We start from the raw sequence: 57,671 nt of genomic DNA, 5'->3' as shown, positions 1-57,671 counted from the left end.
CGACATCGACCCCAGGCTTGGCCAGCGCGCTGAGGTGGAAGCCCGCGCTGGCAGGGATGGCGCTGAACCACGGTGACAGGTCGCCGCCCAGGCGCGCCAGGATACGTTCGCGGCGGGCGCTGTAAACCTCATGGCAGCGGCGGATGTGCTTGTTCAGGTGGCCTTCGCCCAAAAAGCGCGCCAGCGCCCACTGCAGCAAGGTCGGGCTGTGCCAGTCACTGAGGTGCTTGGCCACGCAGGCCGCCTGCAGCACGGCAGGCGGCAACACGGCATAGCCCAGCCGCAGCTCGGGCAGCAACGTCTTGGAAAAGGTCCCCACATAGGCCACCAGGCCATGGCGGTCGAGGCGCTGCAATGCGTCCGCTGCCGGCCCGTGGTAACGGAACTCGCAATCGTAGTCGTCTTCGATGATCAGCGCGCCCAGCTCAGCCGCCCGGGCCAGCAGGGCGTGCCGACGTGGCTCGCTCATGGGCATGCCCAGCGGGAACTGGTGTGACGGCGTTACATAGATCAACCGGGTGCCATCGGCGATGTGCTCGACGCGCAGGCCTTCATCATCCACCGGAACGGACTGCACGCGCGCACCAAGGGCCAGGAACAGTTGCCGGGCGGGTGGGTAGCCGGGGTCTTCCATGGCCACTTGGCAACCGGGTTCCACCAATACCCGGGCGATCATGTCCAGCGCTTGCTGGGCGCCGTTGCACACCAGCAGGTCGGCTGCGCTGCAGTGCACGCCGCGGGCGTAGGCGATGTGGTGGGCAATGGCCTCGCGCAGCTCCGGCAGGCCCTGGGCCGGAAACTGCCGCTCGGGGTGGCGCTGGCTGCGGCGCAGGGCGTAGTTCAGGCAGCTGCGCCACTGGTCGAAGGGGAACTGTGCCTTGCTTGAAGCACCACCGATAAAGTCATAGCGGGAGGGCGCTTGCAGCTGGCGTTGGCCGAGCACGGTGGCGTGCTGCTGCCAGCGCTCGAGGGACGCGGCGCCGGCCAGGGGGATGGTGGTGGATTCATGGCTACGCAGCGGTTGGCGCGGCGTGATGAAAGTGCCACGGCCGACCACACCGCTGAGCAGGTTGTCGTAGGTAAGCCGCGAATAGGCCTCGGCCACCGTCTTGCGCGACACGCCCAGTTGCTCGGCCAGCAGGCGGGTGGGTGGCAACTGGGTGCCGGCGGTCAGGTGGCCACTGTCGATACCGGCGCGCAGTTGCTGATAGAGCTGGTCGGCCAAGCCTTTGCGGCCCTCCAGGCGAATGTGCAGTTCCATGGGGCGGTCCGGAGCGGGGGAGTGCTCAGGATAGCGGATTGGCCAGGGAAGGGCATGGGGCTGCAAAGCAGCCCCATAATCTCAGAGCCGGGCTGTACTCACCGTGATATAGCCCTTGTCGGCCACTGCGATGCGTATCACCGTTTCATCCGCTGGCGCCTTGCGGTTGCGCTTGATGCGCACGCCATCGACTGCGGCCGCTTTCAGGTGTTCCGCAATGGCCCGCCCGTTCGGGTCGAAGAACACTTCGCTGGCCAGCAACTCGATACGCTCGATCAGTTGCCGGGAGTGTTCGTCGGTGGCGCAGAAGAACATCACCCCCGACAGGTGCGGATCCTCTTCGGGGTTGCGGATGTCATGGGCCAGCATTTCGCACAAGCTGCTGCGCAGTTCGGCAATGGAGCGGGCGTAAAGGTGCATACGGAGCCTCCTCTGGATCGCGACCTTGCGTTTTCCAGTGCCGATCTTGTTTTTTGCGTGCAGAGGCAGCAAGTAGGACGCTTCCGGAAAGGTTGTGGGAAATTTCTGAAGACGCCGGAATGCCACCCCTGACTGGCCGGTGGCAGATGTTTGCTGCCGGCGCGACACAAGGCCGCGCCAGCAACACCGCGCAGCTTGGGCTAGCGTTGAACCTGCTGCTTGAACCTCAACCGCCAGCCATGCAGCAACGGCTCGGTATAGCCACTGGGCTGCTCGCGCCCCTTGAACACCAGCGCTCGGGCGGCGCGAAACGCATGCGATGCCTCGAAGTTGGCCGCCATTGGCCGGTACGCCGGGTCCCCGGCATTCTGTTGGTCTACCACCTTGGCCATGCGTTGCAGCGTGGCCTCGACCTGCTCGGCACCCACCACGCCATGGTGCAGCCAGTTGGCGATGTGCTGCGCTGAAATGCGCAGGGTGGCGCGGTCCTCCATCAGGCCCACATCGTGGATGTCCGGTACCTTGGAGCAGCCGACCCCTTGTTCGACCCAGCGCACCACGTAACCGAGGATGCCTTGGCAGTTGTTGTCCAGTTCAGCCTGGATATCGTCGGCACTCCAGGGCCGCTTGGGGCTGACCGGTACGCTGAGAAGGTCGTTCAGCAATGCGTCGCGCTGGGCGTTCCGGTTGGCTGCTTCCAGCGCCTGCTGTACCCCTGCCACGTCTACCTGGTGGTAATGCAGCGCGTGCAGCGTTGCGGCCGTCGGCGAGGGCACCCAGGCGGTGTTGGCACCGGCCTCGGGCTGGGCAATCTTCTGTTCGAGCATGGCCGCCATCAGGTCGGGCATGGCCCACATGCCCTTACCGATCTGCGCCTTGCCGCGCAAGCCGCAGGCCAGCCCCACCCGCACGTTGCTGCGCTCGTAGGCCTGGATCCAGGCACTGCTTTTCATGTCGCCCTTGCGCAACATGGCACCGGCTTCCATGGCGCTGTGCATCTCGTCCCCGGTGCGGTCGAGGAAGCCGGTGTTGATGAACACCACCCGTGATGCCGCACTGGCGATGCAGGCTTTGAGGTTGACGCTGGTGCGCCGCTCTTCGTCCATGATGCCCATCTTCAGGGTATTCGCGGGCAGGCCCAACAGGGCCTCGACGCGACCGAACAGCTGGTTGGCAAAGGCCACTTCGGCCGGCCCGTGCATTTTCGGCTTGACGATGTACAGGCTGCCTTCGCGCGAGTTGCCTCGGCGCTTGAGGTCGTGCAGGCCAATCAGGCTGGTGACCACGGCATCGAGGATGCCTTCCGGAATTTCCCGGCCATCGCGGTCGTGGATCGCCGGGTTGGTCATCAGGTGGCCGACATTGCGGATGAACAGCAGCGAACGGCCCGGCAAGGTCAGCGGCTGGCCGTTTGCCCCGTGATACTGGCGGTCGGCGGCCAAGGTGCGGCTGAAGGTTTTGCCGTCCTTGCTGACCTGTTCGCTGAGATCGCCTTTCATCAGGCCCAGCCAGTTGCGATAGACATTGACCTTGTCGTCGGCATCGACGGCTGCCACTGAATCTTCGCAGTCGATGATGGTGGTCAGTGCGGCTTCCAGCAGGATGTCCTTGACCCCGGCCAGGTCCTGCTGGCCGATGACGTTGGCCGGGTCGATCCGGATTTCGAAATGCAGTTGGTGGTGCTGCAGCAGGATCGCCGTTGGCGTGTTCGGCTCGCCTTGGTAGCCACGCATTTGTGCGGGGTTTTGCAAGCCAACCTGGCGGCCATCGGCCAAGGTGACCTGCAGTGCGCCCTGGTTGATCGCGTAGGCCTTGGCGTCGCTGTGTGAGGCGCCGGCAAGCGGGGCTGAGGTATCGAGGAATTGCCGGCCATAGGCAATCACCTTGGCGCCGCGCACCGGGTTGTAGCCTTGGCCGCGCTCGGCACCCGCGGTTTCGGCGATGGCATCGGTGCCATAGAGGGCATCGTACAGTGAGCCCCAGCGGGCGTTGGCGGCGTTGAGGGCGTAGCGGGCATTGCTCAGTGGCACGACCAGTTGCGGGCCGGCTTGTACGGCGATCTCGCGGTCGACGTTGTGGGTGCTGATTTGCACGTTTTCGGGGGCATCCACGAGGTAGCCGATGCCTTGCAGGAAGTGCCGGTAGGCGGCCATGTCGCGGATCGGGCCGGGGTGCTGGCGGTGCCAGTTGTCCAGTTCGGCCTGCAGGCGCTCGCGTTCGGCAAGCAGGGCACGGTTTTGCGGGGCCAGGTCGTGGACCAGGGTGCTGAAGCCTTGCCAGAAGGAGGCGGCTTCGATGCCGGTGCCGGGGAGGACTTCGTTTTCGATGAAGCGCTGGAGGATGGGGGCGATCTGGAGTTGATGGTTTGGCATTGTCTGTCCGCTCGGTGTTCAGTCTGCTCGATATGTGTTGCCCGCGAAGAGGCAGGTACAGGGCTCAGAGGGCCGCCGCCCCGACCTTGGCGACCTGGGCATCCTGCTCGGACTTGACCCCGGACACCCCAATCGCACCCACCACCTGGCCCTCCACCCGCAACGGCACGCCACCTTCCAGGCTGGTGAGCAGCGGTGCAGTGACAAATGCAGTACGGCCACTATTGACCATCTCTTCGTAATCCCGTGTTTCCTTGCGCCCCAGCGCAGAGGTCCGGGCCTTTTCCACGGCGATGTAAGCACTGGCTGGCGCACAGCCGTCCATGCGCTCCAGGGCCAGCGGGTGACCTCCGTCGTCAACCACGGCGATGGTCACGTTCCAGTGCTGGACCAAGGCTTCCTGGCGGGCGGCGGCCAATACGCGGGCGACTTCGGCCTGGCCGATCACGAACTTGCTATGCATGGGGGTTCTCCGGGTTCAAGGCTGCTTCGACAATTTCTATCCAGTGGCGTACCGGCGTACGCCCGGCCCCGTCGAGGTGGGCCTGACAGCCGATGTTGGCGGTGGCGATGACGTGCGGTTTGCCGCTTTCCAGTGCGTTGAGGCGGTTGTCACGCAGTTGCAGCGACAATTCGGGCTGGGTCAGCGAATAGGTACCCGCCGAGCCGCAGCATAAATGGCCGTCTGGCACAGTGGTGAGGGTAAAGCCCAGGCGCGTCAGCAGTGCTTCTACCGCGCCGCCCAGCTTGAGGGCATGTTGCAAGGTACAAGGGCAATGGAAGGCCAGGCGCTGTTCGGCGCACAGGCCCAGTTGCTCGACCGGTTCATCGCGCAGTACTTCTACCAGATCGCGGGACAGGGCGCTGACCCGCGCGGCCTTGGCGGCGTAACGGGGGTCGTTTTCCAGCAGGTGGCCGTAATCACGCACGAATGCGCCGCAGCCGCTGGCGGTTTGCACAATGGCCTCGGCCCCCGCTTCGATGGCGGGCCACCACGTGTCGATATTGCGCCGCGCACGCTGCAAGCCTTGCTCTTGGGCATTGAGGTGGTAGTCCACCGCGCCACAGCAGCCGGCCTGGTGGATCGGCTGCACGCTGATGCCCAGGCGGTCCAGCAGGCGCGCGGCGGCGGCGTTGGTGTTGGGCGACAAGGCCGGCTGCACGCAGCCTTCGAGCATCAACACCCGCCGTGCATGGCGTGGTGCCGGGCGCTGGCCGGGTGCGACTACCCGTGCCGGCAGTTTGCGTTTGAGTGTGGCCGGCAGCAGCGGGCGCAGGGCCTGGCCGCCACGGGTCAGGGCCTTGAACAGCGCCGGGCGTGGCACCACGGCTCGTAGGCCCTGGCGCAGCAGGCGCTGACCGAGCGGGCGCGGCACCTGTTGTTCGACCACGGCGCGGCCGATGTCCAGCAGGTCGTGGTACTTCACCCCTGAGGGGCAAGTGGTTTCGCAGTTGCGGCATGTCAGGCAACGGTCCAGGTGCAGTTGCGTGCTGGCCGTGATCGGCTCGCCTTCGAGCAGTTGCTTGATCAGGTAGATGCGCCCGCGCGGGCCGTCCAGTTCATCGCCCAGCAACTGGTAGGTCGGGCAGGTGGCGGTGCAGAAACCGCAGTGTACGCAGGACCGCAGGATGCTTTCAGCCTCGTCGGCGCGGGCCAGGCGTCGGGATGCTTCACTCAGGTTGGTTTGCATGGTCTGGCCTCACAGGTTCGGGTACAGGCGGCCAGGGTTGAACACGCCCTGGGGGTCGAGCTGTTGCTTCAGCGTCTGGTGGTAGCGCATCAGTGCCGTGGGCAGCGGCGGGCTGCTGTCTGCGCTGGCGGCGTAGCAGGTGGCGTGGCCGCCAACGTTGGCGACCAGGTCGCGAATGGCCTGGGCCGGTGCGCTGGACGTGAGCCAGCGCTGCGCTCCACCCCAGTCGATCAATTGCTGGCCGGGCAGGTCCAGCTCGCCAGTGGCGTTGGGCAGTGACAGGCGCCACAGCGGTGCAGGGCTGTCGAAGAATGCCAGGCGCTGCTCGCGCAGGTCGCTCCAGAACCGGCTGTCGAGGGTTGCGCCGCCCAGTCGCTGGCGTGCCGACTGTACCGAACCTTCACCGCCTTCCAGGCGCAGGTACAGTGCTTCGCCGTCATGGCAAGCCGCGCTGATCGGCAGCGGCTGCTGGCCCCATTCGGCCAACTCGGCCAGCGCCTCATGCCTGCCCATTGGCAGGCGCAGGCTCAGGCATTGGCGCGGCCGGGGCAGTACTTTCAACGAAACCTCGGTCAGCAACCCCAGGCAACCGAAGCTGCCCGCCATCAGCCGTGATACATCGTAACCGGCCACGTTCTTCATCACTTCGCCACCAAAGCGCAGCAACTTGCCGTGGCCGGTGATCACCCGCGTGCCGAGCACGTAGTCACGTACCGACCCGGCCCATGGCCGCCGGGGGCCAGACAAGCCGGCAGCGACCATGCCGCCCAAGGTGGCGTCCGGGCCCAGGTGTGGCGGTTCACAGGGAAGCATCTGGCCGGCTTCGTGCAGCGCCGCTTCGATCTCGCGCAGCGGTGTGCCGGCGCGGGCGGTGAGCACCAGTTCGGTCGGGTCGTAGCTGACGATGCCACGGTGGCTGCGGGTGTCGAGTACTTCGCCAGCGACAAGGTTACCCAGCATGGCTTTGCTGTTACTGCCCTGGATACGCAGCGGTGTGCCTTGGTTCAGCGCCTGGCCGACCTGCTCCAGCAGGGCCTGGCTGTTGTCGCGGTCCATGCTCATCAGAAGCGCTCCAGCTCGGGGAAGGGCAGTTGCCCATGGTGCACATGCATGGCGCCGAACTCGGCGCAGCGGTGCAGGGTGGGGATGTTCTTGCCGGGGTTGAGCAGGCCCTGCGGGTCGAAGGCGGCCTTCACCGCGTGGAACAGGGTGATTTCGTCGCTGTTGAACTGCGCGCACATCTGGTTGATTTTTTCGCGGCCTACGCCGTGCTCGCCCGTGATGCTGCCGCCTACCGCCACGCACAGTTCGAGGATCTTGCCGCCGATGGCTTCGGCGCGCTCCAGCTCACCTGGCAGGTTGGCATCGAACAGGATCAGCGGGTGCATGTTGCCGTCGCCGGCATGGAACACGTTGGCCACGCGCAGGCCGTATTCCGCGGACAGGTCACTGATGCCCTTGAGTACCCGTGGCAGTTCGCGACGCGGGATGGTGCCGTCCATGCAGTAGTAATCCGGCGAGATGCGCCCCACCGCCGGGAAGGCGTTCTTGCGCCCGGCCCAGAAACGCACGCGCTCGGCTTCGTCGCGGGCCAGCCGTACCTCGCGGGCCCCGGCTTGCGCCAGCACGGCGGCCACCCGTTCACAATCGTCATGCACATCTGCCTCGACCCCATCCAGCTCGCACAGCAGGATGGCCGCTGCGTCCACCGGGTAGCCGGCATGAATGAAGTCTTCGGCGGCGCGGATGGCCAGGTTGTCCATCATCTCCAGGCCGCCGGGAATGATACCGGCAGCGATGATTTCGGCGACTGCCCGGCCGGCGTCCTCGACACTGTCGAAACTGGCCAGCAGCACCCGCGCCACCTGGGGCTTGGGGAGCAGCTTGACGGTAACTTCCGTGACGATGCCGAGCATGCCTTCGGAGCCCGTGAACAGTGCCAGCAGGTCGAAGCCCGGGCTGTCCAGGGCATCGCTGCCGAGGGTCAGGCGTTCTCCTTCCACCGTGAGGATTTCCACCTTGAGCAGGTTGTGCACGGTCAGGCCGTATTTCAGGCAGTGCACGCCACCGGCGTTTTCCGCGACGTTGCCACCGATGGAACAGGCAATTTGCGAGGACGGGTCTGGTGCGTAGTACATACCGTGGGGTGCCGCCGCTTGGGAGATGGCCAGGTTGCGCACGCCGGGTTGCACACGGGCGTAACGGCCCTGTGGATTGACCTCCAGAATGCGGTTGAAACGCGCCATTACCAGCAGGATCCCCTTGGCCAGCGGCAGAGCGCCACCCGACAGGCCGGTGCCGGCACCACGGGCCACCACGGGTACACCGCGCTGATGGCAGAGCCTGAGCAAGGCCTGCACCTGCTCCAGGCGCTCGGGCAGCACCACCAGCAGCGGTACCGTGCGGTAGGCCGAGAGGCCGTCGCATTCGTAGGGTTTGAGGTCTTCTTCGCGGTACAGGATATCGATGTCTGGCAGGGCCTTGCGCAGCGCATGCAACAGGTCCGCCTGGTCTACGGTGGGCAGCGCGCCATCGACGCGTTCGTCGTACAGGATATTCATCGGCTCACTCGGCAACGTTTTTGTTGTTGTTGGCAAAGCGGTCACCGTTGCAGCCTGCGCGTGCCAGCGGCCCGGGTCGAGTACGTCGTTCACTGGTCCTACCAGTTTTTCTGTAAAGGGCTGGTTATTGACGGCTTTGACTGGCTAGATTGGAACCATCGGTCGAAGTGGTCCTACCAGTGGGAGAGGGCGTGATGGGTGCTGAAGGCAAAGCCAAGGTCGCTGACCAGGTGGCCGAGCGGGTGGAACGGCTGATCGTTGACGGCGTACTCAAGGTGGGCCAGGCCTTGCCTTCGGAGCGGCGGTTGGTGGAGAAACTGGGTTGTTCACGCTCGGCACTGCGCGAAGGGCTACGCATTTTGCGGGGGCGCGGCATCATCGATACCGAACAGGGGCGGGGTTCGTTCGTCGCCGACCTGACAGGGCAATCGGGTGCCACACCGTTGATGCATTTGTTTGGCTCGCAGCCCCGTACGCTGTTCGACTTGCTGGAAGTGCGGGCGTTGCTGGAGGCCGAATCGGCGCGGCTGGCGGCGTTACGCGCCACTGAGGTTGACCGCTTGCTGATTCGCCGGCGCTACGAAGAAATGCTGGCCGCGCACGAGGTACCCGACGCGATCGATGCCCGTGAACATGCCCGTCGCGACCACTCGTTCCACCGGGCGATCAGTGAGGCGTCACACAACCCGGTGCTGGTGCATACCTTGCAATCGCTCAGCGACCTGACCTTGAGCACGGTGTTTGCCTCGGTCAACAACCTGTATTGCAGGCCGGCGCAAAAGCGCCAGATCGACCGCCAGCATGCACGGTTGTATCAGGCGGTGATGGAGCAGTTGCCGGAGCAGGCGCAGCGGGCGGCGCGCGAGCATATCAACGGAATACGCGACAGTTTGCGGGAGATCGAGCAGGAAGAACAACGGTTGGTCAGGGCGACCATGCGTATGGATGGGTGGGGATGATCTAATCCTGTGCCGGCCTCTTCGCGGGCTTGCCCGCGAAAGGGCCGGTGCAGGCTTATCTCAATGGTCAGCTATACGGTCATCCTGCGACAGAATGGCCCGGGCCAGTTCTTCATCATTGGCTTGCAACCCAGGGTGGTCCTTGCGGGCCTGTTCCAGCGCCGACTCCACATAGGCGCCACGGATCGCCCCACCGCTTGCGACGAAGGCAGAAAGTTCATCGCGTGCCGGGATGATCCGTTTATCGTCCTTGAAGGTCGAGTAAAGCGAAGCGGAAACACCGGCCGAGGTGGCGACGTCGCCCGCATCGACGCGGGCCAGGGCAGCACCGGCAGGCAGCAGGAGCAGCAGCGCAGGAGCGAGGAGTAGGTGGCGCATGTCGTGTTCTCCAGTAGCGTGAAGCCCAAGGGAATAAACCACTCAGTGTTTAAGAAAGCACGGAGGAGCTGGTAGTTCCCTCGGGGCTTCACGAAATGGAGCGATCAAGCCAAAGGGTAGGTTGTTTTGACCCGGGTAAGGAGACGTTCTGCTCCAGTTGGCGCTGTCGATCAGCGGCGAATGGATGGGTGTGTCACCGACGCAAGGTGCCATCGACGTAGCTGCTTTTGGTGACAGGGGTCATGCGCTGCGAATCCTTTGTTCAGAAACTTGGTGGGCGACGAAATGGCTGATGTTGTCCACGGCGCTGTCCATCAACTGCTGCATGGCGTCTTCGCTGCTCCAGGCGATGTGTGGGTTAAGCAGAAAGTCATCGCGGTCGATCAGCTGGAACAGTGGGTTGCTGGGGTGCAAAGGCTCCACTTCCACCACGTCCAGCGCCACGCCGCCCAGGCGGCCTTGTTGCAGTGCCTGGATCAACGCGGCTTCGTTGACCACGCCGCCACGGCCGGTGTTGACCACCATGGCGTCAGGCTTCATCAACGCCAGTTGCGCGGCATCGATCAGGTTGTGGGTTTCTGGCGTGAGTGGGCAGTTGATCGACAGCACGTCGCAGCTTTTCAGCAGCTCGGCCAAGGGGCGGCAGTCCGGGCCTTGGCGTTTGCCGCCTCGGTCCTCGAACCACACGCGCATGCCGAACGCTCGCGCCAGGTGCGCCAGGCGCAGGGCGATCGGGCCGCTGCCGATGATCGCCAGCTGCTTGTCGCGCACGTCGCGGATACGGTGGTTGAAGTAGATGTTCTGGAACGGCTTTTCGCCGGCATGCACCTGGCGCATCAGGCGGGTGAAGGCGGCCGGGCGGCGGAACAGCTCCAGGATCATGGCCAGGCTGTGCTCGGCCACGGTGTTGGCGGCATAGCCCGGTACGCTGGATACTTCGATGCCATGGGCTTCGCAGTAGTCGACATCGACGATGTCGCGGCCGGTCAGGGCCAGCGAAATCATCTTCAGCTTGGGCAACTGGCGCAGGTGCTCTTCGCGCAGCGGCACGCTGAACGTCAGCGCCACCGTCGCGTTTTTCAGGTGCTCCAGTATCTGCTCTGGGTGGGTGTAGGCGAACTGCTGCCAGCTGTGCTCGCAGTCAGGGCGCTTCAGGCGGGTGGAAGGCGCCAGGCCTTCGTCGTCGAGGAGGACGATGTGTTCGCTCACGTTATTGTCCTTGTTTTTTCTGCGCGGGCACGTAGCCGGCAGGCGCCATGCCCACCAGCTGGCGGGTGATGAAGCCGGCATCCTGGTCGTGGTCCTCCAGCGATTCCTTGCGCACCAGTGCATCGCGTACCAGGTGTGCGCCAAAGAAGCGCAACGGCTCTGGCGGCAGCAGCTTCATCTTCTGGTTGACCAGGCCGCAATTGGCCCACTCGTCGTTGGCATGGGTGGCCAGCGACTTGATAATGCGGCTGGCGAACACCGTGGTGGCCACGCCGTTGCCGGAAAAACCGATGCCGTAGCTGACGGTCTGGTGTTGGTCGAGGTAGCCGAAGTTGGGCAGGCCTTTCATGGCCCGGTCGATCGGCCCGGTCCAGCTGCTGACCACCGGTACATCCTGCAGCTGTGGGTACAGGCGGCGCAGTTCGGCGGCGACCTTGTCGGCGGCCGGCGAGGGTTTCTCATACAGGTTGCCGATACGCCCGGCAAAGGCGAACTGGCCCAGCGGCTTGCCGAACACCACGCGCCCGTCCGGGGTGTTGCGCCAGTAGTTGAGCACGGTGCGCGAGTCGGTCATGCACTCGCCGCCACTGAAGCCGATAGCGTCGAGCCTGGCCTTGACGGGTGCGGTGGCGACCATGTCGCTGGACATGATCGCGATCATCCGCCGCAGCTCGGGGAACTGCGCGCCCCAGGCATTGAGCGCCAGCACCACGTGGTTGGCTTTTACATGGCCCTTGGCGGTGTGCACCACCGGGCGCTTGCCGCGCACCAGGTGGGTGAAGGGCGATTTCTCGAAAATGTGCACGCCCAGCTTCAGCGCCACCCGGCGCAGGCCGCGGGCCAGCATGGCGGGCTGCACGGTGGCGGCGTTGGGGTCGAAGATGCCGCCCAGTACCAAGGGTGAGCCAACACGGCCACGAATGGTCTGGCGGTCCAGCGCCTGGAACGGGTTGACGTCGAGCTTCTGCAGGCCGTCGGTGAGCACGCGCCAAGCGTTCATCTGGCGCTGGTTGGTGGCCGTCCACAGCCAACCGTCCTTGCGGTACTGGGCGTCGATGCCGTGCTGCTGGCAGAAGCTGCCGATCTCGTCAATGGCTGACTCGGCCGCCTCGCAGATACGCCGTGCCTCGATATCGCCGCAGATGGTGCGTACTGACAGGTACTTGCCCCACCAGTTGGTGGCCACGCCACCGTTGCGCCCGCTGGCGCCCGAGCCGCAGCGGTCGCGCTCGACGATGACGATGGTTTTTTCCGGGTGCGCCTGCTTCAGGCGGATGGCCGACCACAGGCCAAGGAAGCCACCGCCGACGATGCACACGTCAGCATCAATCGAGTCCTGCAGGGCAGGGGCCAGGTCGCTGTCCAGGTCAAGTGCCTGGGCATACCAGAATCCACGGTACATGAGGGGTGCCTCTGAGCATGTTTGTCTTGTGCCTACATGATGCTCAGCCGGGCAGGGGGGCTGATATTACAGCCATGACAATTGATAGAACGGCGCCGCCTTTTGTCATGGACTTCCTATTTGTGGGGATGCATATGATATGACGGACGCAGGGCGCGCTTTAGAATGGCGCCATTGCAGATGTCATGAGGCCCGTGTCGATGTTTGCCGAACAACAAGAACAACCGTTGCAAGCCTCCGTTGACAGCGTGCAGGTCAAGCCCGAATTGCGGGTGGGCTTCGTGCTGATGAACCACTTCACCCTGGTGCCGGTGGCGGGGCTGGTGGACTCGCTGCGTTTTGCGGCGGACAAGTCGTTCCGTAGCCAGCAGGTGTATTGCCAGTGGGACTGGATGACCCTGGACGACCAGCCGATCACCGCCAGTTGCGGCATGCCCATTTCGCCGACCAAGCCCCTGAACCTGTTCGCCCAGTACGACTACATCGTGCTTGCAGGCGGCTTGCTGGACGAAACCCGCAATCCGCCGGCCTGGCTGTTGGACGCATTGCGTGAGGTGCATGCGGCGAATATCCCGATCATCGCGCTGTGCTCTGGGTCGTTCGTGCTGGGCAAGGCCGGGCTGCTCGATGGCCGGCGCTGCGCGCTGCATTTCACCTTGCGCGATGAGTTCAAGGAACGCTTTCCCTTTACCACGGCGGTGATCGACAAGAGCTATGTGGACGACCGCGGCATCATCACCTGCCCGGGCGGTACGGCCATTGATTTGGCGGCTAACCTGATTCGCCGGCATTGCGGTGCGGTGCGGGCGCAGAAGGGCCTGGAATACCTGTTGGTGGATGAGCGCGCTGATGAGCCGCAAGACAAGGCGGCCAGCGAATGTGTGTACCAGAACGACCGGGTGCAGCGGGCGATCAGCTTCATGCGTGCCAACCTGGATGCGTCTATGACCCTCAAGGCCGTGGCCGAGGCGGTGGGTACCCACCCCCGGCAGTTGCACCGCGAGTTCGTCGCCAATACCCAGGAACCGCCGGCCAACTACTGGCGCAAGTTGCGCCTGGACCATGCCCGGCGGCTTCTGGTGAACACCAGCCAGAACATCACCACAATCGCCCTGGCGTGCGGGTTTTCCGACGCTTCGCACTTTATCCTGTGGTTCCGCAAGCAGTATGGCGAGACACCTTACAGCTTCCGCAAGCGCCGGCATGAGGTGGAGCGGTTTGACTGGCATGGCGACAAGGTGGGGCTGGATCCGGAGCTCTAACAAGCCATCGCGAGACAAGGCCGCTCCCTCAGCGGCCGTGTGGCATTCAGAGCTGGCCGAAGGCCTGGATCTCGATGCGGTATTCAGGGGCTGCTAGCGCAGCCCCTACACAGGCCCGCACCGGTGGCTGTTCATCCACCCAGGCGTCATACACTTCATTCATCGCCGCAAACTCGCCCATGTCAGCCAGCCAGATCTGCATGCGGGTGAGGTTGCCCTTGCCCGCGCCGACCCGCGCCAGCCACTGCTCCAGTTGCGCCAGCACGCAGCGGGTTTGCGCAGCGATGTCGCCCGGTTGCAGGGCAACGATGCCAGAGGTTTCGATACGGCCGTCTACCAGCACCAGCTGGCTGGCGCGTTTGCCTGGGTTGATACGTTCGATCATCGACTGGGTCCTTAGAACAGCACGTAGGTCTTGCGCAGGGTTTCGCGGATGTCCCACACCCCCTCGCAGTTCTCCGGGAACAGCACCGCATCGCCAGCGCGCAGCTCCACCGGCTCGCCACCGTCGGGCGTGAAGGTGCACCAGCCGCTGACAATGTGGCTGAACTCGCGGTTTTTCAGGTAGCGGCGGAACACCCCCGGGCTGCTTTCCCATACACCGATGCTGGCGCCGACGGCCCCGTCGGTCTGGTCCTGGGCGCTGGCGGCCTGGGCGATGGGTTCACCGATCGGCAGGCGGGCCGCGGCGGGGGCGCCCAGCGGCGAGACGGGGGCATTGCGCACGACAGTCAGTACTTGGCTCACGAACAGGCTCCTTCAGGCTTTACGAACAATAGGTTTGGCGGTGGAGGCAGTGCTGGTGTGGTTACCCAGCGCGGCTGCCTGCTGCAGGTCGAGCCTGCTAGTCTCGGGGGCCAGCCACCAGGAAATCAGGGCGCCGAACAGCGAGACCAAGGCGGCAGCGAACATGGTGTTGGCAATGCCGAAGCTGGCCAGGGAAATCGGGACCAGGTACGTGCCCACGGCGGCGCCAATGCGCGATAGCGAAGTGGCAAGGCCTACGGCTGACGCACGGATTTCGGTGGGGAACAGCTCGTTGGGGTAGACGTATTCAAGCACCTGGGCGCCGCCAATCAGCACGGCATAGGCACCGAACAGCACCAGAATGGTCGTGGGCGAGGCATCCGGGAACACGCCCAGCATGACCAGCGACATGCCTGACCAGAGGAAGCTGTGGATCAGCATGTTGCGCCGCCCCAGGCGGTTGATCAGCTTGGTGGCAAGTAGGCAGCCCAGGGTGAACAGCAAGGTGATGGCGATGGAGCCGAAGGCCGCCCAGTCACCGGTCAACTGCAGTGCCTGCAACACTTTGGGGGCAAACGAGTAGATAGCGAACAGCGGCACGATGGCGCAGGTCCAGAATAGGGTGACGAAGGCCATGCGCTTGCCGTAACCGGAGTGGAACAGCGACCACACCGAAACCGGCTTGTCGGTGGCCTGCTCTGGCAGATCGGCAATCGAGTAGTCGGGGCCGTAGACTTTCTTGATTACGGCGTCGGCTTCGGCGGTGCGGCCTTTGCTCAGCAGCCAGCGGGGCGACTCCGGCGTACCACTGCGGGCGACCAGGAACAGCGCGCCCGGTATCAGGGCACTGGCCAGTACATAGCGCCAGCCGTCTTCACCGCCCACACGCAGCAGCAGTTCGCCGGCCATGTAGGCCACGGCGGCACCGGCAAACCACATCAGCACCATGGCGGCCAGCAGTGGCCCACGTTGTTTGCGTGGCAGGAACTCGGCCAGCAGCGAGGTGGCGATCGGGTAGTCGGCGCCTACTGCGATACCGATCAGCAGCCGCCAGACAAACAGTGCCCAGGCCGACTCCACCCAGAACTGCGCCACCGAAAAACCGACGATTGCAATCAGGTCGACCAGGTACAGCACCTTGCGTCCGTACTTGTCGGTGAACCAGCCACCGAGAAAACCACCCAGGAAAACCCCGATCAGGGCCGATGCGGCGATCAGTCCTTCCCAGAAGGCCGACAGCTGCAGGGCGTTGGTGATTTGCAGCATGGCGACGCCGATGATGCTCAGTACATAGCCATCGAGAAAAGGCCCGCCAGCGGAATACACCGTCAGCTTGCGGTGGAACGCGTTGAGCGGCGCATCTTCGACGGAGCGTGTGGAAACGGACATGCGACTTACCTCTTGTTGTTATTCGCTGCACTAGCGCCCGGCACTATCGCACCGGCTTGTGAGGGCGCCCTATAACGGCTCGGACGAGTCATGGAATGTGCTGACCGGGTGAGCGGAGGCCTTATGCAAGTTGTCATGGATGTTCTAGGGGCGGTGCCGTGGAGGCGCGGCTGGGCAAGCGTGGCAAGGCGCCTGAAGGCATGCTGGAACGCGGTCGGGTCGACAGTGACGACATCGCGGCAGTGGTGCGGCGCGAGCATGTGGTGCGGCTGGTGGATGTGGTGCGCAGGCGCCTGCCCTGTGGGTTGGACCCTGACCTGGGGCGGGCGCGGGTAGAGCAGCTGTCGCGGCAGGTAGCGGCGGTGCTGGGCTGGTCGGAGGCACGGCGGCAGGCGGAGCTGAAGCATTTCGAGGAGGACACGGCGCGGGTGTATCGGCAGCTGTAGCGGCAGGCGGGGCTGACGATGCGCTCGTCGGCCCTGTGGCGCTTATCGCCCGGTCAGCCCGGCGCGGGTCAGCAACCCGTCCAGTACCACTTCGCACGCTGCACCCCAGGTGGCACTGACCGGCTGATGCATCAGTACCGCCAGCCCGTCTGCGGTAAAGGTACCCGGCGTGGCAATGGCTTGGCCCAGGGCCTTGAGTGTGTATTCCGGCTGCTGCCCGGCGCTGGCCACGCAGTCTTGCAGGTTGCCTAGCACCAGCGCACGTGCCTCGCCTGCGGGCAGGCCTTTGTCCATCAGCCACTGCTGCAAGTCGTGCAGCAGGAAGTAGAACCAGCCATTCATACAGGCTGCAACGGTGGCCAGTTCGAATTCAGGCTCGCCGTGCAGGACCACCAGTTTGCCCAGCGGCCCCAGGTACTGCGTGGTGAGCGCATCGGGCGGGCAGACGACAACCGTCGATTGGTTGTACTGCGCCGCATACGACAGCATCGCACGTACACAAAGGGCGCCGGGGAAGGCGCTGGCCAGTTGCGCAAGGCCGATCCCGGCAGCCAGCGAAACCAGGCGCTGGCCGGGGCGCAGTTGTACCTCATCGGCCAGTTCGGCAAGCGAATGCGGGCGTACGCCAAGTATCAGCAGTTCTGCCTGGTCGACTACCGCCTGGTTGCTGGCCAGCACCTGGCAACCGTGGTCACGGGCAAGCACGGCGGCCCGTTGAGCATTGCGCGGTGAGAGCAGGATGGGGCCGTCAAAACCGCTGCGGCGCAGGCCTATGACCACTTTTTCGGTGAGTTCGCCCACCCCGAGAATGCCCAGGCTATCCATGGTGCCTCCTTTTCAGCTTTCCAGGCCGGCGCGGCGCTGGCCCCAGTGCAGGTTCAGGTTCACGCCCACGCTGAGCAGCGGCTCAGGCGGGTTGCGGTTAGGGCCTTCGCTGCCGAGCAAGAAGTCGATCAACTCGTCGCGTTCGCCGCTCAGCCAGTCAGCCAGCAGGGTGCCCGTGGCTGTGCCACGGGTAATGCCCAGGCCATTGCAGCACAAGGCCGCGTGTACGTTGGGCGCCAGGGTGCCGAAGTGCGATAGGTGGTTGCGTGACAGGCACATCGAGCCGCCCCAGGTGAATTCGAACGGCATGCCCGACAACATCGGGAAGCGCCGTTCGAACGACCCGCGATGCTGGCGCCCGGCGCGGGCGATGTGGCGGGGGTTGGCACGGCCGTCGGCATTGAAGCTGAAGCTGTTGCGCACTAGCAGGCGCTGGTCCGGGGTGCGCCGCAGGGTGCTGCCGAACGGGTCGGCCGGGATGATGCCCCAACTGGCCTTGCCGCCCAGGCGGGCCTGTTCGTCTTCGGTCAGCGGGCGAGTCATGCTGGCGTAGGTGAAGATTGGCAGCAGGCGACCGGCCAGGAAGCCGAAGTATGAGGCGAAGGCGTTGTTGGTCAGCAGCAACTGGTCGGCGACGATCTCACCGTTGCTGTGCTTGAGGGTGATGCGCCGGCCCTGCTCGATGTGGGTGATGGTGGTGCGCTCGTGCAGGGTCACATTGGCGGGCAGGCTTTCGGCCAGGCCTTTGGCCAGGGCCGCCGGTTGCAGCAGTTGGGTGCCAGGGGTGTACAGCGCCTTGCGGTAGAAGCCGGTGCCGAAGTGCTCGGGCAGGTCGCGGGCGTCGATCATCTGGTAGGGCTGGCCGAGCTTTTCCAGGCCGGTGCGGTAGGCTTCGAGCACGGCCAGGCCTTTGTCTTCGACGGCGGCCTGGTACTTGCCGTCCGGGCGGATCTGGCAGTCGATGCCGTGCTGGGTGATCAGCCCGCGAAGGATCGCCTGCGCACGCAGGTTGAGCTTGAGGTTCATCCGCGCGGTGGGCAGGTCGCCGATGTAGTCGGCGGCACCGATGTCGTGGGGCAGGTCGATGGCAAAGCCGGAGTTGCGCCCGGAGGCACCGAAGCCGACTTCCTGGGCCTCTACCAGGATCACCTCGTCGTCCGGGTGGTGCAGGGCCAGTTGCCGTGCGGCGGCAAGGCCGGTAAAGCCCGCGCCAAGCACCACCCAGCGCGCCTCGCTCCGCCCCCGGTGCGCGACGCGTGGCTGGCGCGGGGGGCTGAGGTGGAACCAGCCGCAACCGTTGTCGTCCGCGGGGGTAGAGGTGTTTCTGTACATGGTTTTTATCCGTGTTGTTTTCTGCACTATGGCATTGGCGTTTGTGCGGAGACTATGACGGGAGCGACGGGTAATAGGATGTTCTGGCTGGGGCCGGCACAGCCTAGTCACAACAAGCCAATCTGGACATGCACCTCACGCAGCCGCGCCGGTGTCACATCGAGCTGGTGGCGCGTGGGCGGTTGCAGGTGGGGGAGACGTTTGTGCACGAAAGCATTACCGGTACCACGTTCAACTGCCGGGCCGAGGCGCTGACGCGTGCGGGTGATTACCCGGCGGTAAGGCCAAGCGTGGCGGGATGGGCGCGGGTGATCGGGTATAACACGATTATCGTGGATGATCGTGATCCGTTGGCGCATGGGTTCCAGATTGCCTGAGGGCATGGGTTGACCGCGTTGGGCCGGGCGTGATTTGCTCGGCTCCAGGGCCTCTTCGCGGGCAAGCCCGCTCCCACAGGTATAGCGTCGCCTGTAGGTGCGGGTTTGCCCGCGAAGGGCCCGACACGATCATTCAATGGAAACTGAAGGTCCCGCCATGTCCGTCTACACACTGCATTGCTTCGCCGAATCCGGCAACGCCTACAAAGCCGCGCTCATGCTTGAACTCACTGGCCAAGCCTGGCAGCCGGTGTTCGTCGATTTCTTCAACGGCCAGACCCGTGAGCAAAGTTGGCGCGATGAGGTGAACGAGCAGGGTGAGGTGCCGGTGCTAGAGCACGCGGGCAAAACCTTCACCCAGTCGGCACTGATCCTGGAATACCTTGCCGAACAGACCGGCCAGTTCGGCCCGCGTGATGAAGACGAAAAACGCGAGATCTGGCGCTGGATGCTGTTCGACAACCACAAGTTCACCAGCTACTACGCCGCGCTGCGCTTTCTGTTTTGCCTGAAGAAAACCGGGGAAACGGACGTGACGCGGTTCCTGCGTGAGCGTGCCACGGCGGCTTACCGCATTGTCGACGCGCACCTGGCGAAGACGCCGTTCATGGTTGGCGGCCGGCTGACCATTGCTGACCTGTCGTTGGCGGGGTATGTGTTCATGCCTGAAGATACCGGGATCCCGCTGGCAGAGTTCACCCATATCGAGGCTTGGAAGGCGCGGATCCAGGCGCTGCCGGGGTGGAAGCATCCGTATGAGCTGATGCCGCGTACGGCATCCTGACGCTTTCGCGGCTAAAGCCGCTCCCACAGGGGCTTCACAACGCTTGGGTCTTGTGCAGTACCTGTAGGAGCGGCATTTGCCGCGAAGAGGCCAGCGCAGGCACTGCTAGATTCAGATCGACAACCGCACCACCCGATTATCCAGCACCTGCTGTTCCTGCCCCCGCCGCTTGTTCACAACCAGCTCACCAATCGCAATCAGGCGCGTGCGCGTGATGTTTCGTGACAACCCCAGTAACTGCGCGGTATGCACTTGGTTGTAATGGCAGAACCGATAGGCCGAGCGCAGCAGGGCATTTTCCACCTTTTCGTACAGGTCGCCCGGCTGCTCCTCGTACAGCCGGCTGAACGCCCGCTGCAACAAATCGTCCACACCATTGCCAGCCGGTTCTTCCTCTTGTCGCTCGATGCGCAAGTTGGACAGGCGCAGGTCCTGCGCCTGCACCGTGCCGTCGCCGCAGGTGAGCAAACTGTGATGAATCACGTTCTCCAACTCGCGGATGTTGCCCGGCCAACTGTACTCCACCAGCTTGGCCTGGGCCTTGGCGCTCAGCTCTACCGGTCCGTACCCCAGCCGGTCGCTGTAGCTGCGGATGAAGTGCCGGGCCAGCGGCAGGATGTCACCCGGGCGGTCGCGCAGCGGGTGCAACTGCAAGGTCACCACGTTCAGGCGATAGTACAGATCTTCACGGAAATGCCCGGCGTTGATGGCCTTTTCCAGCTGCACGTTGGTCGCAGCCAGTACCCGCACGTTGATTGGGATGCTCTTGCGCGACCCAAGCCGTACGACCTCGCGCTCTTGCAGCACGCGCAGCAGCTTGACCTGGATCGGCAGGGGCAGGTCGCCGATTTCGTCGAGGAACAGCGTGCCGCCATTGGCTTCCTCGAACCAGCCGGCCTTGGCCGCCAGGGCGCCGGTGAAGGCGCCTTTTTCATGGCCGAACAGTTCCGCCTCCACCAGCGACTCGGAGAACGCCCCACAGTTGACTGCGACGAACGGGCCGTTGCGCCGGCCGCTGAGGTTGTGGATGTGGCGTGCGACCAGCTCCTTGCCCGTACCGGTTTCGCCGATGATCAGGACGCTGGCCTCGCTGGGGGCGACCTGTTGCAAGTGGGCGAGCAGCGCCTGCGATCTGGGGTCTTCGAAGACCTGTGCGGTCGCCCTGATCGAGGTAGCCAGTGTCGGTGACGGGGGGAGGGTCAGCAGTTGCATGGGCAATCCTCAGGAATAGAAGGATGGGGCAGGGCGCTTGTCGTTGAGGGCCCACTCGCCGAGTTCGTGGATGCGGTAGTCCACCGGATCGTGCAGGGTTTGTGTGCGAAGGTTGCGCCAATGGCGGTCGAAGCGCAGCGCGGCATGGGTGGCGCGCGCGCCGGTGACTTCGAACAGGCGGTTGCAGATGTCCAGGCCGTGGCGGCTGGCGGCGACCTTGGCGGTGCCGATGGCCAGGGCCAGGTCGCCGCGCTCTTCCGCCGTGAGGGCATGTTCCTTGGCCCAGGCGGCATCCAGCTGGCGTGCGGCCCGTTCGATCAGCAGACGCACGCTTTCAAGGCCAACCCAGAACTCGCCGTAATGGCGCAGCACGTAAGGGTCTTCGGCAGTGCTGGCGGCGCTGGAGCGGAACCACGGCCGGCTTTCCTTGAGGGTGTACTGGCGGGCTTCTTCGAAGGCGCCTTCGGCAATGCCGAGGAACAGGTTGGCGAAGTGCAGCTGGGCAATCAGCGGGCGCAGGGCGGCGAACGGAGTGCTCAGCGGGCCTGGTTCAAGCAGCAGTTCGTTGTGCTCTACCCGTACCCGCTCGAACGTGGCGCTGCCGCTGTCGGTCTGGCGTTGACCGATGTTGTTCCAGTCGCTGTGCAGGCTGATGCCGGTGCGGCCACTGGGGATGGCGGCAATCAGCAGCTTGCCGCCGGCACGTTCGTCCACAGCCGAGGCGATGAGCATTTCCGAGTCGCTGGCACCGGAGCAGAAGCTTTTCTTGCCCGAGAACTCGCACCAGCCATCGAGGTGCTTGACCACGGTGCGGGTGTCCAGCGGGTTCAGGGCATTGCCCCAGAACCACTGTTTGCGGGCGGTCTGTTCGAACCAGGGCTGCCATTGGTCGGGGCGTGAGAACAGGCGCACGGTAGCCAGCATCAGGTGGTGAAAGCCGAACACATGGGCAATGGAGCTGTCGACCCGCGCGAACTCGCGCACCACCGCGAACGTGTCGTGCCAGTTGGCGCCCTGGCCACCGAAGACCTGCGGGATCACCAGCGACAGCAGGCCGCTGTCACGCAGGGCATCGCGCTCGGCTTTCGGCGTGCCGCCGCGCTCGTCGCGTTCGACGGCGGTCTGGGCAAACTGCCCGGCCAGTTCGCGGGCAATCGCCAAGGCCGGGCGCAGCGGGGTATTCACAGGTGCATTCATGGCCGCTCCTCAGGCGCTTTTACGCAGTGCGTGGTGGGCGCCGAACAGCGGCACGGCACGCTCTGCAGCCAGGCGGATACGGGCGGCGAGGGCATCGCTGGACACGCGGTAGTCGGCCAGTTCTGCCTGGCTGGCGAACACGCCGATGGGCAGGGTCAGGGCTTGCAGGAAGCTGAACAGCGGGCGCAACTGGTGGTCGAGCACCAGCGCATGGCGCTCGCTGCCGCCGGTGGCGGCGAGCAGAACCGGGGTGTCGACCAGAGCGTCCTGGCCGATCAGGTCGAACAGGTGCTTGAAGTGGCCGGTAAAGCTGCCGCGGTACACGGGGGTGGTCACGACCAGCAGGTCGGCCTTTTCCACCAGGCGCAGTTGCTGCTCGACGGTGTCGGGCAGTTCGCTGCGCCACAGGGCGCTGCCCAGTGGGCGGGCGATGTCGCCCAGTTCGATCAGGTGCGGCTTGATGTGCAGGTGCTCGGCCAGTTCGGCGAGGATCGCCTCGGTCAGGGCCAGGGTGCGTGACGGGCGGGAAGTGCCGCCGGACAGGGCTACGACGTTCAGTGGGGTGCTCATGGGCAGGTCTCCGGTTCGGGTTGAGCGGGGGACTTTGCTTGAGCAATCGTCGTGCCGGGTTCTAATGTTCTTCTAAATCAACACGTTATCGCGTTAGCAGGTTTGCGTCGCTGTTGCCGGGCGGGCGTTTCGTGTTGATTGGGTGTTGCGCTGCGAACAGTTGGCCAGGTGTTGGCGGCTGTGCAGTGGAGAGAGTTATAGAGGATTATCTTTTATTAAAAAAAGAATAAGAATTCATATTGTTATGCATTTTTTATCGATAGGCCGCGGTCTTGCCGGTACCGACAATGCCCTGTACGAACGTCACCAGTTGATCCCTCGCGGTGGTCACGCTTCCCCATTGCGCCTGCCCGCACAGCAAACCCAGCACGGCATGGGCAATCGACCGCGCTCGGCGTGCCGGCAGCCCGCATTCTGCGGCGACAATGTCACTAAGCAGCCCGCTGTATTGCAGTTTCAACTGTTCGATTTGCAACAGTTGCTCTGTGTTCAGGTTCATGGCTTCCCGCGTCAGCAACACCAGTTTGTCGGGGTTGGCCTGGCTATACGTCACGAAGGCCTGCACAAAGCACGGCAAGCGTTCACGGGTGGTACGGGCACCTTTGAGGCATTGTCGGGTTTCATACAGCAGGTCGGTCAGGCTCGACTCGATCAGCTCGAACAGCAGCGCCTGTTTGCTCTCGATGTGGTGGTACAGCGAGCCGGCGCGCAGGCCCAGGTGGCTGGCCAGGTCACGCAGGCCGATGGCCTGGTAGCCATGGCTGGCAAACAAGGCGCTGGCCGCATCCAGCAAGCGGTCCCGAGCGTGCGGGGTGGGGACGGGCGAGAAGCTGGAAGCGGGCATGCAAGCACCTGTCGGCGAATTGATGTTTGACCAAATGTAAGACAACAGGCATCTTACGTAAAGACTCAATCGCGGAGGTGTTTTGTGGAAAATCAAACGGTGGTGATTGTAGGTGGTGCCTCGGGGCTGGGCCTGGAAACAGCCCGGCTGATGGTAAAACGTGGTGCCGGCAAAATCGGCCTGATCGACCGCAACGAGCAATTGCTGGTACACGCTGCAGAAGAACTGCGCGGGCAGGGTGTAGAAGTGGCAATCGCAGTAGGCGACATTGCCCGCAAGGACACCGCCCATGCGGCCTTCGCCCAGATCGTCGAAGGCTTGGGGCGGGTACATTGCCTGGTCAACAGTGCGGCCATCTATCCGCGCAAGGACATCTTCGAGATCACTGACGACGAGTGGGACCTGGAGAACGCCGTCAACATCAAGGGCACCTACCACATGATGGTCGCCGCGGTGCGCCACATGCAGCAGTACGTGGCGGCCCCGGCGGTGACCGGGCGTATTGTCAACGTGACGTCGGTGGACGCCTTCAAGGCCCACCCGCAAAACGCCCACTATGCCGCCACCAAGGCTGCGGTGGTAAGCCTGACCAAGTCGTTCGCCCAGGCCTGTGCCAAGGACCAGATCCTGGTCAACTCGGTAGCCCCGGCCGGTTTTGCCACCGAGCGCGCCAAACAGCTGGGCTTCCTCGGCGAGCTGGCGGCAGCCAACCCGCTGGGCCGTGCTGCGGAACCGGCAGAAATCGCCGAGTGGATCGTGATGATGGGCAGCAGCCGCAACAGCTATGCCACCGGTGAAAACGTGATTGTCAGCGGGGGTTACATCTATGCCTGAAGTCGCATTCCCCGAGGGCTATCAGCGCGCGCTGGTGACCGGGGCTACCAGCGGTATCGGCAAGGCCATCGTACTGGCGCTGCGTGATGCCGGCCTGCAAGTGATTGCCGTGGGCCGCAGCCCTGAGGCGTTGGCCGAGCTGGCTTGCGAGCCGGGTGTGACCACCTTGCAGGCGGATGTGCGTGATTACCGTTCGCTGGCTGCCACGCTGGAAGGGCAAGCGGTGGATGTGCTGGTCAACAACGCGGGCATTCTGTCCACCCGGGCGGCATTCCAGGACATCGACGAAGCCGAAATCGACAACATGCTCGACATCAACCTCAAGGCGCCGTTGCACCTGGCGCGCCAGGTGCTGCCAGGCATGGTCGGGCGGGGCAGGGGGCACCTGTTCTTCATAGGTTCCAGTGCTGGCCGAGCGCCGCACCCGGGCGCAGCGGTGTACGGTGCGTCCAAGGCCGGGGTTAGCCTGTTCTGCGATGCCTTGCGCTGTGACCTGTTGGGCAGCGGCGTTCGGGTGACCGAGATAGCCCCGGGCCGGGTGCAGACCCAGCTGTACAAGACTGCCATGGGCTTGCAGGCGGCAGGCAGTGAGCTGTATGACGGTTATGAATCGATCCAGCCGGTAGATATCGCCCAGCTGTTGCTAGCGGCGCTGAAGATGCCGCGGCAAGTGGATGTGTCGCGGTTAGAAGTGTTCCCCACAGCGCAGGCGGTGGGTGGCGGGCGGATGGTCAAGACGGCGGGTTGATCTGGCAGTTGTGTTGCCTGTGCCCGCTAAGAGGCCAGCGCAGGCAATGCAGATTTGAGCAAATAGGTGCTTGACCACCTGTAAGACAACATATAACTTACATGAAGACCGCCCCAACCGGTCGAGACAACTACAAAGCATTGCAGGGGATATGACGATGACTGCGACATCATGCCGGGTCGGCGTGGACATAGGCGGCACCTTCACCGATATCGCGCTGGACGTGAACGGCGTGCTGCATTCGACCAAGATCCTGACCGACTACGAGTTGCCTGAACGGGCCATCCTCACCGGCGTGCGCCAGGTGGTGGAGCAGGCGGGCTTGGCCTTGTCGGACATCGACCAGTTGATCCACGGCACCACCCTGGCCACCAACGCCCTGATCGAGCGCCGTGGCGCGCGCACCGCCTTCATCACCACCGAAGGCTTCCGGGACACACTGGAAATGCGCACCGAAAACCGTTTCGAGCAATACGACATCAACATCGCCCTGCCGCCGCCACTGATCGATCGTGAACACCGCTACACCTTGCGTGAGCGCCTGAATGTCAAAGGCCAGGTGCTGATCGCTCCTGCGCAGGCCGAGGTCGATGCCCTGGTCGAGCGCATTGCCGAAGGCAACTACGAAAGCGTTGCCATCGGCTTCATTCACAGCTACGTCAACGGTGCCCACGAACGCCAGTTGCGCGATGCCCTGCAGGCGCGACTGCCGCAGTTGTCGATTTCCATTTCCAGCGAAGTCTCGCCGCAGATGCGCGAGTTCGAGCGCTTCAATACCGTGTGTGCCAACGCTTACGTCAAGCCGCTGATCAAGTCTTACCTGGACCGCCTGGTGGTGACCCTCAAGCAGGAAGGCGCCCATTGCCCGGTATTCATGATCCACTCCGGCGGCGGCATCATCTCGGTGCAAAGCGCCGCTGAGTTCCCGGTCCGTCTGGTGGAGTCCGGCCCGGCCGGTGGCGCCATCTTTGCGGCCGACATCGCCCGCCGCTACCAGCTGGAGAACGTGCTGTCGTTCGACATGGGGGGCACCACGGCGAAAATCTGCCTGATCGAACACCAAGTACCGAAAACCGCGAAAACCTTCGAGGTTGCCCGCACCTACCGCTTCAAGAAGGGCAGCGGCATGCCGATTTCAATCCCGGTGGTGGAAATGGTCGAAATCGGTGCTGGCGGCGGCTCCATCGCCAGCATCGACAGCATGCGCCAGATTCGCGTGGGCCCGCACAGCGCGGCCTCCGAGCCTGGCCCTGCCTGTTACGGCCGTGGGGGCCTGGAGCCGACCATCACCGACGCCAACCTGCTGCTCGGCCGCCTGGATGCAGACAACTTCGCCGGTGGCGCGCTGCGTTTGTCCACCGACAACGCGGCCAACGCCATGGCCCGGGTCATCGGCCAGCCGTTGGGCATGCAGGCCGACACCGCAGCGTTTGGCGTGTGCGAAGTGGTTGACGAGAACATGGCCAACGCCGGCCGTGTGCATGCGGTGGAAAGCGGCAAGGACATTGCCGACTACACCATGATCACCTTTGGCGGTGGCGGCCCGCTGCACGCTGCACGGCTGTGCGAGAAAATGGGTGTGGCACGCTTCATCGTCCCGGCGGGTGCCGGCGTGGGTTCGGCGATCGGCTTCCTGCGTGCGCCATTCGGCTACGAGGCCGTACGCAGTGCGTTCGTACGCTTGTCCGAGTTCGAGGCCGCGCAGGTCAATGATCTGATCGACGAGATGAAAGCCGAATCGCTGGGCTTTCTGCGCCAGGGCATGCCGATCGGTGAGCCGGAAATGGACTGCACGGCGTTCATGCGCTACGTGGGCCAAGGCTGGGAAATCCCGGTTGCCTTGCCATTCAAAGCCTTCAGCGCTGCCGACACGCTAGCGTTCAAAGCCCGTTTCGAAGAAGCCTACACCCGCTTCTTTGGCCGCCCCATCGAAGGGCCGGACATCGAGATCGTCAGCTGGTCGGTCAAGGCCAGTTCGCCCCTGCCACCTGTCACGCAGGTTGAAGAGGTGGGCGCCGCCTACCGCGCCCATGAGATTTCCCGCCGCCAGGTGTTCGACGTGGCCGCCGGTGGTTTTGTCGAAGCCGGCATCCACCCGCGCGAAGAGCTGCAAGTCGGTGCCCGTGTCGACGGCCCGGCGATCATCGTCGAGCGCGAAACCTCGACCTTCGTCACCTCCAACTTCACCGCCACGGTCCAGCCAGACGGCTGCCTGCTGGTCGTGCGCCGCTAACGCCTGAATTCGGAAGCCAGAACCATGAGCGATACGTTGATCGACATTCAAATGCAGGTGATGTGGAACCGCCTGGTCTCGGTGGTCGAAGAGCAGGCCCTGACCCTGATCCGTACTGCCTTCTCCACCAGTGTGCGCGAAGCCGGCGACCTGTCCGCCGGGGTGTTCGACCGAGCCGGCAACATGCTGGCCCAGGCCGTCACTGGCACCCCTGGCCATGTGAACACCATGGCCGAGGCGGTGGTGCACTTCATCAATGACATCGGCGAGGACAACATTTTCGAAGGCGATGTCTACGTGACCAACGACCCGTGGAAGGGCACTGGCCACCTGCACGACATCACCATCCTTTCGCCGTCCTTCTACAAGGGCAAGCTGATCGGCTATTTCGCCAGTACTGCGCACGTGGTCGATATCGGTGGCCGGGGCTTCGGCCCCGATGCCCGCGAAGTGTACGAAGAAGGCTTGTTCATCCCGATCATGAAGTTGTTCGAGCGCGGCAAGGTCAACCGCGACCTGATCAACATCCTGCGCAACAACGTGCGTGAGAGCGACCGGGTAGTGGGCGACTTCTATGCGCTGTCGGCGTGCAACGAAACCGGCCACAAGCGCCTGCTGGACATGCTCGAAGAGTTCAAGCTGGACGACCTGGAGCACATTGGCGGGTTCATCCTCGAACACAGCCGTCGCGCTACCCTGGAATGCTTCAAGTCGCTCCCCCACGGCACCTTCAGCAACAGCATGACCCTCGACGGCTACGATGTGCCGGTAACCCTGGCGGTGACCATCACGGTTGGCCCCGATGGTATCAAGAGCGACTTTACCGGCACCTCGGGCATGAGCCAGTTCGGCATCAACGTGCCGCTGGGCTACGCCAAGGCTTATGCCTGCTATGGCCTCAAGTGCATCGTCGCGCCGGAAATCCCGAACAACACCGCTTCGCTGGCGCCGTTCGACGTCACCGCGCCCGAAGGCTGCATCCTCAATGCCAAGCACCCGGCGCCGGTATCGGTGCGCCATGTGCTGGGCCATTTCGTACCCGACCTGGTGCTCGGCGCGCTGCACAAGTGCCTGCCAGGCAAAGTGCCGGCCGAGGGTGCCAGCGCCCTGTGGAACCTGCACCTGAGCGTGCGCCCGCTGGAGAGCAACCCCAACGGCCGCAACGCCGAGATGCTGATGTTCAACAGCGGCGGCATGGGTGCCCGCTCGGCGATGGATGGCCTGAGCGCCACGGCGTTCCCCAGCGGCGTGCACACCATGCCGGTGGAAGCCACCGAGCATGCCGGCCCGGTAGTGGTCTGGCGCAAGGAACTGCGCGAAGGCTCTGGCGGTGCCGGACAGTTGCGCGGTGGCCTGGGCCAGGAAATCGAAGTCTCGGCGGCCGAAGGCTACAGCTTCCGCTTCAGTGCCATGTTCGACCGTATCCAGTACCCGGCACGCGGCCTGGAGGGCGGCCAGGAGGGCGCCCAAGGTTTCGTTGGCCTGGATGACGGCAGCTTGCTGCGCGGCAAAGGCCAGCAATTCGTACCCGCTGAGCGCCGCCTGGTGCTGCGCCTGCCCGGTGGCGGTGGTTATGGCGACCCGCGCCAGCGCGACCGCAAGCAGGTTGAGCGCGATGTGCGTGCGGGTTACATCAGCGCCGAACAGGCACGTATCGACTACGGCTTTGACGCCGCTCAGGAGCGCTAGACGATGGACGTGCAAAGCAGCCGCGTGCGCGCGGTAAAAAGCTCGCCAAGCATGGCCGTGTCGGTACTGGCCAAGCAGATGCTGGCCAAGGGCGAACCGGTCATCAACCTGGCACTCGGTGAGCCAGACTACAACGTGCCGGCCCACGTGATCGAGGCGGCCTATCAGGCCATGCTGGCGGGCAACAACCACTACACCGGGCCCAATGGCCTGGAGGTGTTGCGCCAGGCCATCGTCGACAAGTTTGCCCGGGAAAACGATCTGGTCTATGGCCTGGACGAAATCTGCGTAGGCAACGGTGCCAAGCAGCTGTTGTTCAACGCCTTTCTGGCCACGCTCGAACCGGGCGACGAGGTCATCACCCCGGCGCCGTACTGGGTGTCGTACACCGACATGGCCATGCTCAACGGTGGTGTGCCCAAGGTCATCCCTTGCGGCGCCGAGCAGCGGTTCAAGCTCACGCCCGAGCAGCTGGACGCGGCCATTACCCCGCGCACGCGCTGGGTGATGCTCAACTCGCCGAACAACCCGAGCGGGGCGATCTTCACCCGTGAAGAGTTCGCGGCGTTGGGCCAGGTATTGGAGCGCCACCCGAACGTGCTGATCATCTCCGACGAAATCTACGAGCACATCGTGCTGGGCGATGAGCCGTTCGTGTCGTTCGTCACTGCTTGCCCGCAACTGCGCGAGCGCACCTTGCTGATCAACGGCGTGTCCAAGGCCTATGCCATGACCGGCTACCGCCTGGGTTACGCCGCCGGGCCGAAAGACCTGGTCGTGGCCATGAACAAGACCCAGTCACAAACCACCACATGCCCGTCGAGCATTTCGCAGCTGGCCGCCGTGGCGGCGCTGAACGGGCCGCAGGACTTCGTGCGAGAGGCCAACCGTGAATACAAGGCGCGCGGCGCGCTGGTGGTGCAAGGCTTGGCGCAGATGCCGGGCTTGCAGCTGCAGATGCCGCAGGGCGCGTTCTATGCGTTCCCTGAGGTCAGTGCCTTCATCGGCAAGCGCACCCCGGATGGCCAGGTCATTGGCAACGATGCCGACCTGTCGACCTACCTGCTGCGTGTCGGCAAAGTCGCGACCGTGCCGGGTTCGGCGTTTGGCCTGGAGCCCTACATTCGTCTGTCGTTCGCCACGTCGCGGCAGGAACTGGAACAAGCCCTGGGGCAGTTGCGCGACGCGTTCGCGGCGCTGTCCTGAGCCCATCAAGCAATCGAGGTAACACATGAGCAAGCCTTTCAAACGCCTGCTGATCACCGGCGCCGCCGGGCGCCTGGGCAGCGTGCTGCGCAAGCACCTGGCCGCCTTCGCCGATGAGCTGCGCCTGACCGACATCGCCGACATGGGCCAGGCCGCGCCCCATGAACAGTTGGTGCGCTGCGACCTGGCCAATTTCAACGATGTGCTGCCGCTGACCGAAGGCGTCGATGCCATCGTGCATGCTGGTGGCGTGCCGGTGGAGGACACCTTCGAGAAGATCCTCAACGGCAACATTGTCGGCACCTACAACATCTATGAAGCGGCGCGGCGCAACGGTGTGAAGCGTGTGGTGTACACCAGCTCCAATCACGCCATCGGCTTCTATGACCGTACCGAGACCATCGATGCCACCGCCGCGCATCGCCCCGACAGCCTGTATGGCGTCAGCAAGTGCTTTGCCGAAGACCTGGGCCGCTACTACTGGGACAAGTTCGCCATCGAGTCGGTCAACCTGCGCATTGGGTCGTCGTTCCCCGAGCCGCTGGACCGGCGCATGCTCGCCACCTGGCTGTCGTTCGACGACTTTGCCCAGCTCACCGAGCGCTCGTTGTTGGCGCCACGGGTGGGGCACATGATCGTCTACGGCATGTCGGCCAACCGTGAAAGCCTGTGGGACAACCGGCTGGCTTCGTCGATCGGCTACGTACCCAAGGACAGCGCCGACGACTACCGCGACAAGGTCCTGGCCGAGCACCCGCCACTGCACCCGAATGAACCGGCTGCACGCTACCACGGCGGCAACTTCGCCGGCGCCGGCCATTTCGAAGACCCGAAATAACGCCCACATCAGAAGAGAGCTAATTCCATGGCTTCCACCGCTAAACAACAGAACTACGATGTGGTGATCGTCGGCGGCGCGGTCAACGGCAGCGCCACCGCCTACTTCCTGGCCAACAACCCGGACTTCAAGGGCTCGGTGCTGGTCATCGAGCGCGACTGGACCTACAACAAGTCGGCTACCGCATTGTCCAGCAGCTCGATCCGTCAGCAGTTCTCCAACCCGATCAACATTGAAATCTCCAGGTTCGGCGCCGAGTTCGTGCGCAACTTCCCCGACGTGATGGAGGTGGAGGGCGACCGTCCGGACTTGGCCTTCCACGAGAATGGCTACCTGTTCCTTGGCGACGACAAGGGCTATGAAGTGCTGCGCCGCCTGCACGATACCCAGGTGTCTCACGGCGCGGATGTGCACCTGCTCGACCCCGAGCAGCTCCAGCGCAAGTTTCCCTGGGTGAACATCGACAGCCTCGCTGGCGCCAGTTATGGCCAGAGTGGAGAAGGCTGGTTCGACAGCCTTGGCATGCTCAACGGCTTCCGCCGCAAGGCGCGCTCGATGGGTATCGAGTACATCGAGAACGAGGTGGCGGGTATCCAGCGCGAAGGTGACCGCATTACCGGCGTTCAACTGGCCAGCGGCGAGCGCATCGGCTGCGGCCTGTTGGTGAACTGTGCCGGTACTCGGGGCACCAAGGTCGCGCGCATGGCGGGCTTGGATATTCCGGTCGAGCCACGGCGCCGCTCGCTGTTCGTGTTCGACTGCCGCACCCCGCTGGAAGGCACCGTGCCACTGACCATCGATCCCACCGGGGTGTTCTTCCGCCCGGAGGGCAAGTTCTACCTGGGCGGCACGTACCCGAAGAACGACCCGGAAGTGGACTTTGAAGACTTCGACGTGCTGCACGAAGAGTTCGACGAAGAGGTATGGCCGATTCTTGCCGAGCGGGTGCCAGCCTTCGAGGGCATCAAAGTGGTCAACTACTGGGCCGGGCACTACGACTTCTGCGTGCTCGACCACAACGCCATCGTTGGCCCGCATAACGAAGTGAACAACTTCCTGTTCTGCAACGGCTTCAGCGGGCACGGCCTGCAGCAGGCACCGGCCATTGGCCGCGGGCTGTCCGAGCTGATCACCTATGGCGGCTACCGCTCGCTCGACCTGGGCGCGCTGGGCTACCAGCGGGTGATCGACAACAAGCCGTTCCTGGAAGATTCGGTCATCTGACCGCAGCGCCTGAGGGAGAACAACAATGAGCAACTCCGAAGTGAAGCGCAGTGGTGGCCAGGTGCTGGTCGATGCTCTGCGGGTGAATGGTGTCGAGCGTGCGTTCTGTGTACCGGGTGAAAGCTACCTGGCGGTGCTCGATGCACTGCATGATGTGCAAGATGAAATCGACCTCATCGTCTGCCGCCAGGAGGGTGGTGCCGCCTACATGGCCGAGGCCTACGGCAAGTTGACCGGCAAGCCGGGCATCTGCTTTGTCACCCGTGGCCCGGGCGCCACCAACGCCTCGGTGGGTGTGCACACCGCCTTCCAGGACTCCACGCCGATGCTGCTGTTCATTGGCCAGGTGGCCCGCGACCAGATCGAGCGCGAAGCCTTCCAGGAAGTGGATTACCGGCGCATGTTCGGCCAGATGGCCAAGTGGGTTGTGCAGATCGACGATGCCGCACGCATTCCCGAACTGGTCAACCAGGCCTTCCAGCGCGCCATCAGCGGCCGCCCCGGGCCGGTGGTGATCGCCTTGCCGGAAGACATGCTGACGGACTTGGTACAAGTGGCCGATGCCCGCCCGGCCCAGCGTGTCGAAGCTGCCCCGGCGCCGCAGGCGCTGGGCGAACTGCAGGCGCTTCTGGCCAAGGCCCAGCGGCCATTGGTGATTGCCGGTGGCGGTGGCTGGAACGACCAGGCGGTGGCCGACCTGAAGCGCTTCGTGCAGGCGCAGCATTTGCCGCTGGCGGCGTCATTCCGCTGCCAGGACCTGTTCGACAACACCGACCCGCACTATGCCGGCGACCTTGGCCTGGCTGCCGGCCCGGTATTGGTCGATGCAGTGAAGCAATCTGACCTGTTGATCGTGGTAGGCGCACGTCTGGGCGAAATGACCACGGGCGGTTACGCGCTGGTCGACATCCCGACACCGAAACAGGCACTGGTGCATGTGCACGCCAGCGCCGAGGAAATTGGCCGCGTCTACCAACCGACCCTGGGCATCAATGCCGGCCCGGCCAGCTTCCTGAACCAGGCCGCCACCTTGCCCGCCGTGCGCCCGGCGGCGTTCACCGACTGGGTCGCCAGCCTGAACTGCGGCTACCGGGGCAACTTCGAAACCCCGCGTTCGCCGGGTGATGTGCAGATGAGCGAAGTCATCGCCTGGCTGAACAAGACCTTGCCGGCCGATAGCATCCTTACCTGCGGTGCCGGTAACTACACCGGCTGGGTGCACCGTGGCTACCAACACCGTGTATTCCGTACGCTGCTGGGGCCTACCAACGGCTCCATGGGGTACGGCGTGCCGGCAGCAGTAGCAGCCAAGTTGACCTACCCGCAGCGCACGGTAGTGGCGTTTGCCGGCGACGGTTGTTTCCTGATGAATGGCCAGGAGCTGGCCACGGCGGTGCACTACGACGCCCGGGTGATCACGGTGGTGGTCAACAACGGCATGTACGGCACCATCCGCATGCACCAGGAGCGTACTTACCCGGGCCGGGTGTCTGGCACCGAACTGCATAACCCGGACTTTGCCGCCCTGGCGCGCGCCTATGGGCTGCACGGTGAAACGGTCACTCGCACTGAGGACTTCGCCGCCGCTTTCGAGCGTTGCCAGGCGTCCGGCAAGCCGGCGCTGATCGACGTGCAGGTCGACCCTGAAGCCCTGACCCCGCGCATGACCCTCAGCCAGATCCGCGACAAGGCCCTGCAGGCCAAACGCTGATTCACCTCAGGTGGGGTGCGGTCCGGCCCCATCTTTTTCATCCTTCGAACGAGCCAATCGACATGAACCTTGCCGATCGTGATCTGCTGCGTGAAGTTTGCTATATCGATGGACAATGGCTGGCCGCCGACAGCGGCCAGCGCATTGCCGTGACCAACCCGGCCACAGGCGAAGTACTCGGCCATGTGCCGCGCATGGGCACAGATGAGACCCGCCGCGCCATCGCCGCCGCCGAGCGCGCCTTGCCGGTGTGGCGGGCACTGACCGCCAAGGAGCGCGCAGCCCGGCTGCAAGCCTGGTTCCGCGAAATCCTTGCCCATCAGGAAGACCTGGCGCGCATCATGACCGCTGAACAAGGCAAGCCATTGGCAGAATCCCGTGGCGAAATTGCCTTTGCCGCGGCTTATGTGGAGTTTTATGCCGAGGAAGGCAAGCGCATCTATGGCGATGTGATCCCTTCACCGAACCGTGACCGGCGCTTGATCGTGACCAAAGAGCCGATCGGCGTCTGCGCGGCCATCACGCCGTGGAACTTCCCGGCAGCGATGATCACGCGCAAGGCGGCGCCGGCCCTGGCGGCTGGCTGCACGCTGGTGCTCAAGCCCGCTTCGCAAACGCCATTCAGTGCGCTGGCGCTGTGTGTGCTGGCCGAGCGTGCCGGCATTCCGGCGGGTGTCCTCAGCGTGGTCACCGGTGACTCGGCAGCCATCGGCGGCGAGCTGACGGCCAGTCCGACGGTGCGCAAGCTGTCATTCACCGGCTCGACGCCCATCGGCATCCAGTTGTTGCAGCAGTCGGCGGCGACGGTGAAGAAGGTGACCATGGAGCTGGGTGGCAACGCCCCGTTCATCGTGTTCGACGATGCCGACCTGGAAAAGGCGGTGGAAGGTGCGCTGATCGCCAAGTTCCGTAACAGCGGGCAGACCTGCGTGTGCGCCAACCGCTTCTACATCCAGGACGGCATCTACGCGCGTTTCGTGGCGCGGTTTGCCGAACGGGTGGGGGAATTGGTAGTCGGGCAGGGTGATGCGCCTGGCACACAGGTCGGGCCGATGATCGATGGACGTGCGGCCAGTGGTGTCGAGCGGCTGGTGGGCGAGGCTGTGGAGGCCGGAGCGAGGGTGGTGGCGGGTGGGCATCGGCATGCCTTGGGCGAGGCCTTCTTCGAGCCGACCTTGCTGGCGGATGTCACACCGGACATGCGTGTAGCGCGTGAGGAAATCTTCGGGCCGGTAGCGCCGATCTTCCGCTTCAGCAGCGAGGAGGAGGTGATTGCCCAGGCCAATGACACCGAGTTCGGGCTGGCCTGCTACCTGTATGCCCGGGACGTCGGGCGCATCTGGCGCGTGTCCGAAGCGCTGGAGTACGGCATGGTCGGGGTTAACGTCGGTGGGGTGGCGACCGAGGTCGCGCCGTTTGGTGGGGTGAAGGCGTCGGGCTTGGGCCGGGAAGGCTCGCGTTACGGGATCGAGGACTACCTGGAGCTCAAGTATGTGTGCCTTGGGCTTTGAATCGTGCCTGAGAGGCTGAGAGCCTCTGCCGGCCATTGCACGGTCTTACCCGCGAAAGGGCCGGCACTGGCGCTGCAAGGTGATGTCGGCGCGCTGGTGATGCTGGAGCAGCGCGCGTCTACCTGACGGGATTATGACCCGCCACGTTATTTTTTTCTGCCAAACCGGCAGAACCCCCAGCCGCACTCTACACTCCTGTCAAGATGGGCCAGGGCTATTGGCCACCATTCGGCCCATCTCGCTGCCTGCGAATGGCTTCGGCCCGCATGATCGTCCTGGCTGCTCCCTCAATTTGCCTCACATGGAGTACCTGGGATGGGCTGCGTGTCGACGGGTCGTGATACCGGGAGGACCTGGCGTGGCATTTCACTGCAATGGCTGGTGGCGCTGGCCATCGTGCTGGGCATGCTGTTGCTGGGTGCCGCGCTGGCCTGGCAGGGCTATCGCGGTATCCGCCAGACCCTGGTGGCCGCCGCCGGCGATACAGCCCAGCAGGTGGGCAAGACTATCGACGAGCGCGCCCGGCGCCTGATCGACCCGGTGCAAAGCAGCATCCGCCTGCTGGCTCACAACCCTGCTGCGCATACCCAGGCGCAGCGCCTGGAACGGCTGCCGCAACTGGTCGAAACGCTGAATGCCAACCGCATGCTCAGTGCCGCCTACATGGGCTACCCCAGCGGCGATTTCCTGTTGGTGCGCCGGCTGCGTGACCCGCAGTTGCTGCAGCGCTTCGCCGCGCCGCCGGGCACGGCGTTTCTGGTGCAGCGTGTCAGCCGTGGCGAGGGCGGGGTAGTGCAGGGCGAGTGGCGCTACTACGACCAGGCGTTGAACCTGTTGCAGGCCCAGGCCAAACCCGAATACCGCTACGACCCGCGTACACGCCCGTGGTTTGCCGAAGCCAGTGCGCAGCCCGCCACTGTGCTGACGCCGCCGTACGTGTTCTTCACTACCCGTGAAATCGGCCTGACCCTGGCACAGCGCAGCGTTGACGGAGAAACGGTGATAGGCATGGATGTTTCGGTCAACGACCTGGCCAGCGAAACCCAGGGCTTGCGCATCACCCCCGGCACCGAAATTGCCGTGCTCGACGACCAGGGCAATGTTGTGGCCTACCCGGACTTGCAGCGGGTGATCGTGCGTGAAGGGCAGGGCGTGCGCCTGTCGCGCATCAGCGAGCTGAACATTGCAAGCCTGCAGCACCTGTACGCTGAGCTGCCGTCAGGCACGCAGGCACAGCCGTATCAGGTGGACGGCCAGACCTGGTATGGCATGCGCATTCCGCTGACCAGCCTGGCCGGGCAGGATCTGCAGGTGTTGATTGCCGTGCCAGGCCATGAACTGCTGGCCGGTGCGCGCCAGGTGTTGTTCGAGCAGTTGCTCTGGACCTTGGCGTTGATGGCCGTGCTGCTGGTACTTGGCGGTGTGCTCGGCCGGCGTATCGTCCGCCCGCTGAAGGTGCTGGCTGAACAGGTGCAGGGCTTGGCCAACTTTGATTTCAGCCGCGAAGTGGGGGTGAAATCGCAGGTGTCCGAAGTACGAGAGCTGAGCCATGTATTGAGCCGCATGGCCGGCACCATTCGCGGTTTCCAGGCCATTACCCTCACGCTCAGCCGCGAGCGTGACCTGGCGCGTATGCTCGACGGCGTCCTGGCTCACCTGGTGCACGCTGCCGGTGTCGAGGCCGGTGTGGTGTATTTGTTCGACGCCGAGCACGCGCTGCTGCGCCTGGCCGCCGCCTGCCGGGGTGAGCAGTACCCCGGCGAGCTTGCCGTGGATGAGGGCGCCCGGCGCACGCTGGCCGCAGCGGTGACGCAGGCCCTCGGCCTGGACGAGCGCAGCCAGGCCGTGGTGCTGAAAGACCGTAGCCAGGCGCTGCTGGGCATTCTGGTGCTGCAACTGGATGAAGCGCAGGCGCGCGAACAGCTGGGCCAACCGTTCCGTCAATTTGTCGAAGAGCTATCTGGCGTGGCGGCAGTGGCCATCGAGACACGCCAGCTGGCCGAAGCCCAGCAACGCCTGATGGATGCCATGATCAAGTTGCTGGCTGACGCCATCGATGCCAAAAGCCCCTACACCGGTGGCCACTGCGAGCGTGTGCCGCAACTGGCGCAGATGCTGCTGGACCAGGTGGTGGCCGCCGACAGCGGCCCCTATGCCAGCTTCAGCATGACTGAAGCCGAACGCTACGAATTTCGCGTAGCGGCCTGGCTGCACGACTGCGGCAAGGTCACCAGCCCGGAGTACGTGGTGGACAAGGCGACCAAGCTGGAGACCCTGTACAACCGTATCCATGAAATACGCATGCGGTTTGAAGTGCTGTGGCGTGATGCCGAACTGGCCTACTGGCAAGGCCTGGCCAGCGGCGCCGACCCGAAGGTGCTGCAAACCGCGCTAGCCCAGAGCCAGGCCCGGCTGCAGGATGACTTCGCCTTTGTCGCCCAGGCTAACATCGGCGGCGAGTTCATGCAGGATGCCGATATCGAACGCCTGCAGCAGATCAGCCAGCAGCGCTGGCGGCGCCACTTCGACAACCGCCTGGGTATCTCCCGCGATGAGGCGCAGCGCTATTCCGGCGTGCCGCAACCCGTGCTGCCGGTAGACGAACCGCTGCTGGCCGACCGCCCCGAGCATCGGGTGCCCTGGGGCGAACGCAAGCCCCCGGTGACCAAGGGCGACCCGTGCAACCGATGGGGCTTCGACATGCGCCTGCCAGCCCACGCCAGCAACCACGGCGAGCTGTATAACCTGTCGATCCGGCGCGGCACGCTGAATGACGAGGAGCGTTTCAAGATCAACGAGCACATCGTGCAAACCATCATCATGCTCAGCTCGCTGCCGTTTCCGCGTCAGATGAGACGCGTACCGGCCATCGCCGGCAACCACCATGAAAAGCTGGATGGCAGCGGCTACCCACGCCGGCTGGGTGAGCATGACCTGGGCATTGCCGAGCGGGTAATGGCCATTGCCGACATATTTGAAGCACTGACGGCGGCCGACCGGCCTTACAAGCCGCCGAAGACGTTGTCCGAATCGGTGAAGATCCTGGTGTTCATGGCCCGTGACCGGCACATCGACGGGCAACTGCTGGCGCTGTTCCTCAGCAGCGGGGTGTACCGCCAGTATGCCGAGCGGTTCCTGCGTGCCGAGCAGATCGACGAGGTGGATGTGCCGTACTGGCTGGCGCAGATGCGCTGCCCGGCCTGAGTGCTAGCGCGAACCCAGGCGCTTGTACAAGGTGGTACGGGAAATACCCAGCGCCTTGGCGGCAGCACTGACATTGCCCTCATGGGCCAGCAAAGCGCGCTCGATCACGTCGTGGGTGGCTTCTGAAAGCGAGCGCGGCGGCGCGACCGGCTGGCCTTGCAGGTCTTCTGGCAGGTGCTGCACGCCTATGCTGGGCTCACCCGCGGCCAGCACCCCGACCAGCCGCGCCACGTTCTCCAGTTGCCGCAGGTTGCCCGGCCAGTGGTAGGCCAGCAGCCGGCGCCTGGCCTCGGCCTGCAGCGGCGCAAAGCCCGGACGCTGGAAGAAGGCTTCGATCAGTTGTTGTTTATCCAAGCGCTGCTCCAGACCGGGCAGGCTGACACGCAGGCCGTCCAGGCGGTAGAACAGGTCTTCGCGAAAACCACCGTTGGCTACCAGCGCGCCAAGGTCTTTGTGTGTGGCTGCGACAATGTGGGCGTTGAAGGGCGATGCTGTGGTGCTGCCAATGCGGGTGACCTGCCGTTCCTGCAGTGCCCGCAGCAACCGGCTTTGCAGGGCCAGCGGCATGTCGCCAATTTCGTCGAGCAGCAGGATCCCGTCCCCGGCCGACTCCAGCAGGCCCATGGCACCGCCTTTGCGGGCGCCTGTGAAGCTGCCTTCGGTATAGCCGAACAGCTCAGCTTCGATCAGGCTTTCGGGCAGGGCCGCGCAGTTGATCGCAACGAACGGGGCCTGAGGGCAGCAGTGGGCATGCAGGGCTTTGGCGAACACTTCCTTGCCGCAACCGGTTGGCCCGGTGATCAGCACCGGCAAGTGACCGGTCACGGCCTTGCAGGCGTCTTCGAAGCGGGCATTAACCCGCCGATCGCTGCCCAGCGGCGTGTGGCTGGGCCGAAGTGGCCGAGTTTTGGCCGCAGGTTGCGCCAACAGCCGACCATACAGGCGTGAGCCATCGGCCAGGGCCAGCAACTGCGGCGAACCGTCGAGGCCGTTGTGGCCGGGGCGGTCAAACAGGTGCTCCAGGGTCAGCCCCTCAGGGCGGTAGTCGGGTACCCCCAGCAATTGTTGCGCGGCGCGGTTGGCCGCGTACACCGTGCCATCGTCTTGCACGGCCAGCAACGCCTGCAGCGGCGAGCCAAGCAGCCTGGGGTCGTGTTGCAGTTCCAGGATGCGGCAGCCCGGCAACGCGTGGAAAAAGTTGTTCTCGGTGGCCAGCGCCGCATGCTTGAGACGTTCGAGCATGGTCCCGGCATTACGGGTGCCGATACCGGTCAGGTCCAGCGCCCCCAGCAACTCGCCATTCACCCCGCGCAGCGGCACGCTGACGCAGAAAAACCGGGCAAACTCCTGCAGGTAATGCTGGTTGCCGGCCACGATGGCCGGCAGGCCGTCCATCAGCGTACAGGCCGGGGCAGTGGTGCCGACGTCCACCTCGCTGACCCTGCGCCCGGCGTGCAGGGCCGACAGCGGGCTGTCGATACCGCCCGGCTTGCGCGTTTGCACAATACGGTTTTCCGGGTTGACGCAAAACAGCATCCAGTGGGAATCGCCAATCAGCTCCCACAAGCGCTCCAGCTCGGGCTGCACGCAGGCGGCCAGCTGGGTGTCTGCGTCGGTCAGTGCCTGCACATCCAGTTGCCCGCGCGCCAGGCGTGGCTGCCAGGGGCTGAGCCCGGCAGCCCTGGAACGCTCCCACGAGCGCTCGATAGGCTCGGGCAGTAGCCCGGCGGGCAATGGCAAACCGTCGGCAAACTGCTGGCGGGCGCTGTGCAGCTGGAGTTGTAGGCGATCCATGGGTACACCTTGTGAGGGTTGACGGCACGCTACTGACTGCGCACGTTGCGCCGCTGCCAGCAGCGCGTCAAGGCTGGCGGGCCAATCAGAACAGCAACAGCGCTCGCAGGTTGACCCCGGTGTCTTCCTGGAAACCGCCGATCACGCGGGTGTCGTGGGTCAGCTGGCCGCTCAGTTGTACGGTCTTGCCGACCATCTGCTGGAACTCCAGGCGCACTTGCTGCACTTCGGTCTTCTGCCCGGTGTAGTCGCCTGACAGGTGCTGCTTGCCACCCTCGCTGGCTGAGAAGCCCAAGGCCAGGCGCTGGGCCGGGTTGAAGTCATAGCGCAGGTTGGTCTGCAGCTGATAGGTCGGGTTTTGGCGCAAGGTCTGGCTGCCGCTGCCGGCCTTGTCATTGCTGCCGTAGAGCACGGCATCGGCATACCACTCCATCGACCAGCGGCCCCACAGCGGCTCCACCCAGCCCAGTTGCAGGTCGCCTTTCCAGCGGTTTTCGCCCAGGTTCACACCGGCGTCGCGGTCATACTGCCCCCATGGCAGGTACAGCAGCGGGGTGATGCCGAAGTAGCGGCCACTGGCACCCACACCCGGCTGGTTCACCAGCCAGAACGTGGCGCCGATGATCGGGTCGGCCATGCCGCTGTTGCTGCCCAGCGGCTGCCCGCCCACCTTCACGTCGTAGACATGGCCGAAGGGCAGGAGTATTTGCGGGTCTACCGTTATGCCGCCGATTTCGGTGAAGTGAATCAGGCGCAGGATGCTGATGTTGGCGCGCAGGCGGGTGTTGTGTGTGGCGTCGGGCGCGCCGTCGCCCTTGAAGCGGTCGGCGCGGCTGAACTGCTGGTACCAGGCGGCGACGTTGGTACCTGGCGGCAGCGCGGTGTAGTCACCGGCATTCACATCTACGGCCAGGGCTTTGGCCGAAACCAGCGCGCAGGCCAGCGCGCCCCAGGCAGGGCTGGAGAGTCGTGTCATGTCAGGGTTTCCCTTGTTCTTGTTATGGGGTGAGGGCAGCGCGTGGCTGCCCCCTGAGGGTTTATTTCTGGATGCGGATGATCGGCTTGAGGGTCAGGCCTTTCTCGCTGTCCTCGGCGGCCTGGTTGATCTGCTCGAAGTCGTAGAAGCGCACCAGCTTGTCGAAGGCGAAGCGGCCTTGCAGGTACAGGTTGACCAGCTCGGGGATGAACTTCTTCGGCACGCTGTCACCCTCAACGATGCCGCGGATGACCTTGCCGCCCAGCAACAGGTCGTTGACGTCGAATTGCGCGGTGGTGCCCAGCGGCGGTGCGCCCACCACCCCCAGCGCGCCCCGGCTGCCAAGGGCATCCACGGCCTGGCGCAGCACTTCCGGGCGCCCGGTGGACTCCAGTGCAAATTGCACACCGCCACCGGTGATTTCACGGATGGCGGCGACCGGGTCGGCCTCGCGGCTGTTGACCACATGGGTGGCGCCCAACTCCAGCGCCAGGGCCAGGCGCGAAGGCACCACGTCGACCGCGATGATGGTGGCGGCGCCTGCCACTTGTGCGGCCAGCACGGCCGAAAGGCCTACCGCACCACCGCCAAAAGCGGCAAAGGCGCTGCCGGGCGTGACTTTCAGCGAATTGATCACCGCACCTGCACCGGTCTGGATGCCGCAGCCCAGCGGGCCGAGCAGCTCGATGGGGGCTTCCTTGGGCACGCGTACGGTGTTGTTCTCACGCCCCAGTGCGTAGGTGGCGAACGACGACTGGGCGAAGAAGTGGTCATTCAGGGCGTGGCCCTGTTCGTCCTGCAGGGCATGCTCGCCTTCGGGGCCGGCGCCACTGAAGTTGCGCCCGAAAAAGTCCTGGCAGTAGGCCGCCTGGCCGGCGTCGCAGGCCAGGCAGTGGCCGCAGTAGCCGTAGGTCATCACCACATGGTCGCCCACGGCCAGGTTCTGCACCAGCGGGCCAACCGCCTCGACGATACCCGAGCCCTCGTGGCCGAGTACCGCTGGCAGCGGCACGGGGTAATACTGATCGCGCACGATCATGTCGGTGTGGCACATGCCTGTGGCCACGATGCGTACCAGCACCTCGTCACCTTGCGGTGCACGAATGCGTGCCTGCTCCAGCACGAAGGGGGCGCCTTTGCCACGGGTAACGGCAGCCTGAATGGGGCGCATAAGAGGGGGTGTCATTGTTATTGTTCTCCGGGGTTACAGTGGGTAGGCAGGTGCTTCGCCCTTGAGGGTCAGCCATTGCCATTGGGTGAACTCTTCCCAGTTGGCGGCGCCACCGATGCTGGTGCCATTGCCGGATGCACCGACGCCGCCGAAGGGGTTGATGACCTCGTCGTTGACGGTCTGGTCGTTGATGTGCAGCAGCCCGGTGCGCAGTTGCTCACCCAGGCGCAGGGCACGGCCAGTGTCGCGCGACAAAATGGCAGCGCTCAGGCCGTAGTCGGTGTCGTTGGCCAGGTCCACCGCCTGCGCGTCAGTGTCGAACGGCACCACCACGGCCACGGGGCCGAAGATCTCTTCATGAAACGCCGGGTTGTCACGTTGAACGTCGCTGAGCACGGTCGGCTGGAAGAACAGCCCGTCTGCCGAACCACCGGTTGCCAGCGTCGCACCGGCAGCGTGTGCGGCCTCGACGATACGCAAGGCGTTGTCGCGCTGAGCGGCGTTGATCAGCGGGCCCAGGTGAACCTGGCCACTGGCCGGGTCACCCACGGTCAGGCTGCGTGCCTTGGCCACCAGGCGTTCGACGAAGGCGTCATAAATGCCGCGTTGCACCAGCACCCGGCCGGTCGACATGCAGATCTGTCCTTGGTGCAGGTACACCCCCCAGGTAGCGTTGGTGATGGCCAGGTCCAGGTCGGCATCGTCGAGGATGATCAGCGAGTTCTTGCCACCGAGTTCCAGCGAGACCTTTTTCAGGTGGCGCCCGGCGGCCTCGCCAACCTTGCGGCCGGCTGCGGTAGAGCCGGTGAACTGGATCATTGCCACGCTGGGTGACGCGGTAAGTGCAGCACCGGCTTCTGCGCCGCCCGGCAGCACATGCAGCACGCCCGCCGGCAAACCGGCCAGCTCGAAAATGCGGGCAATGACATGGCCGCCACACACAGCGGTGCGCGGGTCGGGCTTGAGCACGACCGCATTGCCCGTGGCCAGTGCCGGGGCAACCGCGCGCATGGCCAGGTACAGCGGGAAATTGAACGGCGAAATCACCCCGATCACACCTAACGGACGGCGCCGGGCGATGCTCAGGCGGCCGGCGCTGGACGGCAGTACTTCGCCCTGGCTGCGCGAGGGCAGGGCACAGGCTTCGTGCAGCGACTTGAGGGTGATGGACGCTTCAAAGCCGGCCTTGGCCTGAGTGGAGCCGCTTTCACGGACGATCCAGTCGGCGATTTCGGCCTGGTACTGCTCGGCGATGGCGGCGGCCTTGCGCAGGACTTTGGCGCGTTCATCGTAGGGCAGGGCATACCAGCCGCGCTGTGCCGTGGCGGCCACGCGGGCACTTTGCTCTACCTGCCTGGCCCCGGCGTTGGCCAAGGTACCCAGTGCCTGGCCATTGCCGGGTGAGGTGATTGCGGTAGCGGGCAGTTCGCCGGGTACCCAGGTACCGGTGAACAGCCGCTCATTCCAGAGTTCGTTGGGCAGTAAGGTATTCACGCAAAGCATCCTGTGTGTTGTTGTGTTCACGGATGCTTGTTGCAGGGGGCATGCCAACGCGGTGCGGGTGCAAAATGCCGGGCTTGTGGTGGGGGGGGGTTCACATACTGAACACATGCCGGTTTTTCGGGTGTTCATTTGCTGGACACAGCGCTTTACGCCTTAAGGTTTGAAGTGTCTGCGAGACCGAGCGCCGTCCGCACGGCGCATCGCGAGCTGTGCTCGCTCCTACGTTTGTTTCGGGCCAATTAATTCTGTGTTTTTGCGCGCGAACACCTTGGCGCATGGCGATGTAGCGCCGATAAACAAGGCGGTCGCGCGCGTCTGCCATAGGCGTAACTGGCCCGAAACAAACGTAGGAGCGAGCACAGATCGCGAGGCGCCGCGCGGGCGGCGCTCGATCTGATGGCCGGCTCAAACCTTTCGGCGTACCTCACTCATACGCCTGCACCCCGGCAATGTGCCGGCCGGCCACATAGCCAAAGGTCAGCGCTGGCCCCAGGTTGATGCCGCCCGACGGGTACCAGCCACCAAACACGCTGGCCATGTCGGTACCCGCCGCATACAGGCCTGTGATGGGTTGCCCGGCTTCATCCAGCACCCGGGCACTGCCGTCGGTGCGCAACCCGGCAAAGGTACCAAAGCAGCCAGGCTGCACCTTCACCGCATAGAACGGCCCGTGTTCGATGGGTGCCACACACGGGTTGGGGCCCTTGTGCTGTGGGTCGCCCTGTTTGCGGTTGAACGGCGTGGAGCCACGGCCAAATGCCGGGTCCTGGCCATTTCGTGCATGTTTGTTGAAGTCGCTGACCGTGGCGCGCAACCCGGCCGGCTCAATGCCACAGGCGTCCGCCAGCGCTTCAAGCGTGACACCCCGCTTGAGATAACCGCTGCGCACATGCGGCCACACCGGCAGCGGTGCCGGGCGGGCATGGCCCAGGCCAAATCGGCGCAAGAAGCGATGATCGCACACCAGCCACGAGCACACTTCTTCACCCTGCGGCACTGCCGCGACCATGGCCGACACATAGTCGTAATAGCCATGCGCTTCATTGACAAAGCGCTTGCCGTTGGCCAGCACGCCGATGATGCCCGGCTTGCCGCGCTCGATGATGTGCGGGAAGTGGCCGATGCTGCCATCGCGGTGCGGCACGCGCGAAACCGGCGCCCAGGCCACCGGCGATTTCAGGTCGGTGGCCACCACGCCGCCGGCCGCCTCGCCAAGGCGCAGCCCGTCACCGGAACACCCCTGTGGCGGCAGGGCCAGGTTGTCGTGGCCGCTGGCATCGCGCGGGAACAGCTGCTGGCGCCGGGCGCTGTCGTTGGGGAAGCCACCTGCTGCAAGCACTACTGCCTTGGCACGGATCTGCCGCTCGCCCTGCGGTGTGGCCACCCGAGCCCCGCACACCCGGCCATCCTCGACCAGCAGGCTTTTGGCCGGCGCCGACTCCTGCAGGTGCACACCCAGGTCCTGTGCCGATTTGGCCAGCCGCGCCACCAGTGCCACGCCGTTGACCAGGTGCATCGCCCGACCATACCGCGCCAGGTGATACAGGTGGCGGCCAAATCGCTTGCACACGTGCAACAGTGCCTTGGGCGAACGGGTCATGTTGAGGAAGGCTGCTAGGTCGGCACCGGCCATGATCGGCATGCCCATGAACGAGGTTTCGCGCAGGGTCTTGCGCAGGCGTGGCAGCAAGGCACCTACCTCGCGGGCATCATAAGGTGCGGCGATCACCTGGTGCCCGCCCTGGGCTGCGCCCGGTGTGTCGCCATGCATGTCCGGGATGCCGTTGCCATCGGCAAACTGCAACGCCGTATGCTTCTCGAAAAACGCCACCATGTGCGGGCAAGCCTCAAGAAAGGCATCGACGCGCTCGGCGTTGTAGTGCGTCCCCAGTTCATGGCGCAGGTAAGTTCGCGGCTGCTCGATGTCCTCCACGATGCCGGCCCGCTGTGCCAGCGGGTTACGTGGCACCCACGCCCAGCCGCCGGACCAGGCGGTGGCACCGCCAAACACGGGCTCCTTCTCTACCACGATCACCCTCTGCCCATGCCAGGCCGCCGTCACGGCCGCAGCCAGCCCGGCGGCGCCGGAGCCTATGACCAGTACATCGTATTCGGTATCCAGAGCAGCTGAGGGCATCGCGGCATTCCTGTATTTTTATTAGAACAAGGTTCCATATTTTTATCAGCAGCGCCTTTACCCGCAAGGGCGTGGCAGCCCGGGCAGGCAACAACTGGGCGATAACCGGACACTTCAGCGCGACTTCGCTGCGGCCGCTATCGCTCATATGGAATCATCTTCTAGAATCCGCAAAAAAAAATCAGGGACCTGTAGTCATGGCTGGTAGTCAGATCGAACGCGCCTTCAGTCTTGTAGAAACCCTTACCGGCGAACCCCGGGGGCTGCCGTTGCAAACTCTGGCCGAGCGCCTGGACATTCCCAAAAGCGCCGCCCACCGCATGCTCACCGAGCTGGTGCGGCTGGGCTACGTGCGGCAGAACCGCGACAACAGCCGTTACCAACTGTCGGCCAAACTGGTGGCCTTGGGGTTTCGCTACCTGTCGAGCAACGGTGCCGACATCATCCAGCCGATTCTCGACCGCCTGGCCCAGGACAGCGGTGAGCTGGTGCGCCTTGGCGTGATCGACGGTGCCCGCCAGACCTGGATCGCCAAGTCTCAGGGCGCCCGTTCCGGGCTGCGCTACGACCCGGACATGGGCCGCGATGCGCCGCTGTTCTACACCGCGTCCGGGCATGCCTGGCTGGCCAGCCTGGACGATGAGCAGGCGCTGCAGATGGTGTTGCGCCAAGGTATTGCCGACCCTGCGCAGTTCGGCCCCAACGCACCGCGCTCCACCGACGAGCTGCTCGCCTACCTGCACCGTGCCCGCGAGCGTGGTTATGCCTGGGTCGAGGAAACCTCGGCCATCGGCACCTCGGCCCTGGCTGCCGTGGTGCGCCGCCCGCACACTGACGAGGTGATCGGCGTATTGAGCATTGCCGGGCCCAGTGCACGGATGGCGCAAAGCCGCCTGGCAGAGCTGGCGCGGCTACTGCTGGCTGCTGCACAAGAGCTGTCGGCGGCCAGCCGGGCAAGCGAATTGTTTGCCTGACGCGCATTTCCGGTCGATTACCGAACAGCTTGTCCTGCGGGTTCTTCTGAAAAGCTGAACTTGGTTCTAAATTGTGTTGTATGAATTGTGGAATCGAATTCCATAATTCATACAACAACAATGACAAGAGGACAGGCTGTTGAACGCACCCCTTCGTATTGCCTTGATCGGCGCCGGCATCATGGGCCGCCAGCACTATCAGCACTTGCGCAATGTGCCACACGCCCAGCTGTGTGCGGTGGCCGACCCCGGCCCGCAGGCCGAGGCTTTTGCCGCCGAATGCGGCGTGCCCTGTTTTGCCGACCACCGGCAGATGCTGGAGCGCGCACGCCCCGAGGCAGTAATTGTCGCCAACCCGAACAACCTGCATGTGGCGACCGCCCTGGATTGCGTCGAAGCCGGCGTGCCGGTGCTGGTCGAAAAACCGGTGGGCGTGCACCTGGATGAGGTTCGCGCATTGGTGGAAGCATCGCGCCGTTGTGGCGTACCCGTATTGGTCGGCCATCACCGACGGCACAACCCGCTGATCGCCAAGGCCCATCAGGTGATTGCCGACGGCAAGCTGGGCCGGTTGATCAATGTCACCGCGCTGTGGCAGCTGCAAAAACCCGACAGCTATTTCGAAACCCCATGGCGCCGCGAACCGGGCGCCGGCTTCCTGCTGACCAACCTGATCCACGACCTCGACCTGCTGCGCCATCTGTGCGGCGAGGTGGTACAGGTGCAGGCATTCACCCGTAACGATGTACGTGGGTTTGCCAACGAAGACAGAGCGGCGGTGCTGCTGCAGTTCGCCAACGGCGCACTGGGTAGCCTGACCGGCTCCGACGCGGTGGCGGCGCCGTGGAGCTGGGAGCTGGACGCTGGCGAAAGCCCGGTGTATCCGCGTCAGGATGGCCAGCCGTGCTACCTGCTGGCCGGCACTCAAGGGGCGCTGAGCATTCCCCAGCTCAAGCGCTGGCACTACGCCGAGGCGGGCTCGGGCTGGCACACACCGCTGCTTCAAAGCGAGGAGAGCATTCCCGCCGGCGAGGCCTTGACCCTGCAGTTGCAGCACTTCGTGCGGGTTGCCCGGGGCGAACAGGCACCGCTGATCGATGCCGCCGACGGTGGCCGCACGCTGGCGCTGATCGAAGCGATCCGCCAGGCGGCGGAAACGGGCCGGGCCTGCGCGCCCGAGCACATCGCCTGACGCAACCTCTACGCTTTTGGTGACGATAAATGACTGACCGTATTTTCTCCCTTGCCGCCCTGACGGTACTCGAACTGTCCCCGCCAGAAATGGTCGAGGCGGCAGCCCGTGCCGGTTATAGCCACGTTGGCCTGCGCCTGGTGCCCGCCACCGAGCAGGAGCAGCACTTCCCGCTGGTGGCTGATGCCGAGTTGCGCCGGCAGACCCAGGCGCGCCTGCGTGACACCGGCATCAAGGTGCTCGACCTGGAAATCCTGCGCCTGAAGCCGGGGACCTGTGTGGCTGATTTCGAACCGATTCTTGCGGTGGGCGCCGAACTGGGTGGCACTGAACTGCTGGTGGCTGGCAACGACCCCGATGAAGCACGCCTGACCGAGCGTTTTGCAGCCCTGTGTGAGCTGGCGGCGGGCTATGGCATTCACCCGCACCTGGAATTCATGCCTTGGACCGACGTACGTGACCTGCGCCAGGCCATGCGGGTGGTAGCCAACGCCGACCGCGCCAACGGCTGTGTGCTGGTGGACGCGTTCCATTTCAACCGCTCCCGGTCTTCACTGGGCGACCTGGCGCAACTGGCGCCGCAGCGCATGCGCTATGCCCAGCTGTGCGACGTTGCCGGCCCGGTACCGGCCGACATGGACGAGATCCTGCGCCAGGCACGTAACGAGCGACGCTTCCCGGGCGAGGGTGATGCCGACCTTGCAGGCTTGCTGCGCGCCTTGCCGTCGAACGTACCGCTAAGCCTGGAAATTCCCACGCGGCAGTTGCTGGAACAAGGCATCAGCGGCGAACAGCGCGCGCGTATGGCGCTGGAGAAGGCCAAGGCTGTGTTGGCCACAGTCTGACTTCGAACAGGCGGCGCGCTCACACCGACGGCGCGCTGTCATGGCCTGATCACCAGACCAAAAAAAGGGCCCGCAAGGGCCCCGTAGAGGAAAGTGACTAGCGCACTCAGGCGCTTTCGACCTTGCGCGGTGCCATGAAGTACATCCACACCAGCGCCAGGAAGTACATGGCCGGAATCATGGTAAACAGCACGGCATAGTTGTTGTGGGTAGCGGTCAGCACGCTACCGACGATCTGTGTCATGAACATGCCGCCAATTGCCGCACACATGCTGCCAAAGCCGAACACCGTGCTCACCAGGTGCCTTGGCGTGTAGTCCATCACCAGGCTCCAGATATTCGCCGTCCACGCCTGGTGCGCGCCCACGGCCAGCGAGATGGCCGCCACCGCCACCCACAGACCACTGGCGTTGGCGGCAAAGATGACGCTGAGCATGGTGCAGGCAAAGATCAACATGGATACCAGTCGCGCCGTGGTGGCACGCACGCCGCGTCCGATCAGCCACGACGACAGAATGCCGCCGCCGATGCTGCCAAAGTCCGCCGTCAGCCAGATGATGATCAGCGGGATACCCATCTGGGTCACGTTGATGCCCAGGCTGTACTGCTGGTTAAGAAACGGCGGCAGCCAATACAGGTAAAACCAGAACACCGGCGCGGTAATCGCATAGGCCACCGCAAAAGCCCAGGTCCCGCGCAGGCGCAGGATGCGGCTGAACGGCACGCGGGTCGGCTCGGGTTCGTCATCCTGCTGGATGTACTGCACCTCGCTCTGGCGCACGCTGGGGTGGTCTTCAGGGTTGTAGTACTTCAGCAGCCACAGCACCACCCACACCAGGCCCAGGCTGCCCATGGCGATGAATGCGGCCTGCCAGCCCCACACGGCCAGAATCAGCGGTAGCAGGGCCGGGGTAACCATGGCGCCGACGTTGGTGCCGGCGTTGAACAGCCCGGTGGCAATCGCCCGCTCGCCCGCCGGGAACCACAGCCGTACAGTCTTGACGCAGGCCGGGTAGTTGGCGGCCTCGGTCAGGCCCAGGATGAAGCGGCAGACCATGAAGCCGGCGGCCGAAGTCGCCAGGCCGTGAGCACCGGTGGCCAGGCTCCACAGCAGCACGGCGAAGAAGAAGGCGCGTTTTACCCCCACCTTGTCGATCAGCCGGCCCTGCAGCAGGAAGCCGATCGCGTAACCGACCTGGAACCAGAAGTTGATGTTGGCGTAGTCCATCGCCGTCCAGCTCATTTCCTTGGCCAGCACGGGTTGCATGATGCCGAGCGCGGCACGGTCGATGTAGTTCAGGGTGGTGGCGAAGAACACCAGGGCAAGCATGCCCCAACGGGTTTTGCCGACGCCGAACGCGCCGCGAAGCTTGTCGCCGATCGAACCCGGGTGCATCCGGGTTCGATCGGCGGGGGTGATCTTGGAGTGGTTCATAAACGGCTCGTTTCTTGAAATTGTATTCAGCTGCGGTACGACAGGTACGTGGCCGGTTCCCAGGCAGGGGGGCACGCAAGGCCGGTGCATGGTGCGCAGTGAAGATGGCAGCGTCAATTCACGAGACGGGCTACTGTTCGGTTATCGAACGGTTGCGAGGTGAAAAACAGATTGGCTAACGTGCTGATAGTCGTTGTCAGTCTATGAGCCAACCCGGGTCACCCTCGACTAGCGTGCCGCCATGGCTGGTGGTGTCCCCCTCCCTTGCTGCGGGCTGGCCCTCGATGATCGTGCAAGCTGCGCCCGTTTCGATGACGGCGCCACAACTGATGCGGTCGCCCACACGCGCCACGGCTCTGCCATCCACGAAGGTTGCGCTTGCACCGGTTTGCACCGTGCCTTCGCCATGGATCGGGCAGCTGTGGCGATGGCCTACCAATACGATGGGTCTCATTTGCGCTTCCTTTTGTTGAGTTTAGCAGGGGCTTCTTCGAAGGCTGCAGGGGGCGGTGGCGCGGCTCTAACGTTGAACAGGCGGCAGATGCCGTACCAGCAAATGGCGACCGTCAGGTTGTAGGGAAACAGTACTGCCCAGAAGGGCAGTTGCCAGTTTTTCTTGCCCTGCATTTCACCGGGTTCGCCGGTTCGCCAAGGGGCGTAGTGGCGCCAGGCTTCAGCCGGGGTCAGGCAGATGGCATGCAGGGGCTTGTGCCACCAGTTGGGTTCGCCGGGTGGGGGGAGTTTGTCGGGGCCGTGGGCCATGAAGTGGCGCAGGTATTCCCAGACTTCGGCGACGTGCCTGACGCCGGGCTCGGTGGGTTCGTTGCTGTCGACCCAGAGGCAGTCTTTTTGGTGGAGGCTGCCATCTGCTCGGCGCGGGGCGAAGGCGAGGGCGTAGCTGGTGCTGAAGGATGAGCCGCCGTTTTCGGTGCGTTTGAAAAGGCCACCGCCGGTGTTGCTCCACTCAAAGACGAATACCTTGCGCAAGCGTTGATAGTAGATTTTTTGGGTTGAACGGTTGAGGCAAATGGTTGATAAACCCTTTATAAAGAAAATTCGATAAACCAAAAATGGCGTGAATACGAAGGGCGTTATTAAAAGTAAGAACATAAATATAATGTCTCTGTTGTATATGTCTGAGATGCGGGGTATTAGATAAGGGTAAGTGCCTATTAGTAGTGTAATAGTCATTGCGCAATATAATTTCCCCATAAACACGGAGTCTGTTACCCATGGGTTTCGCAGGCATAAGGTGTTCTCGGATACGCTTGCCAATTGCCCTCCAATTGCAGGTTTGTGGCCGGAGTCTGACGTTGAGTTGAATATCCAGATGGTTGCCACAATTAGCGCTCCAGACGAAAAATTGAAAGAATCTCATTGTCTTCGTCCAGCCCTTGGTTGGCACTGTAAGTTAGATGCAGTGAGACATGATTTTGGTTAACCAGTGTGTTCTCGAAATGCAGAACCAAACCAGCGCTTACGATGTGGCTGGTCGGGGTGATAGGGAATACGTCCATTCCTTGGTCGTCACGGAGGGTACTCAAGCTTCCTGACCATTCGCTTACCCCCAGCACGAAGCCAGGCAGCAGCACTGTGAACTCAACGGTTGGTTGAGGTGTGGCTACTTCATTGTGTGTAATGGCTGTCCAGTTTGGTGGGGACCAGTGATCGTTCTGATGCCATCGGGTGTCGACTTTAGTTATGCCGAGTGATACAGCCTGCTCGGCGGATAGTAGCTTGGGTCCGTAATGTTCGTTGTGCCACGCTTTGAGTTCGGCTTTTAGCGAGGCGAAAGCAGGAAGTTTCTGCTCATAGTCCAAGGTAATGTCAGAGCGTACCTCTCCATCATTGACGCGATTGCCGAAAACACTACGTGCTGCCCACAGCTCAATTGCGCTATGAAGGCGCTCATGTGCCTTGGCGTGCAGGTACAGGCCTCCTGCAATGATGGCTACGCCTACGAGGACCAGAGCAGCTGCGGCCCATCCGGCAAAAGGTACTACCGACGTAGCGCCTGCGACTGCAAGTCCGGCTTCGAGGGTGACAGCAGAGCCGATGGCCATGGTTAATCCGCCAGCAATTGTATATCTGCCTGCCGTAGAGTCACCGTTATCGGACTGGCGCAATCCCTTGGACCAGTCCGATACGACACCAAATGCTATTGCCGGATAACCAGCCAAACGCGCAAACAGATTACTGCTTAAGAACTTGATAATTCCGTTGCCAAACGCCATCCCCGGTGCTGTCGAACTTAATCTCAGCATCACGGCCTTCTGCGTGGCCCTTACGCTGACCAGCGTCGCCGCTGCTGCACCGATCACCCCGAAAATCGACGAAGCAAAACCCAAGGTATATTCCGGAGCATTGCTCTTTTGCAGGCTGTTGTAGGCCGTCTGGAGCGAAATGATGTTGTACCACAGCATCCCCGCGTTCAAACCACCGCCTCCACCCGAGGTGAGCATTCCGAGAAAGTTGGGTTTCACCCGCGCAGTGGTGGTCAGTTCGATCGAGACCGTCCGGCTCCCCGAAATGCGCAACTGCTTCATCTCTTCAACCTGCGCCATGCCATTCTTCAGGTACTTCTCCACCTCCTGGCTGAACGGATTGTTCTTGATAGCCTGCCCGGTGATCCCGTAACGCGCTGCCAACAGCCCCAGCGCTTTCTCGGCATTCGCTTCACGCGCCGCCAACAACACCTGCTGGCGCAGGCCATGGCTGGCATCCCAGCGGGTTTGCCCGCGCAGGCGCTTGAGCACCACGGTATTGACCGACTGGGCGGTGAGGTCGGTGATGTCGGCCATGGCCGGGAAGCGACCGGCCAACCCTTCGATCACGTTGTCGCCAGCGCCGAACAGGCTGCCGATCGAATCGGCCTTGTCCTTGAACGGGTTGAACGGCGCCAGGGCGGTGTACAGCGGGCTGTCGTCCCGGTCCAGCCACTGCTCCAGGCGTTTGAAGCGCCGATCCAGCGCTTCGGCGCCCGGTGTCGGTTGGCCCATCGGGTGGATCAGCAGCGCCAGGGAGATTTCCAGGCCTCGGGCGGACACGATTTCGTCGCGGTCATAGCAGGCCAGGGCGGCGGCCAGGCTGTAGGGGTTGTCGATATGCTCGGGCTCGGCCGTCGCCAGCCAGGCGTCATGGTCGTTGCTGGCGTGCAAGGCCTGGTTGCGCAGGGCGGCCATCCGGCGTCCCAGCTCGTCGCGTTCGGCGAGGAAGCGCCGGTATTTGTCCAGATCGAGGCGCTGCGCCAGGCGTGCGCCGTGGGGGGAGTAGTCCTTGTGGGTGAGGGCCTGGAAATGTGACTCGGCGGGCGACAGGGCCGGTCCCCGGCGTTCCGTGCCCAGCCGGAACGCGGCGAGTTCGGGCGAGGCAGCGTCGGCCGGGTACATACTCTCCAGCGTCTTGTTCAGCAGCATGGCCACCAGGTTGCGATGGTGAAAGTCACGGCTCTGCGTGCTCAACTGTTCGGCATCCAGCTGGAAGCACGCCGGCACGCGTTCGTGCTCGGGCGGTTGGGCGGGTTTGGTGTGTTGCAGCTGCTCGGCGGGCATCAGGTCGCGCAACTGGTGCTGGTAGGCCGACACCGACAGGCTCAGGTCCAGGGCCATGCCTTCGGCGTCGGCGAGCGCGACCACCACTGGCACTTTGGGTTGGGTCCAGGGATAGTGCCGGGCCACGGCGACGAGGTTGCCGATGGGCAAGGTGTCGGTGATCGGGTCGCTGCTCCAGCTCAGCGGCATGCGCCGCTCGGTGGGCTTGAAGTCTTCGACCCAGGTTTGCAGGGCACTGACCGGCAAGACATGGGGCTGGGTCGAGGGTGCCCGGTTGCCGGCTATCAGTTCGGCCATGTCCAGCCGGCGCATGTGCCGTTTGAGCAGGGCGGACGAGCCGGTGATGCGGGCGGTCATGGCGTTGGTCCACAGGTGCGGGCTGTAGCCGATCCACACCTCCCTGGCGGTATCGGGGCAGGTGTCGGCCCACACCCAGCCCATGGGGCGGCTGGACAGATAGCGGTCACGCCGGTGGTAGCCATCCAGCCCTTTGTAGAGCAGTTCCTTGTAGAGGCCCGCGCCAACGTACTCATGGATGACCAGCTTCTGGCCCAGAGTGCCTTTCATGAACACGTAGACATAACCCGGGCGCAGTGCGCGGAGGGTATAGGCGGAGTGCTGCAGCGGGGCGAAGCCTTGTTCCAGGTTGAAGCATGATTCGGCGTAACGGCAGGCGGGCGCGTCAGCGGTGCGCGGCACGATGGCATAGCGAATGGGCAGAATGGGGACGCGTGCGCTGCAGGCAGGGCCGGAGGTGGCGCTGCTGACACTGTTGTCATTCATGGTTGGATTCCTTGCTCTCGACCAAGGCGTGCAGTTCGTAGAGGCGGCCCTGTGGAGACTCCTCGAGGTTGGTGTAGATCTTCCCGGCCTGGTCATCGGTCATGAGCCACATGTGCCTGGCAATCAGCCTGATGAACTCTCCAGCGACCTCCTCATCGCGAAAGTTGAGGGCTTTCAGTTGTGGCAGCAGGCTCTCAATCCATTGCCTGATGTCGGCCAATGTGTGGGTGGCGTGCTGTGGCAGGGCTACCACCTCGTGTGCCAACGTGAGCACGAAATGCTCGTGCATGCCTGCTTGCAGCCGCTCAAGTTCAAGCCTGCCAAGTGAGAGCGGGGCTTGCGAAAAGGAACGTGCAGGGGTCGGGCTGCGTTCGAGTGATTTCCACGCGTGAGCGGGTCCCCAGTTGACTCGCCAGGCCAACGAAGTCACAGGCCCAAGCCATTCGTTTCGATGCTCTTCATCCAGTGCATCCAGCCAGGCCGCCAGGTGGTCCGGGTTGAACTGGAAAGTGGCCAGCCCCTGATCCGGAAGCGAGATTTGCACAAGGCTGGTGAAATGGTCTGCCAACTGGGCAAGCCCAATGTCGGCATCCAGCGCAATGACGCCACCAACGGGCATCCAGGTAGCGATTGCATGGGCAAGCAGTTCTGGTGCATCTGACACAGCTACCAGCAACGGGCCGAAGTCATGGCGTTCGTCCAGAGCGCTGCGCCTCCACAGCCACGCATGCTGGGTGTTCAGGCTGACATCATTGATAAGCTCAAGTACCGAAGGGGCATAGGCGGGTACCAGCTCACCATTGGCAAGTATTTGGGTTATAGGCCGGTAGGCCCAGTGCTCGATCACGCGGCTTTCGAGCAGCAGAAAGCGAGCGTTCTTCCCGAAGTGCTCGCTCGGTTGTGAGAGGGTGGTTGTTGTAATCATTGGCCTGTCCCTCGCATACAGCGGCAGTCGGGCATGGCGCAGGTGCCATCGGCGCGGCGCCCGCACTGGCGCTCCAGAGGTTTGCCAGTGACCGGCGTGCCGCTGATTGAGAAGGGGTTGGTTGCCCCGTCTGCAGACTTGAGCATCTGGCCGTTGATGCGAATCGTCGGGCTGTCCAGTGTGATGCCTGTCTCGTCGATCCGGATGGCGCCCCCTGGCCCCTGGATGATCACCGCTTCCGCCGTGCGAAGCTCATAGCGGCGTGTTCGCCTGCGGATTTCCTCGCGGGCTTCAAGCGCTGCAAGCCCTTCGACCTGTTGATAGAGGTTACCGCCGATAAGGGTGTGGTGATTGGCGGTGATCCGGTCGTGGCGGTGATTACCGATGGTTTCAACGCGGTCCTTGGCAATATTGATGGTCTGGTTGCGACCTATATCGAGCGTGGCATCCTGGCCAATGGAGACGCGCTCATCATTGCCAACCGTTTCCGTGCGGTCACGGCCGATCAGAATGGTTTCGTCGTTACTGACCTGTTCATGGCGATCATTGCCGACCTGTGTCGTCTCGTCGTGCTTGACCACGTTGTTCTGGTCTTTCTGGGCATGGATGAACACCTCTTCCTGGCCCAGTTCATCTTCAAAACGCAGTTCATTGAAACCATCCCCCTTGTGGGTCTGGCTTTTGATGGTCATGCGGGTCTTGTGCCGGGGCAGGTCGTAAGGCGGTAGCTGGTCACCGCAGTAGGTGCGCCCGGTGATCATTGGCTGGTCAGGGTCGCCGTTGACGTAATGGATGATCACGTCCTGGCCGACACGCGGGATAGCCATCGAGCCCCAGCTACCGCCGGCCCAGCCTTGGGATACCCGTACCCAGCATGAACTGAACGCGTTGTCCTGGCTTTCGCGGTCCCAGGGGAAGCTGACCTTCACCCGGCCCCACTCATCGCAATAGATTTCCTCACCTGGCGGCCCGACAACGGTCGCCATGTGGGGGCCATCAACCCGTGGCCTGGGCAGCGGGGCAGGGCGCCATTCAGTTCGGCCTGGCACCAGTAGCGCTTTTTGTTCGTAGCGTGTGCCTTGGTCGGCACCGGCCGACTCTTCCTGCAAGCTGGTGAACTGGCTACCTTCGTGGGTGACCGTGCTTGCCCGCCAGTGCACATTCAGGTCTTCCCGGGGGTGGCCGGTCAGGGTGAAACTCAGGCCCGGTTGCAGGCGTACATCGTCGCCTCGGACTTCGGCAATGCGCACGTCGTGGCGCAGGGCGGTGATGCGGTTTTCGGTGAACGGCTTGCCGACGGCATCGCGTTTGTAGCGGCCGGGGTAGTCGAAGCACTCATAGTCTGTGGACTGGTGTTCCAGATGGGGCCCCGAGGCCCGATGTTCCTGGCGATAGGCCGGGTGGGTGAAGGTGTACTCGCGCTGAACCTGGCGTGCGGTTCGCACGTGTTCGCTGTAGCGCAAGTATTGCAGACAAGGGGTGTGTCGGGTGCCCCCGCTGTTGGCGTGGTACAGCACGGTGGAAGGTCTGGCTGGTTTGTTACCCTCGACGAAGCCTTCGTCATCGTCCTCGCCATGGGCTGTGTCGCACTCGATATGCCCCAATGTGAGCAGCCGGTCGGTGATGATCAGTTTGTGCTGCTTTTCAGTGTGCTCAAACCGATAGACCATGCCTTCTTCAGCAGCGATGCGGGCAAAGAAGTCGAGATCGGTTTCGCCAGCCTGTACGCAGAATTCCCGGACGTGGTAGTCGAAACCGGTGCCGAATTGATACTGGACGATACCTTGACGCTTGAGCATCAGTTCGAGAATTTGCGGGGCGGTCTTGTGCTGGAAGATGCGCCAGTTCGAGCGCAGCCTGGCGCGGGCCAGTTGGGGCTCGACCAAGGCATGGTAGTAGGTACGGCAGAAGCCACTCTCGCCCTGGCTGAAGCGGCTGACCAGGCCGTG

At 63.9% G+C, this 57,671-nt stretch carries 48 protein-coding genes and 1 pseudogene (2 of these 49 running past the window's edge); 18 read left to right on the top strand and 31 right to left on the bottom strand.

Going from position 1 to position 57,671, the window contains the following annotated elements:
- The 7 genes from ACF8R4_RS18135 to glcD form a co-directional block, all read right to left on the bottom strand.
- Positions 1-1,261, bottom strand: partial view of a PLP-dependent aminotransferase family protein gene (locus ACF8R4_RS18135; protein WP_392493074.1) — the 5' portion only. Its footprint begins 173 nt before the window's first position; only the first 1,261 of its 1,434 coding nucleotides appear in the window; the start codon lies at positions 1,259-1,261; its stop codon lies beyond the left edge, outside the window.
- Positions 1,262-1,342: 81 nt separating this feature from the next.
- Complete coding sequence (locus ACF8R4_RS18130; protein ID WP_060499274.1) at positions 1,343-1,681, bottom strand: hypothetical protein; 339 nt, start codon at positions 1,679-1,681, stop codon at positions 1,343-1,345.
- 200 nt (positions 1,682-1,881) lie between these two features.
- Positions 1,882-4,053 carry a malate synthase G gene (locus tag ACF8R4_RS18125; protein ID WP_392493072.1) on the bottom strand — a complete coding sequence of 724 codons (2,172 nt, stop codon included), beginning with the start codon at positions 4,051-4,053 and terminating at the stop codon, positions 1,882-1,884.
- Positions 4,054-4,117: 64 nt separating this feature from the next.
- On the bottom strand, positions 4,118-4,516 hold the full coding sequence (locus ACF8R4_RS18120; RefSeq protein WP_060499272.1) for a heme-binding protein: 399 nt from the start codon (positions 4,514-4,516) through the stop codon (positions 4,118-4,120).
- Complete coding sequence (gene glcF / locus ACF8R4_RS18115; protein ID WP_392493070.1) at positions 4,509-5,744, bottom strand: glycolate oxidase subunit GlcF; 1,236 nt, start codon at positions 5,742-5,744, stop codon at positions 4,509-4,511. The genes ACF8R4_RS18120 and glcF overlap by 8 nt, the downstream gene beginning before the upstream one ends.
- Positions 5,745-5,753: 9 nt before the next feature.
- Entirely contained in the window at positions 5,754-6,806 is a 1,053-nt protein-coding gene (gene glcE, locus ACF8R4_RS18110; protein WP_392493068.1) for a glycolate oxidase subunit GlcE, read from the bottom strand.
- Positions 6,806-8,305 (bottom strand): glycolate oxidase subunit GlcD, encoded by a 1,500-nt coding sequence (gene glcD, locus ACF8R4_RS18105; RefSeq protein WP_104835064.1) that lies wholly within the window; start codon positions 8,303-8,305, stop codon positions 6,806-6,808. Before glcD ends, glcE begins: the two co-directional genes overlap by 1 nt.
- 194 nt (positions 8,306-8,499) lie before the next feature.
- Here glcD and glcC point away from each other — a divergent pair, with 194 nt between their 5' ends.
- Positions 8,500-9,264, top strand: coding sequence for a transcriptional regulator GlcC (gene glcC / locus ACF8R4_RS18100; RefSeq protein ID WP_392493066.1), 765 nt, complete (start codon positions 8,500-8,502; stop codon positions 9,262-9,264).
- A gap of 60 nt (positions 9,265-9,324) precedes the next feature.
- Here glcC and ACF8R4_RS18095 read toward each other — a convergent pair whose 3' ends face one another.
- The 3 genes from ACF8R4_RS18095 to ACF8R4_RS18085 all read right to left on the bottom strand — a co-directional run bounded on the left by ACF8R4_RS18095 (position 9,325) and on the right by ACF8R4_RS18085 (position 12,253).
- On the bottom strand, positions 9,325-9,642 hold the full coding sequence (locus ACF8R4_RS18095; protein WP_016487609.1) for a DUF2388 domain-containing protein: 318 nt from the start codon (positions 9,640-9,642) through the stop codon (positions 9,325-9,327).
- Positions 9,643-9,882: 240 nt separating this feature from the next.
- On the bottom strand, positions 9,883-10,851 hold the full coding sequence (locus tag ACF8R4_RS18090; protein ID WP_060499266.1) for an NAD(P)-dependent oxidoreductase: 969 nt from the start codon (positions 10,849-10,851) through the stop codon (positions 9,883-9,885).
- A 1-nt stretch (position 10,852) separates the two neighbouring features.
- Positions 10,853-12,253, bottom strand: coding sequence for an FAD-binding oxidoreductase (locus ACF8R4_RS18085; RefSeq protein WP_156866787.1), 1,401 nt, complete (start codon positions 12,251-12,253; stop codon positions 10,853-10,855).
- A 227-nt stretch (positions 12,254-12,480) separates the two neighbouring features.
- On the opposite strand from ACF8R4_RS18085, the gene ACF8R4_RS18080 reads away from it, so the two are divergent.
- Positions 12,481-13,515, top strand: coding sequence for a GlxA family transcriptional regulator (locus tag ACF8R4_RS18080; RefSeq protein ID WP_232333214.1), 1,035 nt, complete (start codon positions 12,481-12,483; stop codon positions 13,513-13,515).
- A gap of 46 nt (positions 13,516-13,561) precedes the next feature.
- Here the strand turns inward: ACF8R4_RS18080 and ACF8R4_RS18075 are convergent, their stop codons facing one another.
- Genes ACF8R4_RS18075 through ACF8R4_RS18065 form a run of 3 tightly spaced genes read right to left on the bottom strand, consistent with a single transcriptional unit; the run spans position 13,562 to position 15,651 of the window.
- Positions 13,562-13,900 carry a RidA family protein gene (locus ACF8R4_RS18075; RefSeq protein WP_060499263.1) on the bottom strand — a complete coding sequence of 113 codons (339 nt, stop codon included), beginning with the start codon at positions 13,898-13,900 and terminating at the stop codon, positions 13,562-13,564.
- An 11-nt stretch (positions 13,901-13,911) separates the two neighbouring features.
- The gene (locus ACF8R4_RS18070; protein WP_392493064.1) at positions 13,912-14,262 is read right to left on the bottom strand and encodes a cupin domain-containing protein; all 351 of its coding nucleotides are present in this window, start codon (positions 14,260-14,262) and stop codon (positions 13,912-13,914) included.
- Between the two features lie 12 nt (positions 14,263-14,274).
- Entirely contained in the window at positions 14,275-15,651 is a 1,377-nt protein-coding gene (locus ACF8R4_RS18065) for an MFS transporter (RefSeq protein ID WP_156866786.1), read from the bottom strand.
- Positions 15,652-15,809: 158 nt separating this feature from the next.
- Here ACF8R4_RS18065 and ACF8R4_RS18060 point away from each other — a divergent pair, with 158 nt between their 5' ends.
- Positions 15,810-16,097 (top strand): hypothetical protein, encoded by a 288-nt coding sequence (locus ACF8R4_RS18060; protein ID WP_060499260.1) that lies wholly within the window; start codon positions 15,810-15,812, stop codon positions 16,095-16,097.
- Between the two features lie 42 nt (positions 16,098-16,139).
- Here the strand turns inward: ACF8R4_RS18060 and ACF8R4_RS18055 are convergent, their stop codons facing one another.
- Together ACF8R4_RS18055 and ACF8R4_RS18050 are read right to left on the bottom strand one after the other, a co-directional pair.
- On the bottom strand, positions 16,140-16,922 hold the full coding sequence (locus tag ACF8R4_RS18055; protein ID WP_060499259.1) for an NAD(P)-binding domain-containing protein: 783 nt from the start codon (positions 16,920-16,922) through the stop codon (positions 16,140-16,142).
- A 12-nt stretch (positions 16,923-16,934) separates the two neighbouring features.
- Positions 16,935-18,254: an FAD-binding oxidoreductase gene (locus ACF8R4_RS18050; RefSeq protein WP_060499258.1), complete on the bottom strand. Its 1,320-nt coding sequence runs from the start codon at positions 18,252-18,254 to the stop codon at positions 16,935-16,937.
- Between the two features lie 128 nt (positions 18,255-18,382).
- Between ACF8R4_RS18050 and ACF8R4_RS18045 the strand changes: the two genes are divergently transcribed.
- Together ACF8R4_RS18045 and ACF8R4_RS18040 are read left to right on the top strand one after the other, a co-directional pair.
- Complete coding sequence (locus tag ACF8R4_RS18045) at positions 18,383-18,631, top strand: proline racemase family protein (RefSeq protein WP_060499257.1); 249 nt, start codon at positions 18,383-18,385, stop codon at positions 18,629-18,631.
- Between the two features lie 157 nt (positions 18,632-18,788).
- Complete coding sequence (locus ACF8R4_RS18040) at positions 18,789-19,415, top strand: glutathione S-transferase family protein (RefSeq protein ID WP_060499296.1); 627 nt, start codon at positions 18,789-18,791, stop codon at positions 19,413-19,415.
- Between the two features lie 111 nt (positions 19,416-19,526).
- On the opposite strand, the gene sfnR is transcribed toward ACF8R4_RS18040, so the two are convergent.
- The 4 genes from sfnR to ACF8R4_RS18020 all read right to left on the bottom strand — a co-directional run bounded on the left by sfnR (position 19,527) and on the right by ACF8R4_RS18020 (position 23,238).
- Positions 19,527-20,627: a sigma54-dependent transcriptional activator SfnR gene (gene sfnR / locus ACF8R4_RS18035; protein ID WP_060499256.1), complete on the bottom strand. Its 1,101-nt coding sequence runs from the start codon at positions 20,625-20,627 to the stop codon at positions 19,527-19,529.
- Between the two features lie 9 nt (positions 20,628-20,636).
- Entirely contained in the window at positions 20,637-21,824 is a 1,188-nt protein-coding gene (locus ACF8R4_RS18030) for an acyl-CoA dehydrogenase family protein (protein WP_392493060.1), read from the bottom strand.
- 9 nt (positions 21,825-21,833) lie between these two features.
- Positions 21,834-22,394, bottom strand: a complete 561-nt coding sequence (gene msuE, locus ACF8R4_RS18025) for an FMN reductase (RefSeq protein ID WP_016711107.1) — start codon at positions 22,392-22,394, stop codon at positions 21,834-21,836.
- Positions 22,395-22,647: 253 nt separating this feature from the next.
- Positions 22,648-23,238: a TetR/AcrR family transcriptional regulator gene (locus tag ACF8R4_RS18020; protein WP_104835054.1), complete on the bottom strand. Its 591-nt coding sequence runs from the start codon at positions 23,236-23,238 to the stop codon at positions 22,648-22,650.
- Between the two features lie 84 nt (positions 23,239-23,322).
- Here ACF8R4_RS18020 and ACF8R4_RS18015 point away from each other — a divergent pair, with 84 nt between their 5' ends.
- The 10 genes from ACF8R4_RS18015 to ACF8R4_RS17970 all read left to right on the top strand — a co-directional run bounded on the left by ACF8R4_RS18015 (position 23,323) and on the right by ACF8R4_RS17970 (position 38,436).
- Positions 23,323-24,072: an SDR family NAD(P)-dependent oxidoreductase gene (locus ACF8R4_RS18015; protein ID WP_060499253.1), complete on the top strand. Its 750-nt coding sequence runs from the start codon at positions 23,323-23,325 to the stop codon at positions 24,070-24,072.
- Positions 24,065-24,820, top strand: coding sequence for an SDR family oxidoreductase (locus tag ACF8R4_RS18010; protein WP_060499252.1), 756 nt, complete (start codon positions 24,065-24,067; stop codon positions 24,818-24,820). Before ACF8R4_RS18015 ends, ACF8R4_RS18010 begins: the two co-directional genes overlap by 8 nt.
- Before the next feature lie 157 nt (positions 24,821-24,977).
- Entirely contained in the window at positions 24,978-27,053 is a 2,076-nt protein-coding gene (locus tag ACF8R4_RS18005; protein ID WP_200928536.1) for a hydantoinase/oxoprolinase family protein, read from the top strand.
- Between the two features lie 24 nt (positions 27,054-27,077).
- Positions 27,078-28,742 carry a hydantoinase B/oxoprolinase family protein gene (locus ACF8R4_RS18000; protein WP_392493056.1) on the top strand — a complete coding sequence of 555 codons (1,665 nt, stop codon included), beginning with the start codon at positions 27,078-27,080 and terminating at the stop codon, positions 28,740-28,742.
- A gap of 3 nt (positions 28,743-28,745) precedes the next feature.
- Positions 28,746-29,948: a pyridoxal phosphate-dependent aminotransferase gene (locus ACF8R4_RS17995; protein WP_104835051.1), complete on the top strand. Its 1,203-nt coding sequence runs from the start codon at positions 28,746-28,748 to the stop codon at positions 29,946-29,948.
- 25 nt (positions 29,949-29,973) lie between these two features.
- Complete coding sequence (locus ACF8R4_RS17990; protein WP_060499248.1) at positions 29,974-30,786, top strand: NAD(P)-dependent oxidoreductase; 813 nt, start codon at positions 29,974-29,976, stop codon at positions 30,784-30,786.
- Positions 30,787-30,813: 27 nt separating this feature from the next.
- The gene (locus ACF8R4_RS17985) at positions 30,814-32,010 is read left to right on the top strand and encodes an FAD-binding oxidoreductase (RefSeq protein ID WP_060499247.1); all 1,197 of its coding nucleotides are present in this window, start codon (positions 30,814-30,816) and stop codon (positions 32,008-32,010) included.
- A gap of 25 nt (positions 32,011-32,035) precedes the next feature.
- Positions 32,036-33,721, top strand: coding sequence for a thiamine pyrophosphate-binding protein (locus tag ACF8R4_RS17980; RefSeq protein ID WP_104835048.1), 1,686 nt, complete (start codon positions 32,036-32,038; stop codon positions 33,719-33,721).
- 62 nt (positions 33,722-33,783) lie between these two features.
- Entirely contained in the window at positions 33,784-35,232 is a 1,449-nt protein-coding gene (locus ACF8R4_RS17975; RefSeq protein WP_060499245.1) for an NAD-dependent succinate-semialdehyde dehydrogenase, read from the top strand.
- A 315-nt stretch (positions 35,233-35,547) separates the two neighbouring features.
- The gene (locus tag ACF8R4_RS17970) at positions 35,548-38,436 is read left to right on the top strand and encodes an HD domain-containing phosphohydrolase (RefSeq protein ID WP_392493053.1); all 2,889 of its coding nucleotides are present in this window, start codon (positions 35,548-35,550) and stop codon (positions 38,434-38,436) included.
- Between the two features lie 3 nt (positions 38,437-38,439).
- Here the strand turns inward: ACF8R4_RS17970 and ACF8R4_RS17965 are convergent, their stop codons facing one another.
- The 6 genes and pseudogenes from ACF8R4_RS17965 to ACF8R4_RS17940 form a co-directional block, all read right to left on the bottom strand.
- Positions 38,440-38,526 carry a helix-turn-helix domain-containing protein gene (locus tag ACF8R4_RS17965; protein WP_371920925.1) on the bottom strand — a complete coding sequence of 29 codons (87 nt, stop codon included), beginning with the start codon at positions 38,524-38,526 and terminating at the stop codon, positions 38,440-38,442.
- A gap of 285 nt (positions 38,527-38,811) precedes the next feature.
- Positions 38,812-39,678 (bottom strand): annotated as a pseudogene (locus tag ACF8R4_RS17960) (sigma-54-dependent Fis family transcriptional regulator); the annotation flags it as partial.
- Positions 39,679-40,315: 637 nt separating this feature from the next.
- Positions 40,316-41,206 (bottom strand): transporter, encoded by an 891-nt coding sequence (locus tag ACF8R4_RS17955; protein WP_060499243.1) that lies wholly within the window; start codon positions 41,204-41,206, stop codon positions 40,316-40,318.
- 61 nt (positions 41,207-41,267) lie between these two features.
- Entirely contained in the window at positions 41,268-42,392 is a 1,125-nt protein-coding gene (locus tag ACF8R4_RS17950) for an NAD(P)-dependent alcohol dehydrogenase (RefSeq protein WP_104835041.1), read from the bottom strand.
- 18 nt (positions 42,393-42,410) lie between these two features.
- Complete coding sequence (locus ACF8R4_RS17945) at positions 42,411-43,880, bottom strand: benzaldehyde dehydrogenase (protein WP_392493050.1); 1,470 nt, start codon at positions 43,878-43,880, stop codon at positions 42,411-42,413.
- 424 nt (positions 43,881-44,304) lie between these two features.
- Entirely contained in the window at positions 44,305-46,017 is a 1,713-nt protein-coding gene (locus ACF8R4_RS17940; RefSeq protein ID WP_060499240.1) for an FAD-dependent oxidoreductase, read from the bottom strand.
- A 197-nt stretch (positions 46,018-46,214) separates the two neighbouring features.
- Here ACF8R4_RS17940 and ACF8R4_RS17935 point away from each other — a divergent pair, with 197 nt between their 5' ends.
- The 3 genes from ACF8R4_RS17935 (at position 46,215) to ACF8R4_RS17925 (ending at position 49,028) form a co-directional block, all read left to right on the top strand.
- Positions 46,215-46,991 carry an IclR family transcriptional regulator gene (locus ACF8R4_RS17935; protein ID WP_392493048.1) on the top strand — a complete coding sequence of 259 codons (777 nt, stop codon included), beginning with the start codon at positions 46,215-46,217 and terminating at the stop codon, positions 46,989-46,991.
- Positions 46,992-47,130: 139 nt separating this feature from the next.
- Entirely contained in the window at positions 47,131-48,183 is a 1,053-nt protein-coding gene (locus ACF8R4_RS17930; RefSeq protein ID WP_392493046.1) for a Gfo/Idh/MocA family protein, read from the top strand.
- A gap of 29 nt (positions 48,184-48,212) precedes the next feature.
- Positions 48,213-49,028: a sugar phosphate isomerase/epimerase gene (locus tag ACF8R4_RS17925; protein WP_104835039.1), complete on the top strand. Its 816-nt coding sequence runs from the start codon at positions 48,213-48,215 to the stop codon at positions 49,026-49,028.
- Between the two features lie 106 nt (positions 49,029-49,134).
- On the opposite strand, the gene ACF8R4_RS17920 is transcribed toward ACF8R4_RS17925, so the two are convergent.
- From ACF8R4_RS17920 to ACF8R4_RS17895, 6 genes are all read right to left on the bottom strand, one after another.
- Entirely contained in the window at positions 49,135-50,463 is a 1,329-nt protein-coding gene (locus ACF8R4_RS17920) for an MFS transporter (RefSeq protein WP_104835038.1), read from the bottom strand.
- Between the two features lie 196 nt (positions 50,464-50,659).
- A complete protein-coding gene (locus ACF8R4_RS17915; RefSeq protein WP_016711089.1) occupies positions 50,660-50,917 on the bottom strand; it encodes a PAAR domain-containing protein in 258 nt (85 codons plus the stop codon).
- Complete coding sequence (locus ACF8R4_RS17910) at positions 50,914-51,804, bottom strand: DUF6708 domain-containing protein (RefSeq protein WP_392493043.1); 891 nt, start codon at positions 51,802-51,804, stop codon at positions 50,914-50,916. Before ACF8R4_RS17910 ends, ACF8R4_RS17915 begins: the two co-directional genes overlap by 4 nt.
- 2 nt (positions 51,805-51,806) lie before the next feature.
- Positions 51,807-54,797 (bottom strand): T6SS effector BTH_I2691 family protein, encoded by a 2,991-nt coding sequence (locus tag ACF8R4_RS17905; protein ID WP_104835035.1) that lies wholly within the window; start codon positions 54,795-54,797, stop codon positions 51,807-51,809.
- On the bottom strand, positions 54,790-55,722 hold the full coding sequence (locus ACF8R4_RS17900) for a DUF4123 domain-containing protein (RefSeq protein ID WP_104835033.1): 933 nt from the start codon (positions 55,720-55,722) through the stop codon (positions 54,790-54,792). The genes ACF8R4_RS17905 and ACF8R4_RS17900 overlap by 8 nt, the downstream gene beginning before the upstream one ends.
- Positions 55,719-57,671, bottom strand: the 3' portion of a protein-coding gene (locus tag ACF8R4_RS17895; protein ID WP_104835031.1) for a type VI secretion system Vgr family protein. Its footprint extends 216 nt past the window's final position; only the last 1,953 of its 2,169 coding nucleotides appear in the window; the start codon falls outside the window, past its right edge; the stop codon is at positions 55,719-55,721. The genes ACF8R4_RS17900 and ACF8R4_RS17895 overlap by 4 nt, the downstream gene beginning before the upstream one ends.

It is taken from the genome of Pseudomonas sp. FYR_2 (assembly GCF_043106425.1).
GTDB lineage: Bacteria > Pseudomonadota > Gammaproteobacteria > Pseudomonadales > Pseudomonadaceae > Aquipseudomonas > Aquipseudomonas monteilii.
The sequence above is the reverse complement of the archived record's forward strand: the minus strand, read 5'-3'. Positions and strand labels throughout refer to the sequence as shown.

Bases quoted from the DNA above. Each gene is read 5' to 3' on its own strand.
- ACF8R4_RS17985 (WP_060499247.1), top strand. From the start codon at position 30,814: ATGGCTTCCACCGCTAAACAACAGAACTACGATGTGGTGATCGTCGGC.
- glcC (WP_392493066.1), top strand. From the start codon at position 8,500: ATGGGTGCTGAAGGCAAAGCCAAGGTCGCTGACCAGGTGGCCGAGCGG.
- ACF8R4_RS18130 (WP_060499274.1), bottom strand. From the start codon at position 1,681: ATGCACCTTTACGCCCGCTCCATTGCCGAACTGCGCAGCAGCTTGTGC.
- ACF8R4_RS18125 (WP_392493072.1), bottom strand. From the start codon at position 4,053: ATGCCAAACCATCAACTCCAGATCGCCCCCATCCTCCAGCGCTTCATC.
- ACF8R4_RS17925 (WP_104835039.1), top strand. From the start codon at position 48,213: ATGACTGACCGTATTTTCTCCCTTGCCGCCCTGACGGTACTCGAACTG.
- glcD (WP_104835064.1), bottom strand. From the start codon at position 8,305: ATGAATATCCTGTACGACGAACGCGTCGATGGCGCGCTGCCCACCGTA.
- ACF8R4_RS18075 (WP_060499263.1), bottom strand. From the start codon at position 13,900: ATGATCGAACGTATCAACCCAGGCAAACGCGCCAGCCAGCTGGTGCTG.
- ACF8R4_RS18050 (WP_060499258.1), bottom strand. From the start codon at position 18,254: ATGTACAGAAACACCTCTACCCCCGCGGACGACAACGGTTGCGGCTGG.
- ACF8R4_RS17945 (WP_392493050.1), bottom strand. From the start codon at position 43,880: ATGCTTTGCGTGAATACCTTACTGCCCAACGAACTCTGGAATGAGCGG.
- ACF8R4_RS17935 (WP_392493048.1), top strand. From the start codon at position 46,215: ATGGCTGGTAGTCAGATCGAACGCGCCTTCAGTCTTGTAGAAACCCTT.
- ACF8R4_RS18095 (WP_016487609.1), bottom strand. From the start codon at position 9,642: ATGCGCCACCTACTCCTCGCTCCTGCGCTGCTGCTCCTGCTGCCTGCC.
- glcF (WP_392493070.1), bottom strand. From the start codon at position 5,744: ATGCAAACCAACCTGAGTGAAGCATCCCGACGCCTGGCCCGCGCCGAC.
- ACF8R4_RS18040 (WP_060499296.1), top strand. From the start codon at position 18,789: ATGTCCGTCTACACACTGCATTGCTTCGCCGAATCCGGCAACGCCTAC.
- ACF8R4_RS17905 (WP_104835035.1), bottom strand. From the start codon at position 54,797: ATGAATGACAACAGTGTCAGCAGCGCCACCTCCGGCCCTGCCTGCAGC.
- sfnR (WP_060499256.1), bottom strand. From the start codon at position 20,627: ATGCAACTGCTGACCCTCCCCCCGTCACCGACACTGGCTACCTCGATC.
- ACF8R4_RS17920 (WP_104835038.1), bottom strand. From the start codon at position 50,463: ATGAACCACTCCAAGATCACCCCCGCCGATCGAACCCGGATGCACCCG.
- ACF8R4_RS18030 (WP_392493060.1), bottom strand. From the start codon at position 21,824: ATGAATGCACCTGTGAATACCCCGCTGCGCCCGGCCTTGGCGATTGCC.
- ACF8R4_RS18065 (WP_156866786.1), bottom strand. From the start codon at position 15,651: ATGTCCGTTTCCACACGCTCCGTCGAAGATGCGCCGCTCAACGCGTTC.
- ACF8R4_RS17990 (WP_060499248.1), top strand. From the start codon at position 29,974: ATGAGCAAGCCTTTCAAACGCCTGCTGATCACCGGCGCCGCCGGGCGC.
- ACF8R4_RS18005 (WP_200928536.1), top strand. From the start codon at position 24,978: ATGACTGCGACATCATGCCGGGTCGGCGTGGACATAGGCGGCACCTTC.
- ACF8R4_RS18010 (WP_060499252.1), top strand. From the start codon at position 24,065: ATGCCTGAAGTCGCATTCCCCGAGGGCTATCAGCGCGCGCTGGTGACC.
- ACF8R4_RS17950 (WP_104835041.1), bottom strand. From the start codon at position 42,392: ATGACACCCCCTCTTATGCGCCCCATTCAGGCTGCCGTTACCCGTGGC.
- ACF8R4_RS18000 (WP_392493056.1), top strand. From the start codon at position 27,078: ATGAGCGATACGTTGATCGACATTCAAATGCAGGTGATGTGGAACCGC.
- ACF8R4_RS17955 (WP_060499243.1), bottom strand. From the start codon at position 41,206: ATGACACGACTCTCCAGCCCTGCCTGGGGCGCGCTGGCCTGCGCGCTG.
- ACF8R4_RS18045 (WP_060499257.1), top strand. From the start codon at position 18,383: ATGCACCTCACGCAGCCGCGCCGGTGTCACATCGAGCTGGTGGCGCGT.
- ACF8R4_RS17970 (WP_392493053.1), top strand. From the start codon at position 35,548: ATGGGCTGCGTGTCGACGGGTCGTGATACCGGGAGGACCTGGCGTGGC.
- ACF8R4_RS17975 (WP_060499245.1), top strand. From the start codon at position 33,784: ATGAACCTTGCCGATCGTGATCTGCTGCGTGAAGTTTGCTATATCGAT.
- ACF8R4_RS18020 (WP_104835054.1), bottom strand. From the start codon at position 23,238: ATGCCCGCTTCCAGCTTCTCGCCCGTCCCCACCCCGCACGCTCGGGAC.
- ACF8R4_RS18085 (WP_156866787.1), bottom strand. From the start codon at position 12,253: ATGTACCGTGGATTCTGGTATGCCCAGGCACTTGACCTGGACAGCGAC.
- ACF8R4_RS17940 (WP_060499240.1), bottom strand. From the start codon at position 46,017: ATGCCCTCAGCTGCTCTGGATACCGAATACGATGTACTGGTCATAGGC.
- ACF8R4_RS18055 (WP_060499259.1), bottom strand. From the start codon at position 16,922: ATGGATAGCCTGGGCATTCTCGGGGTGGGCGAACTCACCGAAAAAGTG.
- glcE (WP_392493068.1), bottom strand. From the start codon at position 6,806: ATGAGCATGGACCGCGACAACAGCCAGGCCCTGCTGGAGCAGGTCGGC.
- msuE (WP_016711107.1), bottom strand. From the start codon at position 22,394: ATGAGCACCCCACTGAACGTCGTAGCCCTGTCCGGCGGCACTTCCCGC.
- ACF8R4_RS17995 (WP_104835051.1), top strand. From the start codon at position 28,746: ATGGACGTGCAAAGCAGCCGCGTGCGCGCGGTAAAAAGCTCGCCAAGC.
- ACF8R4_RS17900 (WP_104835033.1), bottom strand. From the start codon at position 55,722: ATGATTACAACAACCACCCTCTCACAACCGAGCGAGCACTTCGGGAAG.
- ACF8R4_RS18120 (WP_060499272.1), bottom strand. From the start codon at position 4,516: ATGCATAGCAAGTTCGTGATCGGCCAGGCCGAAGTCGCCCGCGTATTG.
- ACF8R4_RS17980 (WP_104835048.1), top strand. From the start codon at position 32,036: ATGAGCAACTCCGAAGTGAAGCGCAGTGGTGGCCAGGTGCTGGTCGAT.
- ACF8R4_RS17915 (WP_016711089.1), bottom strand. From the start codon at position 50,917: ATGAGACCCATCGTATTGGTAGGCCATCGCCACAGCTGCCCGATCCAT.